This is a genomic window from Nocardioides marmoraquaticus, from assembly GCF_054777915.1.
This window is the reverse complement of sequence record NZ_BAAHAA010000018.1, coordinates 1-55,001: the sequence shown is the minus strand read 5'-3', so window position 1 is coordinate 55,001 and position 55,001 is coordinate 1. Positions and strand designations below refer to the sequence as shown.

59 protein-coding genes, 1 tRNA gene and 1 other RNA gene are annotated in these 55,001 nt (G+C 73.7%); 32 read left to right on the top strand and 29 right to left on the bottom strand.

Features of this window, described 5'->3' with window-relative positions; genetic code table 11:
• The first annotated feature begins 40 nt into the window (after positions 1–40).
• The 3 genes from ACYU8I_RS13745 to ACYU8I_RS13735 all read left to right on the top strand — a co-directional run bounded on the left by ACYU8I_RS13745 (position 41) and on the right by ACYU8I_RS13735 (position 3,743).
• Positions 41–2,134, top strand: a complete 2,094-nt coding sequence (locus tag ACYU8I_RS13745; RefSeq protein WP_460841765.1) for an ATP-binding protein — start codon at positions 41–43, stop codon at positions 2,132–2,134.
• A gap of 61 nt (positions 2,135–2,195) precedes the next feature.
• Positions 2,196–3,047, top strand: coding sequence for a PP2C family protein-serine/threonine phosphatase (locus ACYU8I_RS13740; RefSeq protein ID WP_460841763.1), 852 nt, complete (start codon positions 2,196–2,198; stop codon positions 3,045–3,047).
• A gap of 183 nt (positions 3,048–3,230) precedes the next feature.
• On the top strand, positions 3,231–3,743 hold the full coding sequence (locus ACYU8I_RS13735) for a DUF3145 domain-containing protein (protein ID WP_460841761.1): 513 nt from the start codon (positions 3,231–3,233) through the stop codon (positions 3,741–3,743).
• On the opposite strand, the gene ACYU8I_RS13730 is transcribed toward ACYU8I_RS13735, so the two are convergent.
• Positions 3,740–3,985 carry a phosphopantetheine-binding protein gene (locus ACYU8I_RS13730; protein WP_460841759.1) on the bottom strand — a complete coding sequence of 82 codons (246 nt, stop codon included), beginning with the start codon at positions 3,983–3,985 and terminating at the stop codon, positions 3,740–3,742. The genes ACYU8I_RS13735 and ACYU8I_RS13730 overlap by 4 nt on opposite strands.
• Positions 3,986–4,152: 167 nt before the next feature.
• On the opposite strand from ACYU8I_RS13730, the gene ACYU8I_RS13725 reads away from it, so the two are divergent.
• Positions 4,153–5,145: an alpha/beta fold hydrolase gene (locus ACYU8I_RS13725; protein WP_460841757.1), complete on the top strand. Its 993-nt coding sequence runs from the start codon at positions 4,153–4,155 to the stop codon at positions 5,143–5,145.
• A gap of 16 nt (positions 5,146–5,161) precedes the next feature.
• On the opposite strand, the gene aceE is transcribed toward ACYU8I_RS13725, so the two are convergent.
• Genes aceE through ACYU8I_RS13710 form a run of 3 tightly spaced genes read right to left on the bottom strand, consistent with a single transcriptional unit; the run spans position 5,162 to position 10,058 of the window.
• Positions 5,162–7,960, bottom strand: coding sequence for a pyruvate dehydrogenase (acetyl-transferring), homodimeric type (aceE, locus tag ACYU8I_RS13720; protein WP_460841755.1), 2,799 nt, complete (start codon positions 7,958–7,960; stop codon positions 5,162–5,164).
• A 36-nt stretch (positions 7,961–7,996) separates the two neighbouring features.
• On the bottom strand, positions 7,997–9,523 hold the full coding sequence (locus tag ACYU8I_RS13715; RefSeq protein WP_460841753.1) for a flotillin family protein: 1,527 nt from the start codon (positions 9,521–9,523) through the stop codon (positions 7,997–7,999).
• Positions 9,524–9,554: 31 nt separating this feature from the next.
• Entirely contained in the window at positions 9,555–10,058 is a 504-nt protein-coding gene (locus ACYU8I_RS13710) for an NfeD family protein (RefSeq protein WP_460841750.1), read from the bottom strand.
• Positions 10,059–10,245: 187 nt separating this feature from the next.
• On the opposite strand from ACYU8I_RS13710, the gene ACYU8I_RS13705 reads away from it, so the two are divergent.
• The 7 genes from ACYU8I_RS13705 (at position 10,246) to ACYU8I_RS13675 (ending at position 14,652) form a co-directional block, all read left to right on the top strand.
• Positions 10,246–10,662 (top strand): DUF3052 domain-containing protein, encoded by a 417-nt coding sequence (locus ACYU8I_RS13705; protein WP_460841749.1) that lies wholly within the window; start codon positions 10,246–10,248, stop codon positions 10,660–10,662.
• A 37-nt stretch (positions 10,663–10,699) separates the two neighbouring features.
• Positions 10,700–12,322, top strand: a complete 1,623-nt coding sequence (locus ACYU8I_RS13700) for an AMP-binding protein (protein ID WP_460841747.1) — start codon at positions 10,700–10,702, stop codon at positions 12,320–12,322.
• Positions 12,323–12,343: 21 nt separating this feature from the next.
• A complete protein-coding gene (locus tag ACYU8I_RS13695) occupies positions 12,344–12,808 on the top strand; it encodes a redoxin domain-containing protein (protein WP_460841745.1) in 465 nt (154 codons plus the stop codon).
• Positions 12,809–12,969: 161 nt separating this feature from the next.
• Positions 12,970–13,044 (top strand) — tRNA-Val (locus ACYU8I_RS13690).
• A gap of 36 nt (positions 13,045–13,080) precedes the next feature.
• Entirely contained in the window at positions 13,081–13,296 is a 216-nt protein-coding gene (locus tag ACYU8I_RS13685; RefSeq protein ID WP_460841743.1) for a hypothetical protein, read from the top strand.
• A 91-nt stretch (positions 13,297–13,387) separates the two neighbouring features.
• Entirely contained in the window at positions 13,388–13,798 is a 411-nt protein-coding gene (locus tag ACYU8I_RS13680; RefSeq protein WP_460841741.1) for a hypothetical protein, read from the top strand.
• 2 nt (positions 13,799–13,800) lie between these two features.
• Positions 13,801–14,652: a serine/threonine-protein kinase gene (locus ACYU8I_RS13675; protein WP_460841739.1), complete on the top strand. Its 852-nt coding sequence runs from the start codon at positions 13,801–13,803 to the stop codon at positions 14,650–14,652.
• Positions 14,653–14,847: 195 nt separating this feature from the next.
• On the opposite strand, the gene ACYU8I_RS13670 is transcribed toward ACYU8I_RS13675, so the two are convergent.
• The 3 genes from ACYU8I_RS13670 to ACYU8I_RS13660 are packed head-to-tail and all read right to left on the bottom strand — an operon-like array spanning position 14,848 to position 17,337.
• A complete protein-coding gene (locus tag ACYU8I_RS13670; protein ID WP_460841737.1) occupies positions 14,848–15,516 on the bottom strand; it encodes a response regulator transcription factor in 669 nt (222 codons plus the stop codon).
• Complete coding sequence (locus tag ACYU8I_RS13665; RefSeq protein ID WP_460841734.1) at positions 15,501–16,979, bottom strand: sensor histidine kinase; 1,479 nt, start codon at positions 16,977–16,979, stop codon at positions 15,501–15,503. The genes ACYU8I_RS13670 and ACYU8I_RS13665 overlap by 16 nt, the downstream gene beginning before the upstream one ends.
• Positions 16,969–17,337 carry a hypothetical protein gene (locus ACYU8I_RS13660; RefSeq protein ID WP_460841732.1) on the bottom strand — a complete coding sequence of 123 codons (369 nt, stop codon included), beginning with the start codon at positions 17,335–17,337 and terminating at the stop codon, positions 16,969–16,971. The genes ACYU8I_RS13665 and ACYU8I_RS13660 overlap by 11 nt, the downstream gene beginning before the upstream one ends.
• Before the next feature lie 120 nt (positions 17,338–17,457).
• Here ACYU8I_RS13660 and ACYU8I_RS13655 point away from each other — a divergent pair, with 120 nt between their 5' ends.
• Genes ACYU8I_RS13655 through ACYU8I_RS13635 form a run of 5 tightly spaced genes read left to right on the top strand, consistent with a single transcriptional unit; the run spans position 17,458 to position 22,009 of the window.
• Positions 17,458–18,987 carry an AMP-binding protein gene (locus ACYU8I_RS13655; RefSeq protein WP_460841730.1) on the top strand — a complete coding sequence of 510 codons (1,530 nt, stop codon included), beginning with the start codon at positions 17,458–17,460 and terminating at the stop codon, positions 18,985–18,987.
• A gap of 22 nt (positions 18,988–19,009) precedes the next feature.
• Positions 19,010–20,146 carry a Nif3-like dinuclear metal center hexameric protein gene (locus tag ACYU8I_RS13650; RefSeq protein WP_460841728.1) on the top strand — a complete coding sequence of 379 codons (1,137 nt, stop codon included), beginning with the start codon at positions 19,010–19,012 and terminating at the stop codon, positions 20,144–20,146.
• A gap of 29 nt (positions 20,147–20,175) precedes the next feature.
• Positions 20,176–20,919, top strand: a complete 744-nt coding sequence (locus ACYU8I_RS13645) for a zinc ribbon domain-containing protein (protein ID WP_460841727.1) — start codon at positions 20,176–20,178, stop codon at positions 20,917–20,919.
• Complete coding sequence (locus tag ACYU8I_RS13640) at positions 20,916–21,602, top strand: histidine phosphatase family protein (RefSeq protein WP_460841725.1); 687 nt, start codon at positions 20,916–20,918, stop codon at positions 21,600–21,602. Before ACYU8I_RS13645 ends, ACYU8I_RS13640 begins: the two co-directional genes overlap by 4 nt.
• The gene (locus tag ACYU8I_RS13635) at positions 21,599–22,009 is read left to right on the top strand and encodes a hypothetical protein (RefSeq protein ID WP_460841723.1); all 411 of its coding nucleotides are present in this window, start codon (positions 21,599–21,601) and stop codon (positions 22,007–22,009) included. The genes ACYU8I_RS13640 and ACYU8I_RS13635 overlap by 4 nt, the downstream gene beginning before the upstream one ends.
• Positions 22,010–22,035: 26 nt before the next feature.
• On the opposite strand, the gene yaaA is transcribed toward ACYU8I_RS13635, so the two are convergent.
• On the bottom strand, positions 22,036–22,812 hold the full coding sequence (yaaA, locus tag ACYU8I_RS13630) for a peroxide stress protein YaaA (protein ID WP_460841721.1): 777 nt from the start codon (positions 22,810–22,812) through the stop codon (positions 22,036–22,038).
• 39 nt (positions 22,813–22,851) lie between these two features.
• Between yaaA and rnpB the strand changes: the two genes are divergently transcribed.
• From rnpB to ACYU8I_RS13615, 3 genes are all read left to right on the top strand, one after another.
• Positions 22,852–23,249, top strand: an RNA gene (gene rnpB / locus ACYU8I_RS13625) — RNase P RNA component class A.
• 197 nt (positions 23,250–23,446) lie between these two features.
• Complete coding sequence (locus ACYU8I_RS13620) at positions 23,447–24,472, top strand: glycoside hydrolase family 16 protein (RefSeq protein WP_460841719.1); 1,026 nt, start codon at positions 23,447–23,449, stop codon at positions 24,470–24,472.
• 153 nt (positions 24,473–24,625) lie between these two features.
• Positions 24,626–25,240 (top strand): hypothetical protein, encoded by a 615-nt coding sequence (locus tag ACYU8I_RS13615; RefSeq protein WP_460841717.1) that lies wholly within the window; start codon positions 24,626–24,628, stop codon positions 25,238–25,240.
• Positions 25,241–25,299: 59 nt separating this feature from the next.
• Here ACYU8I_RS13615 and ACYU8I_RS13610 read toward each other — a convergent pair whose 3' ends face one another.
• The 7 genes from ACYU8I_RS13610 to map all read right to left on the bottom strand — a co-directional run bounded on the left by ACYU8I_RS13610 (position 25,300) and on the right by map (position 31,769).
• On the bottom strand, positions 25,300–25,869 hold the full coding sequence (locus ACYU8I_RS13610) for a TIGR03086 family metal-binding protein (RefSeq protein WP_460841715.1): 570 nt from the start codon (positions 25,867–25,869) through the stop codon (positions 25,300–25,302).
• 54 nt (positions 25,870–25,923) lie between these two features.
• Positions 25,924–26,055 (bottom strand): hypothetical protein, encoded by a 132-nt coding sequence (locus ACYU8I_RS13605; RefSeq protein ID WP_460841713.1) that lies wholly within the window; start codon positions 26,053–26,055, stop codon positions 25,924–25,926.
• A gap of 189 nt (positions 26,056–26,244) precedes the next feature.
• The gene (locus ACYU8I_RS13600; protein WP_460841711.1) at positions 26,245–27,483 is read right to left on the bottom strand and encodes an FAD-binding domain-containing protein; all 1,239 of its coding nucleotides are present in this window, start codon (positions 27,481–27,483) and stop codon (positions 26,245–26,247) included.
• Between the two features lie 27 nt (positions 27,484–27,510).
• Positions 27,511–28,356 carry a transglutaminase family protein gene (locus ACYU8I_RS13595; RefSeq protein WP_460841709.1) on the bottom strand — a complete coding sequence of 282 codons (846 nt, stop codon included), beginning with the start codon at positions 28,354–28,356 and terminating at the stop codon, positions 27,511–27,513.
• Between the two features lie 13 nt (positions 28,357–28,369).
• Positions 28,370–29,296, bottom strand: coding sequence for an alpha-E domain-containing protein (locus ACYU8I_RS13590; RefSeq protein WP_460841706.1), 927 nt, complete (start codon positions 29,294–29,296; stop codon positions 28,370–28,372).
• Positions 29,290–30,876, bottom strand: coding sequence for a circularly permuted type 2 ATP-grasp protein (locus ACYU8I_RS13585; RefSeq protein WP_460841704.1), 1,587 nt, complete (start codon positions 30,874–30,876; stop codon positions 29,290–29,292). Before ACYU8I_RS13585 ends, ACYU8I_RS13590 begins: the two co-directional genes overlap by 7 nt.
• Before the next feature lie 35 nt (positions 30,877–30,911).
• The gene (map, locus tag ACYU8I_RS13580) at positions 30,912–31,769 is read right to left on the bottom strand and encodes a type I methionyl aminopeptidase (protein ID WP_460841702.1); all 858 of its coding nucleotides are present in this window, start codon (positions 31,767–31,769) and stop codon (positions 30,912–30,914) included.
• Positions 31,770–31,792: 23 nt separating this feature from the next.
• Between map and ACYU8I_RS13575 the strand changes: the two genes are divergently transcribed.
• Entirely contained in the window at positions 31,793–31,978 is a 186-nt protein-coding gene (locus tag ACYU8I_RS13575; RefSeq protein ID WP_460841701.1) for a hypothetical protein, read from the top strand.
• Positions 31,979–31,997: 19 nt separating this feature from the next.
• Here ACYU8I_RS13575 and ACYU8I_RS13570 read toward each other — a convergent pair whose 3' ends face one another.
• Positions 31,998–33,098, bottom strand: coding sequence for a M15 family metallopeptidase (locus ACYU8I_RS13570; RefSeq protein WP_460841698.1), 1,101 nt, complete (start codon positions 33,096–33,098; stop codon positions 31,998–32,000).
• A gap of 87 nt (positions 33,099–33,185) precedes the next feature.
• Between ACYU8I_RS13570 and ACYU8I_RS13565 the strand changes: the two genes are divergently transcribed.
• A complete protein-coding gene (locus ACYU8I_RS13565) occupies positions 33,186–33,482 on the top strand; it encodes a hypothetical protein (RefSeq protein ID WP_460841696.1) in 297 nt (98 codons plus the stop codon).
• Here ACYU8I_RS13565 and ACYU8I_RS13560 read toward each other — a convergent pair.
• The 4 genes from ACYU8I_RS13560 to panB all read right to left on the bottom strand — a co-directional run bounded on the left by ACYU8I_RS13560 (position 33,479) and on the right by panB (position 38,712).
• On the bottom strand, positions 33,479–34,636 hold the full coding sequence (locus tag ACYU8I_RS13560) for a PQQ-dependent sugar dehydrogenase (protein ID WP_460841693.1): 1,158 nt from the start codon (positions 34,634–34,636) through the stop codon (positions 33,479–33,481). The genes ACYU8I_RS13565 and ACYU8I_RS13560 overlap by 4 nt on opposite strands.
• 53 nt (positions 34,637–34,689) lie before the next feature.
• Positions 34,690–35,994 (bottom strand): DUF1501 domain-containing protein, encoded by a 1,305-nt coding sequence (locus ACYU8I_RS13555; protein ID WP_460841821.1) that lies wholly within the window; start codon positions 35,992–35,994, stop codon positions 34,690–34,692.
• An 8-nt stretch (positions 35,995–36,002) separates the two neighbouring features.
• A complete protein-coding gene (locus ACYU8I_RS13550) occupies positions 36,003–37,724 on the bottom strand; it encodes a DUF1800 domain-containing protein (RefSeq protein ID WP_460841690.1) in 1,722 nt (573 codons plus the stop codon).
• Between the two features lie 121 nt (positions 37,725–37,845).
• Positions 37,846–38,712: a 3-methyl-2-oxobutanoate hydroxymethyltransferase gene (gene panB, locus ACYU8I_RS13545; RefSeq protein WP_460841688.1), complete on the bottom strand. Its 867-nt coding sequence runs from the start codon at positions 38,710–38,712 to the stop codon at positions 37,846–37,848.
• On the opposite strand from panB, the gene ACYU8I_RS13540 reads away from it, so the two are divergent.
• The 8 genes from ACYU8I_RS13540 to ACYU8I_RS13505 all read left to right on the top strand — a co-directional run bounded on the left by ACYU8I_RS13540 (position 38,711) and on the right by ACYU8I_RS13505 (position 48,304).
• The gene (locus tag ACYU8I_RS13540) at positions 38,711–40,828 is read left to right on the top strand and encodes an NAD(+) synthase (RefSeq protein WP_460841685.1); all 2,118 of its coding nucleotides are present in this window, start codon (positions 38,711–38,713) and stop codon (positions 40,826–40,828) included. The two genes, panB and ACYU8I_RS13540, sit on opposite strands and share 2 nt — an antisense overlap.
• The gene (locus tag ACYU8I_RS13535; RefSeq protein ID WP_460841682.1) at positions 40,825–41,547 is read left to right on the top strand and encodes a type 1 glutamine amidotransferase; all 723 of its coding nucleotides are present in this window, start codon (positions 40,825–40,827) and stop codon (positions 41,545–41,547) included. The genes ACYU8I_RS13540 and ACYU8I_RS13535 overlap by 4 nt, the downstream gene beginning before the upstream one ends.
• 10 nt (positions 41,548–41,557) lie before the next feature.
• Positions 41,558–42,895, top strand: a complete 1,338-nt coding sequence (locus ACYU8I_RS13530) for a glutamine synthetase family protein (RefSeq protein ID WP_460841680.1) — start codon at positions 41,558–41,560, stop codon at positions 42,893–42,895.
• A 142-nt stretch (positions 42,896–43,037) separates the two neighbouring features.
• Entirely contained in the window at positions 43,038–43,433 is a 396-nt protein-coding gene (locus ACYU8I_RS13525) for an STAS domain-containing protein (protein WP_460841678.1), read from the top strand.
• Positions 43,430–43,858 (top strand): hypothetical protein, encoded by a 429-nt coding sequence (locus ACYU8I_RS13520; protein WP_460841676.1) that lies wholly within the window; start codon positions 43,430–43,432, stop codon positions 43,856–43,858. The genes ACYU8I_RS13525 and ACYU8I_RS13520 overlap by 4 nt, the downstream gene beginning before the upstream one ends.
• A 63-nt stretch (positions 43,859–43,921) precedes the next feature.
• Positions 43,922–46,876 (top strand): bifunctional [glutamine synthetase] adenylyltransferase/[glutamine synthetase]-adenylyl-L-tyrosine phosphorylase, encoded by a 2,955-nt coding sequence (locus ACYU8I_RS13515; RefSeq protein WP_460841674.1) that lies wholly within the window; start codon positions 43,922–43,924, stop codon positions 46,874–46,876.
• 85 nt (positions 46,877–46,961) lie between these two features.
• Positions 46,962–47,588, top strand: a complete 627-nt coding sequence (locus tag ACYU8I_RS13510) for a SatD family protein (RefSeq protein WP_460841672.1) — start codon at positions 46,962–46,964, stop codon at positions 47,586–47,588.
• The gene (locus tag ACYU8I_RS13505) at positions 47,585–48,304 is read left to right on the top strand and encodes a hypothetical protein (protein ID WP_460841670.1); all 720 of its coding nucleotides are present in this window, start codon (positions 47,585–47,587) and stop codon (positions 48,302–48,304) included. The genes ACYU8I_RS13510 and ACYU8I_RS13505 overlap by 4 nt, the downstream gene beginning before the upstream one ends.
• Positions 48,305–48,602: 298 nt before the next feature.
• Here ACYU8I_RS13505 and ACYU8I_RS13500 read toward each other — a convergent pair whose 3' ends face one another.
• The 8 genes from ACYU8I_RS13500 to ACYU8I_RS13465 form a co-directional block, all read right to left on the bottom strand.
• Entirely contained in the window at positions 48,603–49,598 is a 996-nt protein-coding gene (locus ACYU8I_RS13500) for a hypothetical protein (RefSeq protein WP_460841667.1), read from the bottom strand.
• Between the two features lie 269 nt (positions 49,599–49,867).
• Positions 49,868–50,431: an Asp23/Gls24 family envelope stress response protein gene (locus tag ACYU8I_RS13495; RefSeq protein WP_460841665.1), complete on the bottom strand. Its 564-nt coding sequence runs from the start codon at positions 50,429–50,431 to the stop codon at positions 49,868–49,870.
• Entirely contained in the window at positions 50,428–51,024 is a 597-nt protein-coding gene (locus tag ACYU8I_RS13490) for a DUF6286 domain-containing protein (protein ID WP_460841663.1), read from the bottom strand. The genes ACYU8I_RS13495 and ACYU8I_RS13490 overlap by 4 nt, the downstream gene beginning before the upstream one ends.
• A gap of 14 nt (positions 51,025–51,038) precedes the next feature.
• Positions 51,039–51,446: an Asp23/Gls24 family envelope stress response protein gene (locus ACYU8I_RS13485; protein ID WP_460841660.1), complete on the bottom strand. Its 408-nt coding sequence runs from the start codon at positions 51,444–51,446 to the stop codon at positions 51,039–51,041.
• Complete coding sequence (locus ACYU8I_RS13480) at positions 51,433–51,612, bottom strand: DUF2273 domain-containing protein (RefSeq protein ID WP_460841658.1); 180 nt, start codon at positions 51,610–51,612, stop codon at positions 51,433–51,435. Before ACYU8I_RS13480 ends, ACYU8I_RS13485 begins: the two co-directional genes overlap by 14 nt.
• 43 nt (positions 51,613–51,655) lie before the next feature.
• A complete protein-coding gene (locus ACYU8I_RS13475) occupies positions 51,656–51,907 on the bottom strand; it encodes a hypothetical protein (RefSeq protein WP_460841656.1) in 252 nt (83 codons plus the stop codon).
• Positions 51,908–51,920: 13 nt separating this feature from the next.
• Positions 51,921–52,229, bottom strand: coding sequence for an Asp23/Gls24 family envelope stress response protein (locus tag ACYU8I_RS13470; protein WP_460841654.1), 309 nt, complete (start codon positions 52,227–52,229; stop codon positions 51,921–51,923).
• Positions 52,226–52,663: an Asp23/Gls24 family envelope stress response protein gene (locus ACYU8I_RS13465; protein ID WP_460841652.1), complete on the bottom strand. Its 438-nt coding sequence runs from the start codon at positions 52,661–52,663 to the stop codon at positions 52,226–52,228. The genes ACYU8I_RS13470 and ACYU8I_RS13465 overlap by 4 nt, the downstream gene beginning before the upstream one ends.
• Positions 52,664–52,870: 207 nt before the next feature.
• Between ACYU8I_RS13465 and ACYU8I_RS13460 the strand changes: the two genes are divergently transcribed.
• From ACYU8I_RS13460 to ACYU8I_RS13450, 3 genes are all read left to right on the top strand, one after another.
• Complete coding sequence (locus ACYU8I_RS13460; RefSeq protein WP_460841650.1) at positions 52,871–53,533, top strand: RNA polymerase sigma factor; 663 nt, start codon at positions 52,871–52,873, stop codon at positions 53,531–53,533.
• Positions 53,524–54,081: a hypothetical protein gene (locus ACYU8I_RS13455; RefSeq protein ID WP_460841648.1), complete on the top strand. Its 558-nt coding sequence runs from the start codon at positions 53,524–53,526 to the stop codon at positions 54,079–54,081. The genes ACYU8I_RS13460 and ACYU8I_RS13455 overlap by 10 nt, the downstream gene beginning before the upstream one ends.
• A gap of 271 nt (positions 54,082–54,352) precedes the next feature.
• Positions 54,353–54,847, top strand: coding sequence for an RNA polymerase sigma factor (locus ACYU8I_RS13450; RefSeq protein WP_460841646.1), 495 nt, complete (start codon positions 54,353–54,355; stop codon positions 54,845–54,847).
• On the opposite strand, the gene ACYU8I_RS13445 is transcribed toward ACYU8I_RS13450, so the two are convergent.
• On the bottom strand, positions 54,844–55,001 hold a 158-nt coding region (locus ACYU8I_RS13445), incomplete at its 5' end, for an integrase core domain-containing protein (RefSeq protein WP_460841819.1). The two genes, ACYU8I_RS13450 and ACYU8I_RS13445, sit on opposite strands and share 4 nt — an antisense overlap.

The window sequence follows — 55,001 nt, the reverse complement described above, 5'->3', positions numbered from 1 at the left end:
ACCGCTGTGCGTGTCGGGACGGACCCCTAGATTCCGGGGCGTGAACTCGCCGAGCCAGGGCGTCCGCGTGCTGTGGTGCCTCGTCGCAGCGACGTCCGCGTACGCCGCGCTCGGCGTCCTCGGCCGCCTGACGATGATGTCGGGGGAGCCCCTGGCGCTGGTCTGGCCGGCCGCCGGCGGCGCGGTGCTGCTGGTGGGGGTGCTCCCGCGGTCGTGGTGGCCGGCGGGGCTGGCCGCCCTGGCGGCCGCGACCTTCCTGGTCAACCTCGGCGCGGGGGCGGCACCGTCGTCCGCCGCCGCCTTCGTGGTGCCCAACGTCGTGCAGGGGCTGGTCGGTGCCGCCCTGCTGCACCGGGTGGTGCCGCACCTGGTGCTCGGCGGCGGCCGCGCCGCGCTGCAGACCCTCCGCGACTACGTCGCCCTCATCGCCGCCGCCGCCGTGTCGTCGGTCGCGGCCGTGTCGGTCGGCACGCTCGTCATGGTGCTGCTCGGCCAGATGGCCTGGTCGTCGGTGGGCAGCGTGAGCTGGGCAGGCCGCAACGCGGTGGGCGCGCTGGTGGTGCTGACGCTCGCGGCCCTGCTGCTGGGCCGGCCGGAGGAACGACCACCGGCGTCGAGGCTCTCGGGGGAGTCGACCTCCGGGCGCGGCGTCGAGCTGGCCGCGCTGGTCGTGACGACGACGGTGCTCTACCTGGTCGTCTTCACCGGGGTCGCCGGCGTGCCTCTGGCCTTCCCGCTGCTGGTGCCCACCGTGTGGGCCGGGCTCCGCTTCGGCCTCCGGATCGTCACCGTGCACAGCCTGGTGATCGCCGCCGCGGTGGTCGTGGCCACCCTGCAGCGGCAGGGCCCCTTCGCCGCAGTCGCCTCCGGCCACGAGAAGGCGCTGCTCGCCCAGTGCTTCATGGGCATGGTGCTCGTCGTCGGCATCCTGCTCGCGCTGGCGTCGGAGGAGCGGCGGCTGCTCGCCCGCACCCTGCGTCGGGCCCACGACGAGGCCAGCAACCAGGCGGCGCTGCTCTCGACCGTCATCGACTCCATGCGGGAGGGGATCACGCTCGTGGACGCCGAGGGTCGGGTCCTGCTGCAGAACCCCGCCGGCGACGACCTGCTGCGGCGACGGACCGACGACCGGCACCAGGTCGACGCGACCGTGGTCGACGTGTGCGACAGCACGGGCAGGCGGCTGCCGGTAGAGGAGTGGCCCTTCAGCCGGGCGCTGCGCGGCGAGGAGATCGTCGGCGCCGACCTGACGCTGAGCTTCGGGGAGCACCTCCCCGAGCGCGACCTCGCCGTCAGCGCCCGGCGGCTGCCCTTCCCGAGCCCCGACGGCCGCCCCCAGGCCGTCGTCATCTACCACGACGTCACGTCCGAGCGGGCGCAGCGCCAGGCGCTCGAGTCCTTCGCCCGCACCGTCGCCCACGACCTCAAGGGCCCGCTCGGCGTGGTCGAGGGGTGGGGCGAGCTCCTCGCCGGAGACGCGCGCCAGCGCTCGGTGCTGACCGCCGGCGACGTCGCGGGCCCGGCCGGCCGCATCCTCGACGCCACCGCGACCATGCGGCACCTCGTGAGCGACCTGCTCGAGCGCTCGCTCTCGCGCGACCAGCAGCCGCGGCTCGAGCCGCTCGACCTCGCCGGGCTCACCGACGAGGTCGCCCAGCAGCACCGCAGCACGACGGGCGCCCCACCGCGCATCACCGTCGGTCACGTGCCGCCGGTGCTCGGTGACCGGGCGATGCTGCGGCAGGTGCTGCACAACCTCCTCGGCAACGCGGTCAAGTACGTCGCCCCCGGCGAGGTCGCCGACATCGCCGTCACCGGCTCGACCCTCCCGACGTCGCGCGGGCCGGTGGTCGAGGTCGTCGTGGCAGACCGCGGCATCGGCATCCCCGAGGGCGAGCACGACCGGGTCTTCGACGTCTTCGGCCGGGCGCACGCCGGGGCGGCGTACGAGGGGCAGGGGATCGGGCTGTCGGTCTGCCGCACGGTCCTCCAGCGCCACGCGGGCACCATCGTGGCCCGACCGCGCGAGGACGGCCCGGGCACGGCCTTCGTGCTCACCCTGCCGGCCGTGCCGGCCGCCCAGGCCGGTCCCGGCGAGCAACGCCCACGGCGGGTTGTCGGGGGTCTGGCGTAGAACCTGGAGCGGAACGAACCGGCCCCACGGTTCGTTGTCCCAGCACCAGGAGGTGACCGTCGTGACCCACCACTCCGCCACCCATCACCCCTCCACTCACCGCCCCGCCACCCGCCCGACGAGCCTGATGCGCCTCGTCGGCGCTGCGGCCAGCCACGTGGGCCTGGTCCGCCACCACAACGAGGACTCCGGCTTCGCCGGCCCGGGGCTGCTGCTCGTCGCCGACGGCGTCGGGGGCCACGCCAGCGGCGAGGTGGCCTCGGTGATCGCTGCTCGGACGGTCTCGGCCGCGGCGCTCGCCCACCCCTACGCCGACCCCGTCGCCACCCTCGGCGACGCGCTCGCCGAGAGCCAGCGGCTGGTGTCGCTCGGCGCGCAGGCGCCCGGTCGCGAGGGCATGGCGACCACGGTGACGGCCGTGCTCGGCGACGGCGAGCGGTTCGCGCTCCTGCAGCTGGGCGACTCCCGGGCCTACGTGCTGCGTGACGGTGACCTGGTCCGGCTGGGGCGTGACCACACCGTGGTGCAGGACCTCGTGGAGTCCGGCTCGCTGGGCTCCGACGAGGCGCGCGCGCACCCCTGGCGCCACGTGGTGACCCGGGTGCTCGACGGCGACCCCGACGAGCGCGGCGACCTCCTCGTGCTCGACCTGCACCCCGGCGACCGCGTGCTGCTCTGCAGCGACGGGCTCAGCGACCTGGTGCCCGAGCCCGTCATCGAGGCCGTCGTGCGCGAGCGCGACGACGCCGCGGCCGTCGAGGCCCTGGTCGAGGCGGCGCTGGCGGCCGGCGGGCGCGACAACATCACCTGCGTGCTCGCCACCGTCGTCCCCGGACTGCCGCGCTCGTGGGCCGGGGAGCTGGTGGGTGCCGCCCGCGACCCGGGCGTGCTCGGCCTGGCGCAGCCGGCCTGAGCACCCGCCCAGGGTCTGGCCGGGCCGACACGACGGGCGGATTCTCCCGATCCGCTGGTCCGTCGCGGTCCTGTGGGTCACAATGGACCCACAACCACACATCTGCACCGCAGGTCACACGACGACCGTGCTCGCGAGTCCGCTGGGGAAGGCGTACCTCGCGCCGAGCACTAGGAGGTCATCGTGACTGCAGCGACCCGTACCCAGACGCGCGGCGTGCTCTTCGTGCACTCCGCGCCCTCCGCGCTGTGCCCGCACATCGAGTGGGCCACCGGCGGCGTCCTCGGCATCGCGCCGCAGGTGGAGTGGACGCCCCAGCCCGCCCAGGCCGGGAGCTACCGCACGGAGTACTCCTGGGTGGGCGACACCGGCACCGCCGCGGCGCTCGTCTCGGCCCTGCGCGGGTGGAACCACCTGCGCCTCGAGGTCACCGAGGACCCGACCGCCTCCACCGAGGGCGTGCGCTACGCCGTCACTCCCGACCTCGGGGTCTTCCACGCCGTCACCGGCGTTCACGGCGACATCATGATCCCCGAGGACCGGCTCAAGGCCGCCCTGGTCAAGGCGGCGCTCGGCGAGACGACGCTCGAGATCGAGGTCGGACGGCTCCTGGGCAAGCCCTGGGACGATGAGCTGGAGACGTTCCGGCACGCCGGGGAAGGCGTGTCGGTGCGCTGGCTCCACCAGGTGGTCTAGGACAGCGGCGGGTGGTGGTGCAGGTAGTCGACCAGGTCGCCCACGTGCACCAGCTGGGCGGCGGCCTCGTCGTCGACCACCACGCCGAGTCGCAGCCTGACGCCCTCCAGCACCTCCAGCATGGCCAGCGAGTCGACGCCGAGGTCGTCGACGAACGCATGGCCGGCAGCGACCTGGTCGGCGTCGAGCCCGGTGACCGCCTCGACGACCTGGGCCACGGCGCGCAGCAGGCGTTCGTCCACGCCGAGGACCGTAGCGTGGACAACACCCCCATCAAACCTGGGGATCCGGGTACGTGAGCCGCGTTTCACGCCGTACCGTCGACCCACCCCACCAGAGCCGCCGCGACGTGGTTGACTCAGCGCCCCGTCTCTCCGACACGCCAGCAGCAGCCGCCGAAGGAGCCCCGATGCCCGTGCCGCCGGACACCGCCCTGGAGCTCCAGCGCGTGACGATCCACGGCCACGACCGCGCCTTCGTCAAGGCCGGCTCCGGGCCGGTGCTGCTCCTGCTGCACGGTCTGGGCTGCGACCACACCACGTGGGCCCCGGTGATCGCCGACCTCGCCCGAGACTTCACGGTCGTGGCCCCCGACCTGCTGGGTCACGGCCGCAGCGCCAAGCCCCGGGCCGACTACTCCGTGGGCGGCTACGCCAACGGCATGCGCGACCTGCTCACCGTGCTCGGCATCGACAAGGTGACCGTCGTCGGCCACAGCCTCGGCGGCGGCGTGGCGATGCAGTTCGCCTACCAGTTTCCCGAGCGCACCGAGCGGATGATCCTCGTCGCTCCCGGCGGCATGGGCCCGGAGGTCACGCCGCTGATCCGCGCGGTCACGCTCCCCGGCTCCCACCAGGCGCTCGGCGTCGCGACGCTGCCCGGCGTGCGTCACGTCGGCAAGGCGTGGCTCAGGGCGCTGAGCCGCACCGGCCTGCAGGCCACCCGCGACCTCGACGAGGTCGCCGAGATCTACGAGTCCTTCAAGGACCCGCGCGCCCGGGCGGCGGTGCGCCACGTCGTGCGAGGAGCCATCGACCTCAAGGGCCAGATCATCACCATGGTCGACCGGGCCTACCTCACGCAGGCCATGCCGATGCTCGTCGTCTGGGGTCGCCACGACGCCGTGATCCCCTCGCGGCACGCCGAGCACGTCGCCCGGATCGCCCCCGGCGCGATCGTCGAGATGATCGAGGACAGCGGCCACTTCCCCCACAAGGACCATCCCGAGCGGTTCGGGCGCATCGTGCGCGAGTTCGTCGACGCGACCCGCCCGGCGTCGTACCACCGCGGCCGCTGGCGCACCCTGCTGCGCAACGGCCCGGCCGAGCCGCTCAACCGGGCCGAGGCCGGCGAGGCCCCGGTCGCCCCGGTGCCGGTGGCAGCGGGACGCCGGGGCGCCTAGCCCGAGCGGCGACGCCTCAGGCGTCCCCGCCCTCCTGGGCGACGTCGGCGACGGCCGTCGGGTCGTCGATGCGGTACTTCGCGAACGCCTCGGACGCGACCTCCGGCTTGACCTCGCCGCGCAGCGCGAGCGCGCGCAGCGTCTGCACCACGACGCTCTCGGCGTCGACCTGGAAGTAGCGGCGGGCCGCCGGCCGGGTGTCGGCGAAACCGAAGCCGTCGGTGCCGAGGGCGTGGTAGTCCTCCGGCACCCAGGGGGCGATCTGCAGCTGCACGGCGCGCTGGTAGTCGCTGACCGCGATCACCGGGCCCTGCGCGTCGGCGAGCGCCCGGGTGACGTACGGCGTGCGCGGCTCGGAGTCGGGGTGGTTCAGCGACCACTTCTCGCACTCCACGGCCTCGCGGGCCAGCTCGTTCCAGGAGGTCACCGACCACAGCTCAGCAGCCACGCCCCACTCCTCGGCCAGCAGCTGCTGGGCCTTCTGGATCCACGGGAAGCCGACGCCGGAAGCCAGCAGCTGCACGCGCGGGGCGTCACCGTTGCCGGGCACCTCAGGGGCGTCGGCGAACTTGTACATGCCCTGCAGCAGCTGCTGCACGTCGAGGCCCTCGGGCTCGGCCGGCTGCGACAGCGGCTCGTTGTAGACGGTCATGTAGAAGATGACGTCCTCGCCGTGCGGGTGCGCCTCGGTCGAGGTGTACATGCGCTGCAGACCGTTCTGCATGATGTGGCCGACCTCGTAGGCGTGCGCCGGGTCGTAGTGCACGACTGCCGGGTTGCTCGCGGCGAGCAGCGGGGAGTGGCCGTCGGCGTGCTGCAGGCCCTCGCCGGTCAGGGTGGTGCGGCCGGCGGTGGCGCCGATGAGGAAGCCCCGGGCCAGCTGGTCGGCCATCGCCCAGATCGAGTCGCCGGTGCGTTGGAAGCCGAACATCGAGTAGAAGATGTAGAACGGGATCATCACCTCGCCGTGGGTGGCGTACGACGACCCGGCCGCGGTCGCCGAGGCCATCGCGCCGGCCTCGGAGATGCCCTCGTGGAGCAGCTGGCCCTTCTCGCTCTCGCGCCACTTCAGCAGCAGCTTGCGGTCGACCGACTCGTAGCGCTGGCCCGCGGGGTTGTAGACCATGTTGGACGCGAACATCGAGTCCATGCCGAAGGTGCGGTACTCGTCGGGGGCGATCGGCACCAGGCGGGCGCCGATCTCCTTGTCCTTCATCCAGTCGCGCAGCAGGCGCACCACGGCCATGGTGGTCGCGACCTTCGCCTTGCCCGAGCCCTGCTTGAGCTCCTGGTAGGTCTCGTCGCCGGGCACCTTCAGCGGCTTGGCGCGCACCACGCGGCGCGGCAGCGAGCCGCCGAGGGCCTTGCGGCGCTCGAGCATGTACTCGACCTCGGGGGAGTCGGCGCCGGGGTGGAAGAACGGCGCAGAGCCGGTCGACTCGTAGGCCTCCGTGAGCTCCTTGTCGCTCATCGGCAGGTAGAGCCGGTCGCGGAACTTCTTGAGGTCGGGGAGCTTGAGCTTCTTCATCTGGTGGCTGGCGTTCTTGCCCTCCAGCCCCTCGATCGTCCACCCCTTGACGGTGTGGGCGAGGATGACGGTCGGCTGACCGGCGTGCTTGCTGGCGGCGTCGAAGGCGGCGTAGACCTTGCGGTAGTCGTGGCCGCCGCGCGGCAGCTTCTCGATCTGCTGGTCGGTCATGTGCTCGACCATCTTGCGCAGCCGGGCGTCCTGGCCGAAGAAGTTCTCGCGGACGTAGCCGCCGTCCTCGTTGGTGAACGTCTGGAAGGCGCCGTCGGGGGTGCTGTTCATGGCGTTGACGAGCACGCCGTCGACGTCGCGGGCGAGCAGGTCGTCCCACGCGCGGCCCCAGATGACCTTGATGACGTTCCAGCCGGCGCCGCGGAAGTAGGACTCCAGCTCCTGGATGATCTTGCCGTTGCCGGTGACGGGGCCGTCGAGCTGCTGGAGGTTGCAGTTGATGACCCAGGTGAGGTTGTCGAGCTCCTCGCGGGCGGCGACGCGCAGGGCGCCCAGCGACTCTGGCTCGGCCATCTCGCCGTCGCCGAGGAAGGCCCAGACGTGCTGCTGGGCGGTGTCCTTGATGCCGCGGTGCATCAGGTAGCGGTTAAACCGCGCCTGATAGATCGAGTTGATCGCCGTCAGGCCCATGGAGACCGTCGGGAACTCCCAGAAGTCCGGCATCAGGCGCGGGTGGGGGTACGACGGCAGCCCGTTGCCGGCGCCGTGCTGGACCTCCTGGCGGAAGCGGTGCAGCTGCTCCTCGGTGAGGCGACCCTCGAGGAAGGCGCGGGAGTAGACGCCGGGGGAGGCGTGGCCCTGGATGTAGACCTGGTCGCCGCCGCCCTCGGCGTCCTTGCCCTTGAAGAAGTGGTTGAAGCCGACCTCGTAGAGCGACGCGGACGACTGGTAGGTGGCGATGTGGCCGCCGACCTCGAGGCCCGGGCGGTTGGCGTCGGAGACGGTGACCGCGGCGTTCCAGCGGATGAACGCACGGATGCGGCGCTCCACCTCCTCGTCACCGGGGAACCACGGCTCGCGCTCGGTGGGGATGGTGTTGATGTAGTCGGTGCTGCGCAGCGCGGGGACGCCGACGTTGGTCTCGCGCGCCCGCTCCAGCAGCCGCAGCATGACGTAGCGGGCCCGGTCGCGGCCGCGCTCGTCGAGCATCGCGTCGAAGGACGCGATCCAGTCGCGCGTCTCGTCGGGGTCGATGTCGGGCAGCTGGGTGGGCAGGCCCTCGTGGATCACCGATGCCCGAGGGGTGGCCTGGGACTTCTTCTCAGCGTCGCTCACGAGCCCATCGTGCCACTGCCGCGGGCGACTGGAAATTTACTGGTCAGTACCTTGGATCGTTCCAACACCGCCCGCCCGGTCACCGGTCTTGTCGACCGCCGAGCGCACGCTGCGCTCGAGCAGCGCCTGCAGGTCGAGGCCGGTCGAGGTCTTGAGCATCGACAGGGTCTGCACCACGTTGTCGTTGACCTGCTTGGGCAGCGCTCCCGCGCCATCGGTCGACAGCACGGTGAGCTGGTCGATCGCCGCGATCGGGGCCGCGACCTCGCGCGCCACCTGCGGCAGCACCTCGATGAGCATCTGCAGCACCGCGGCGTCGTTGTAGTTGGCGAAGGCCTCGGCGCGCTTGTCCATCGCCTCGGCCTCGGCCTGGCCGACCGCGAGGGTGGCGGCGGCCTGCGCCTCGCCCTCCACCCGGGTCGCCTCGGCCTCCGCCGTACGCCGCGCCCGCTCGGCCGCACCACGCTTCTCGCCCTCGATGGCCTCGGCCTCGGCGAGCGCCGTACGACGTGACTTCTCGGCCTCGCCGGACAGCCGCTGCTCCTCGGCCTTGGCCTGGGCGGCGGCGATCGACGAGGCCTTGCGGGCGTCGGCGCCCGCGATCTCGGCGGTGCGCTTGGCCTCCGCGTCCTGCTCGACGCGGTAGCGCTCGGCGTCGGCGGGCTTGCGCACCTGGGTCTCGAGCTGCCGCTCGGTCAGCGCGGCCTGGCGCACGGCGACCTTCTCCTGCTCCAGCAGGATCGCCTGGTCGCGGTCGGCCTGCGCGAGCGGTCCGGCCGCCGCGGCCTGGGCCGACGCGGCGTCGGTCTCGGCCTTGATCTCGGCCTGGCGCAGCGCGAGCTGGCGCTGGGCGACCGCGATCTCCTCCTCGGCCTTGATGCGCGCCTGCTCCGCGGCCTGGCGGGCGTTGGCCTCGGCGATGGACGCGGCCTGCCCGATGCGGGCCGCCTCGGGGCGGCCGAGGTCGGCGAGGTAGCTGCCGTCGTCGGTGACGTCCTGGATCTGGAAGGTGTCGAGGATGAGTCCCTGGCCGGTCAGGGAGTTCTCGGACTCGTCGGCGACCCGCTGGGCGAAGGCGGCCCGGTCGCGGATGATCTGCTCGACCGTGAGGCCGCCGACGATCGAGCGCAGCGCACCGGCGAGCACCTCCTGGGTGAAGGGCTCGACGTCCTGCTGCTGCGAGAGGAAGCGCTGAGCGGCCAGACGGATCTGGTCGGCGTTGCCGCCCACCTTGACGATGGCGACGCCCTCGACGTTCAGCTTGATGCCCTGGCCCGAGACCGCCCCGCGGATCTGCACCGAGATGCGCCGGCTGGAGAGGTCCATCGTGGCGAGCTTCTGCACGAACGGGACGACGAAGGTGCCCCCGCCGAGGATGACCTTCTGGCCCGAGAGGTCGGTGGTGAGCGCGCCGGTCTCGGGGTTGAGCACGGCCTTGCCCTTGCGGCCCGTGACGATGAAGGCCTGGTTGGGGCCGGCCACCTTGTAGCGGCTGGTGACCAGGAGCACCAGCAGCACGAGCAGGACCAGCAGGCCGATCACGGGGATCAGGTAGTCGGGCATCGAGGACCTTCCAGGGTGTCGGGCGAGCGGGTCAGTCGAGCAGGGGGTGGACGGGGGCCACCGTCACGGCGGTGGGGGAGAGCACGGAGGTCACGTGGACCGCCGTGCCGGCGGACAACGCGACCTCCGCGCGGGCGTTGAGGCGCACGACGTGGCCGCCGACGAGCACACGGACGGTGCCGTAGCCGTCGGCCGGCACGGCGCTGACGACCTGTCCCTCGCGGCCGAGCACGTCGTCGGCCTCCGGTGTGCCGTCGCTGCCGCCGTCGCGGACCAGCCGGGTCAGCCACGCCGCGAACCAGCCGGCCAGCACGCCGGCACCGGCGCCGACCACGAGGCTGAGCCAGGTCGGGGCGCCCAGGGCGTCGACGGTCGCACCGCCGAAGCCGAGCGCGGCGACGAAGGCGCCGAGCACGGCGGTGGAGAACGCGTCACCGGTCAGGGCGTCGAGCGCGCCGTCGAGGACGTCGCCGAGCACCAGCGAGACCAGCAGGACGAGCAGGCCGACGACGCCGACCACGAGCAGTGCGGTCACTGCGGGCCCCCCTCCCGTCGGTGCTGGAGCCGGAGCCTAGCGCCTCCGACGTGCGGATTCGCCCGTTCGGGGGGCGTGGACAGGCTTGCGCGGGGCACCCAGGTCTAGTGGACTACGCACACCTGGCCGCCGGGCACCCACGTCACGGCGGCCGTCCACGTGGGGGATCGGCAGAGAGGCAGGCACGGTGAGCCCGAGCGCAGGGGGCGAGGTCTCGATCGGTTCGAGGCTGGGCTTCAAGGCCGGCATGGTGGTCCAGGAGCTGGGCTGGGACGAGGACGTCGACGACACCGTCCGGCAGGAGCTCGAGGACGCCGTAGACGGCGACCTCGTCGACGGTGAGCACGGCGACGTGGTCGACGCCGTCGTGCTGTGGTGGCGCGACGACGACGGCGACCTGGTCGACGCGCTCGTCGACGCCCTGACCGATCTCGTGGGCGGCGGCGTCATCTGGCTGCTGACCCCCAAGGTGGGTCGTCCGGGTGCGTGTGACCCCTCTGACATCGCCGAATCAGCCCCGATCGCGGGACTTTCCACCACGACCACCGTTGCCGTTGGTAAGGAATGGACGGGGACACGGCTCGTGGCCCCGAAGTCCCGCTAGCGGCGGGTCCCGCACACGACTGCAGGAGGGTGGCGCGTTGGTCTTCGAGCGTCTGGGCAAGGAGGCCGCGCGACACGGCCGCATGGTGAGCACGATGGCTCGCAGCGGGGTGATCCGGCCGTACGGCCCGCGCACGCTGGCCCGCCTCGGGCGCCGCCTGCAGCAGTGGGGCATCGGCTTCGCCGGTGGCATGGGAGCGCTCGCGGAGCGCAACCCCGACGGCACCGCCATCGTCGACGAGCTCGGGTCGCTGACCTGGCGCCAGGTCGACGAGCGGTCCACCCGGCTGGCCAACGGCCTGCGCGAGCTCGGGGTCGGCGAGGGCGACAGCGCCGCGGTGCTGATCCGCAACTCGCGCTACTTCGTCGACGTCTCGACGGCGCTGTCCAAGCTCGGCGCCGACATCCTCTACCTCAACACCGCCTTCTCGGCGACGCAGCTGGGCGAGGTGTGCGAGCGCGAGAAGCCCACCGCCATCGTCTACGACGAGGAGTTCTCCGAGCTCGTCGAGAAGTCCGGCGTCGACGTGGCGCGCGTGGTGGCCTGGCGCGAGGAGGGCAGCGAGGACGCGACGGCGTACGTCGAGGACCTCGTCAAGCGCGGCAGCCTGGCGCTGCCCACGCCGCCCGAGCACACCAGTCGGCCGGTCATCCTCACCTCCGGCACCACCGGCACCCCCAAGGGCGCGCCCCGCGACGAGGCCGGCATCGACGGTGCCGTGGCGCTGCTGTCGCGGATCCCGCTCACGACCGACGGCACCACGCTGATCGCCGCGCCGCTGTTCCACACCTGGGGCTGGGCCCACCTCAACCTCGCGATGCTGCTCGGCTCGACGCTGGTGCTGCGGCGCAAGTTCGACCCGGCCGACTTCCTGGCCCAGCTGCGCGAGCACCGCTGCGACGCAGCCATCGTCATCCCGGTGATGATGCAGCGGGTCATGAAGCTCGACGCCTCCGAGCGTGACGGTGACTGGTCGTTCCTCCGCGTGGTCGCCGCCTCCGGCTCGGCGCTGCCCGGCGACCTGGCCACCGACTGGATGGACGCCTTCGGCGACAACCTGTTCAACACCTACGGCTCGACCGAGGTCGCGTGGGCGACCATCGCGCAGCCGCAGGACATGCGCGACGCCCCCGGCACGGCCGGCAAGCCGCCCGCCAACACCGTCGTGAAGATCTACGACGAGGACGGTCAGCCCGTCGACACCGGCACCTCGGGGCGCATCTTCGTCGGCAACTCGATGCTGTTCGGCGGCTACACCGGCGACACCGAGGAGAAGAAGGACGTCATCGACGGCCTGATGTCGTCGGGCGACGTGGGTCGCTTCGACGACGAGGGACGGCTCTTCGTCGAGGGCCGCGACGACGAGATGATCGTCTCCGGCGGCGAGAACGTCTTCCCCAAGGAGGTCGAGGACTGCCTGTCGCGCCACGACAAGGTCGCCGACGCCGCGGCCATCGGCGTCGAGGACGACGACTACGGCATGCGGCTGCGCGCCTTCGTCGTCACCGACGGCGACGTCGACGAGGACACCCTGAAGGGCCACGTCAAGGACAACCTCGCCCGCTACAAGGTGCCGCGCGAGATCGTCTTCCTCGACGAGCTGCCCCGCAACTCCACCGGCAAGGTGCTCAAGAAGGACCTCAAGGAGCTCGAGGTCTGAGCCCGCTGGCACGATGACGCCATGAGCGCCCTGGCCGTCGGTGACGTCGCCCCCGACTTCACCCTGACCGACCAGCACGGGCAGTCGGTGACGCTCTCCGAGCACGCCGCCGGCCGGGCGACGCTCCTGATGTTCTTCCCGTTCGCCTTCAGCGGCATCTGCTCCGGCGAGCTCACCGGGCTGCGTGACCGGCTCGGCGAGTTCGAGACCGACCTCACCACCGTCGTCACGCTCAGCTGCGACCCGGTGTACGCCCTCCGGGCGCTCGCCGACCGTGACGGGCTGTTCTTCCCGATGCTGAGCGACTTCTGGCCCCACGGCGAGGTGACGGCGTCGTACGGCGTGCTCGACGAGCGCACGGGCGGCCCGACGCGGTCGTCGTTCGTGCTCGACGGCGGGCGGCAGGTGCGGTGGACCGTCACGAGCCCCTCCGGCATCGGTCGCGACCTCGCGGCGCACGCCACTGAACTGGCCGCACTGGTCTAGTTTTCGGTAGCGGTTTCAACTTTCCGCTTGGACGACGACCCCGCGTCGGGCAGTCTTGGACGTGCCGCGCCGCTGGTGACCCGAGACGCCAGCGGCGCGGTTCTTCGTTCCCCGGACCCCGGCCGTTAAGGTGTGCGCGGTCCGGGCCCGAGGCCCGTCCCGGGCGTATAGCTCAGCGGTAGAGCCCCTCGCTTACAACGAGGTGGTCGGGGGTTCGATCCCCTCTGCGCCCACCACCTGCTCCTGACCGCCCCTCGGGAGGCACCCCCGACGTGGCCGGCGCCCTGCTCGCGCTGCTGCTCCTGCGTCTCGTCGCGCTGAGCCCCCGGGCCACCGTCGTCGCCTCGCTGCGGCCCGACGCGGCGTACGCCGAGACGGGGACCAGCCGGGGCGCCACCGCGGCGCTGCTCATCATGGGCTGCGTGATCGGCGTGACCCTCCACGCCCTCGTCCTGCGACCGCGGCTGGTGCGCGCCGGACGACGGTGAGAGCCCTCTCATCGCGACCTCACGGACGTCTCACGGCTGCTCTCCACAGTGGTGCCACCGACACCGCACCGACCACCACAGGAGACACCCCATGAAGCTCATCCCCGCCACCTTCGCCGCCGTCGCCGGCGCCACCGCCATCGGCGTCCTCGGCATCCAGGTCGCCCAGGCCGACGCCACCGAGCTCGGCAAGCGCGACGAGGACGCCGTCGTGCTCGCGCTCGCCGACGACGTGGACGACGACGACACCCGCGACCGCGACGACACGCCTGACAACACCCGCGACAACACCCGCGACCGTGACGTCACCCGCGACCGTGACGTCACCCGCGACCGCGACGTCACCCGCGACAACACGCGTGGCGACGTGACGCGTGACCGCGACGTCACCAACGACGTCACCCGCGACCGCGACGTCACCCGCGACAACACGCGTGGCGACGTGACGCGTGACCGCGACGTCACCCGCGGCGACGTCACCAACGACGAGACCCGCGACTGACCGTGAGCCGACACTCCAGCTGGGAGCTCGCCGAGGGCGCGTCGATCACCGAGGACCTCTCGGTGGTCGACCGCCTCGGCGGCGGCTCCACCTGCGAGGCCTACCTCGCCTTCGACGAGCTGACCTACGGCCCCGTCGTGGTCAAGCTGCTGCGGCCGGACCGGGTCGTCGACGGCCTGTCCGCGCTCGGGGCCGAGGTCGAGGCGCTGCGCACGGTCAACCACCCGGTCGTCGTGCGTCACCTACGCCACGACCTCGACGGTCCCCGGCCCCACGTGGTCATGGAGGCCGTCGACGGCCCCCGCCTGTCCACCCTCGTACGACGCTTCGGCCCGCTGCCGCCGGAGCAGTACCTCCCGCTCGGCATCGAGCTCGCCTCGGCCGCGCAGTACCTGCGCCGTACCGGCTGGGTGCACCTCGACCTCAAGCCCAGCAACGTCGTCATGGCGGCGCCCGCCCGCGTCATCGACCTCTCCGCGGCCCGCACCGTCGCCGACGCGGCGGCGCTGACCCACCCGGTCGGCACCGACGCCTGGATGGCGCCGGAGCAGTGCGCGCCGGGGCACGGCGGCGTACCGGGGCCGGCGAGCGACGTCTTCGGCGTCGCCGCGACCCTGCACCACGCGATCTCGGGGGAGCACCCCTTCGCCGACGACGGCGGCGACTGGCCGCAGCTGCGCCACGACCCGCGGGCCCTCCCGGCCGGGGTCCCGCGTCCGGTGGTCGACGTCGTCCGTGCCGGGCTGTCCGCCGACCCCGCTGACCGCCCCACCCCCGTCGAGCTCGCCGAGTCCCTCGAGCCCGTGTACGCCGCCCTGCCGAAGGGCCGCCTCGCCGGCCTCCGCACCCGCTGACCGCCCGCCCGCCAGCGCGCCCGCCAGCCCGCCCGTCAGCCCGCCCGTCAGCCCGCCCGTCAGCACGCCCGTCAGCCCGCCCGGTCCGATCGTCACTGACCCCGGAAGTCTGTCGCTGAGCCACGAAGGCTTCCGTGGCTCAGCGACGAAGTCACTGGTCAACCAGTGACTCTGCCACCGGGGAGGACCAGCCGATCAGCCGTCGAAGCGGTAGCCCATGCCGCGCACGGTCGTGATCGCGGTCGAGCCGAACTTCTTGCGGAGGTAGCCGACGTAGACGTCCACAACGTTGGAGCCGGGGTCGAAGTCGTAGCCCCACACGAAGGAGAGCAGCTGCTCGCGCGAGAGGACCTGCCCGGGGTTGAGCAGGAAGATCTCGGCCATCCGGAACTCCCGTGCCGAGAGGTCGACGACCTTGCCGCCGACCGTGGCCTGACGGGTGCGCAGGTCGAGGCTGACCGCGCCGGCGGACACGACGTCCTCGCGGCCGCCGGGCTGCTCGTTGGCCTGCCGCAGGCGCAGCCGGACGCGCGCCTGCAGCTCGGCGAAGCGGAACGGCTTGGGCATGTAGTCGTCGGCGCCGCCCTCGAGCGCGGTCACCGTGTCGGTGACGCTGTCGCGTGCGGTCAGCACGATGACGGGCAGGGTCGAGCCCTGCGCGCGCATCTGCCGCAGCACCTCGAAGCCGTCCATGCCGGGCAGGCCGATGTCGAGCACGACGAGGTCGAAGTCACCGGTCAGCGCGTAGTCGAGCCCGGTGGGGCCGTCGGCGGCCACCGTGGTGGCGAAGCCGTCGGCGGCGAGCCCCTTCGCGACGAAGGAGGAGATGCGCTGCTCGTCCTCGACGATCAGGACGCGTGCCATGGAGTGCCTTCCTGCTGGGGTGGGGTGACGGGCTGGAGCGGGAGCCGGAGGGCGAAGCGGGCGCCACCGCCGGGGCCGTCGTCGACGCGGGCCTCGCCGCCGTGGGCCTCGGCGATGGCGCGGACGATCGACAACCCGAGGCCGAAGCCCTCGTCGCCGTCGAGGACCTCGGCGCGGCCGAAGCGCTCGAAGATGCGCTCGCGCGCCTCGGGGGCCACGCCGTGGCCGGTGTCGGTGACGCTGAGCACGACGTCCCGACCGTCGACGTGGGCGGCCAGCGTGACCCGGTCGCCGCCCGTCGTGTGCTTGACGGCGTTGTCGCACAGCTGGAGCAGCGCCTGGGTGACGCGCTGCTCGTCGAGCTCGGCCGACACCTCCTCCGGGGGGAGGTCGCCCAGGGTCCACGTGCGGTCGATGGCGAGGGCTGAGGCCTTGCGGTGCACCAGCTCGACCAGGCCCGCGACGCTGGTGGGGCCCGGACGCACGAAGTCGGGCCGGTCGCTCTTGGCGAGCAGGATGAGCTCGTCGACCAGGCGCGACATCCGCTCGATCTCGTCGAGCAGCAGCGCCCGGGTCTCGTCGACGTCGGCCGGGTCGCCGGGGTCGAGCACCTCGAGGTGGCCCTGGAGCACCGTCAGCGGCGTCCGCAGCTCGTGGCCGGCGTCGTCGAGGAACTGCCGCTGCGCGCCGAAGCCCTGCTGCACCCGGTCGAGCATGGCGTTGTAGGTGCGGGTGAGCTGCCCGATGTCGTCGCTCGAGGCGACCTCGAGGCGGCGCGAGAGGTCGGTGGCGCTGATCTCCTCGGCGTTCTCCCGCAGCGCCCGCAGCGGGCGCAGCAGCCGGCCCGCCTGCAGCCACGCGGCGCCGGCGACGAGGACGAGCAGCACGGCCGCCACGACGGCGTACGTCTGGATCGTGCGGCGCAGCTCGGCGCTCTGGGAGTCGAGGTAGTTCACGACGACCAGGGCGTCGGGCCCGCCGTCGGCACCGGTGCCGACGGGCTGCACCGTCATCAGGTAGCGGCCGATGCCCGGCACGTCACGGGTCGTCGACCCGCCGTCGGGCAGCAGGCTGGCGACGGCCCCCCGGAAGCCGGGGTCGTCGCGGGTCGTCTCGGAGACGAGCGGGTGCGCGCTCGCCTGCTGCGAGGCTCCGTTCCACCACCCGACGAAGAGCTCGTCGTCGTCGGGCACGTTGCGCACCAGGAACGCCTCGAGCAGCGCCTGCGACGTGCGCAGCCGCTGGTCCTGGCCGAGCTTGGCGAGCTCGGCGAGCTCCTGGTCGACGTTGGCGTACGTCGCGTCGCGCTGCCGCTCCGCCTCGAGCACGTAGACGAGCACGCCGCTGGTCGCGAGCGCGACGGCGACGAGCACGGCCACCGACACCGCGATCCGGGTGCGGACCGAGACGCCGGCCAACCGGTCGCGCCAGCCGCGGTGGCCCGGCGGGGCCTCAGTCGTCATCGTCCCCGTCGTCGTCCCCGTCGTCGTCATCATCGTCGTCCGGCCCGTCGTCGTCCGGCCCGTCGTCGTCGCCGTCGAGCTGCTGGGGACGCGGCGTCACGACCTCGACGCCGCCACGGTCGTCGCGACGGTCGTCGGCGCGCTCGCGGGGCGGACGGGACGGACCAGCGGACGGAGCGCCGGACGAACGGCGCGACGGGCTCGTCGAGGGCGACGGGTCGCTGGCGACCTCGTCGACGACGATCTCGCGGGTGGGCGGCGGGTCGTCGTACGACGTGGCGCTGCCGACCGCGTAGGCCCCCGCGGTGAGGGCGACCAGGGCGAGGACGCCCACGAGGACCTGGGCAGGGCGGGTCATGCCGAACATCGTCCGGCTCCCTCGTGGATGCTCGATGAGACGGGCATGAGAGTCCTCTCATCGTCGTGGGTGGCTCCCACTAGGGTGGCAGCACCACCGACGTGAAGGGAGTCACACCCGATGCTCGTGCCGTTCTCCGCCGCCGACTTCCTGCAGCGCGCGCTCGCCGTCTACGCCGATCGCACCGGCGTCGTCGACGAGCCGCAGCAGCCGGCCGCCAGCCTGGGCGAGCTGACCTACGGCCGCATGGGCGAGCTGGCCGCGGCGCAGGCGGCTCGCCTCGACCGGCTCGGCATCGGGGTGGGGGAGCGGGTCGCCTACGTCTCTCACAACAGCGCCCGGCTGCTCACGGCGTTCTTCGGCGTCACCGGCTGGGGCCGGGTGCTGGTGCCGATCAACTTCCGGCTCTCCGTCGACGAGGTGCGCTACATCGTCGAGCACTCCGGCGCCCGGGTGCTCTACGTCGACCCCGAGCTCGACGAGGCGCTGGCCGACGTGGAGTGCGAGCACCGCTTCGTCATCGGCGACGACGACCAGATGTACGCCGAGGGGGTCGACCCCGAGCCGTGGGAGCACGACGAGAACGCCACGGCGACGATCAACTACACCTCCGGCACGACCGCGCGGCCCAAGGGCGTGCAGATCACCCACCGCAACATCTGGACCAACGCCGTGACCTTCGGGCTGCACGCCGGCGCCACCGACCGCGACGTCTACCTCCACACGCTGCCGATGTTCCACGCCAACGGCTGGGGCTGGCCGTTCGTCGCGACCGGCCTCGGCATGAAGCACGTGGTGCTGCGCAAGGTCGACGGCGCCGAGATCCTGCGTCGGGTCGAGGAGCACGGCGTCACCGTCATGTGCGCCGCGCCGGCCGTCGTGGCGTCGGTGCTCGAGGCCGCCGAGACCTGGGAGGGCGAGGTGCCCGGCCGCGACCGGGTGCGCATCATCGTCGCCGGTGCACCGCCGCCGACGCGCACGGTGGCGCGGGTCGAGGCCGAGCTGGGGTGGGAGTTCATCCAGATCTACGGCCTGACCGAGACCTCACCGCTGCTGACGGTCAACCGCACCCGGTCCGAGTGGGACGACCTCGATCCCGAGGACCGCGCCGCCAACCTCGTCCGTGCAGGCCAGCCCGCCCTGGGGGTGACGCTGCGTGTCTCCGAGGGCGGCGAGGTGCTCGCGCGTTCCAACGTCGTGCTCGAGGGCTACTGGGAGCAGCCCGAGGCGACCGAGGCGGCCCTGGGCGACGGGTGGTTCCACACCGGTGACGGCGGCGTGATCGGCGACGACGGCTACCTCACGATCTCGGACCGCAAGAAGGACGTCATCATCACCGGCGGCGAGAACGTCTCCTCGATCGAGGTCGAGGACGCCATCTTCTCCCACCCCGACGTCGCCGAGGTCGCCGTGATCGGCGTGCCCGACGACAAGTGGGGCGAGACCATCAAGGCGCTGGTCGTGCTCAACGAGGGCTCCGAGCTGTCCGAGCAGGAGCTCGTCGACTACGTGAAGTCCAAGGTCGCGCGCTACAAGGCGCCGTCGTCGGTGGAGTTCCGCGACGTCCTGGCCCGCACCGCCACCGGCAAGCTGCAGAAGTTCAAGCTGCGGGCGCCCTACTGGGAGGGTCGCGAGCGCCAGGTCAACTGAGCTGCCCCGCTAGCCTCGCCGCATGGCGACGCTGGGAGACATCACCGGGCTGCTCGAGCAGTGGTACCCGCCCCACACGGCCGACTCCTGGGACGCCGTCGGCCTGGTGCTGGGCGACCCCGCCGACGAGGTACGCCGCGTGCTGCTCGCCGTCGACCCCGTCGCCGCGGTGGTCGACGAGGCGGTGCTCACCGACGCCGACCTGCTCGTGACGCACCACCCGCTCTTCCTCCAGGGCGTCCACGGCGTCGCCGCGACCACGCCCAAGGGCCGGGTCGCCCACCGGCTGCTCGGCAACGGCTGCGGCCTCTACACCGCGCACACCAACGCCGACTCCCCGGTCGGCGGCGTCTCGGAGTCGATGGCGCTGGCGCTCGGCCTGGTCGGCGTGCTGCCGCTCGACCCCGACCCCCGGCCGGCGCTCGACGTGCTCGTCGTCCTCGTGCCGCGCGCCGACGCCCCGGCGCTGCGCGAGGCGCTGGCCGCCGCGGGAGCAGGACGCCTCGGTGACTACGAGGCGGCCAGCTTCTCCGCCCCCGGCGAGGGTCGCTTCCGTCCGCTCGACGGGGCGAGCCCGACGGTGGGGGAGGTCGGCCGGTCCGAGGTGGTCGAGGAGGAGCGGGTCGAGGTGGTGCTCCCGCGCGGGTCGCGCGAGCGGGTCGTCGCGGCGGCGCTCGCCGCCCACCCCTACGAGGAGCCGGCATACCACGTGCTCGAGGCGGCCGCGCTCGGCGACCCGGGCCGGGGGTCGGGGCGGATCGGGCGGCTGCGCGAGCCCACCGACCTGCGCACCTTCGCCGACACCGTCGCGGCCGTCGTGGGGCCCACCGCCCGGGGGCTGCTCGTCGCGGGCGACCCCGACCAGGAGGTGGCGACGGTGGCGCTGTGCGGCGGTGCGGGCGACTTCCTGCTCGACCGCGCGCGGCAGGTCGGCGCCGACGTCTACGTCACCTCCGACCTGCGGCACCACCCGGCGTCCGAGCTGCGGGAGCACGTCGCGGCCGGCGCCGGCGCGCCCGCGCTGGTCGACGTGCCGCACTGGGCCGCGGAGAGCACGTGGCTGCCGGTGCTCCGGGAGCGGCTGGTGGGCGCGCTGGGCGATACGGTGGAGGTCCTCGTCAGCGAGGTCTGCACCGACCCGTGGACCTTCCGCGTCTGACCTGCCCACCTCAGGAGGACCCACCACCCGTGCAGGCCGATCCCGCCACCCAGCTCCGACTCCTCGACCTGCAGGAGCTCGACTCCCGTGCCGACGCCCTGCGCACCCGGCTCGGCTCGCTGCCCGAGGCGGTGAAGCTCGCCGACGTCGACCAGCGACGCGGGCAGCTCGACGGCACCGTGCGCGACCTGCGGGTCGTGGTCAGCGACACCACCGCTGAGCAGGAGCGGGCCGACGCCGACGTCGAGCAGGTCAAGACGCGCCGCACGCGCAACCAGCAGCTCCTCGACGGCGGCTCGGTGGGCGACCCCAAGGCGCTCGACCGGCTGGTGGGCGAGCAGCAGTCGCTGCAGCGGCGCATCAGCGAGCTCGAGGACGTCGAGCTCGAGGTGATGGAGCGGCTCGAGTCGGCCCAGACCGACCTGAGCGCCCGTGAGGCCGACCTGGCCGAGCTCGACGGCCACCGGTCCCAGCTCCAGGCCGAGCTCGACGAGAAGCAGGAGGGCCTGCGGGCCGAGCTCGCGGAGGTCGAGGCGCAGCGCTCGCCGGTCGCCGCCGACCTCCCGGACGACCTCGTCACGCTCTACGAGCGGCTGCGGGCGCAGAAGGGCGGCGTCGGCGCCGCGGCGCTGCGACGTCGCGAGTGCGGGGGCTGCCGGCTCACCCTCAACCCCGCGGACCTCGCCACCATCGCCGCCGCCCCCGAGGACCGCGTGGTGCGGTGCGAGGAGTGCAGCCGGATCCTGGTGCGCACCCCGGAGTCCGGCCTGTGACGACCAGCCGGGGCTGGGGCGGCCCGGCCTCGTCGACCACGCTCGTGCTCGTGCGACACGGGGTCACCGACCACACGGTGGCCAAGCGCTTCTCGGGCGGCCTCGCGAGCAGCAACCCGCCGCTCAACGAGACCGGTCGCGAGCAGGCCGCGGCCACCGGTGCGTGGCTCGCCCCGCTCGCCGACTCCTTCGACGTCGTCGTCACCTCGCCCGTGCGCCGCACCCGCGAGACCGCCGCTGTCCTCGTCGAGCAGCTCGGGTCGGCCACCGCCCACGAGCCGGTCGTCGAGGACGCCTTCGCTGAGATGGAGTTCGGGTCCTGGGACGGCCTGACCTACGCCGAGGTGCACGAGCAGCACCCCGACGACCTCGCGGCCTGGCTGGGCGACGCCGACTCCGCGCCCCACGGCGGCGAGTCGCTCGCCGGCGTACGCACCCGGGTCCTGGAGGGGCGCGACCGGCTGCTCGCCGAGCACGCCGGTCGCACCGTGGTCGTCGTCTCCCACGTGACCCCGATCAAGGTGCTCGTCGCCGACGCGGTCGGCGCCTCGCTCGACGCGGCGTACCGGATGGAGCTGGCGCCCGCGTCGGTGACCGTGCTGACCTACTTCGCCGACGACGACGGCGCCGTCCACCCGCAGCTGCGGTTGTTCAACGGCCGCCCGACGGGAGTCGGCCTGTGAGCACGCGGCCGGTCTCGCCGCTGGTGGAGTCGGGGCTGGCCGAGCTCGCCGCGGGCGCGCTGTCGGGCTGGGTCTACACGCTCGTGACGCAGCAGCCCGACCTCGCGCGACGCCTCGGCATCGTCGACGGCTCACGGATCCGGCAGTGGCACCTCGACCTCGCCATGCTCGGCACGGCGAGCGTCGCCGCCGGGCTGGCGGTGCCCGACGCCCCGGCCTCGGCCCAGCGGGCGCTGCAGGTGGGGGCGTGGACCAACGCGATGGCGTTCCTGCCGATGGCCTTCGACCGCGACATGGCACAGCGCCCGACCTTCAAGGCCGCGGCGGCAGCGTCGTTCGTCGCCACCACCTGGGGCTTCTGCGGCCTCGCCCTCCACGCCCGCCGCACCCGCCGTACGTCTCGCTGACCTCGCTGCCCGACCGGGACCGGCGCTCAGACCTCGGTGACCACCACGTCGAGGCGGGTGCCGGTCTTCTCCGGCTCGGTCTCGACGTGCCAGCCCAGGTCGGTCAGCAGCGTCGCGAGGGCCGTCGGGGTGCGGGGCGACTCGCCGCGCTCGAGCAGGGCGCGCACGAGCCGCCCCTTGGTCGCCTTGTTGAAGTGGCTGACCACGCTTCGTCGGCCGTCGCGCTCCTGCAGCACCCGCACCGTCGCCACGCGGCGGGCGAGGTCAGCGCCGGGCCGCCAGAAGGCGGCGTACGTCGACGAGCGCAGGTCGACGACCAGCCCGCCGCCCGCGGCCTCCTGCGCGACCGGGCCGAGCGCACGACGCCAGTGGGCCGCGACGCCGCCGAGGTCGGGCAGCGTGGTGTCGCCCGAGAGGCGGTACGACGGCACCCGGTCGCCGGGACGCAGCAGCCCGAAGACCGAGCTGGTGACCGCGAGCCAGCGGGTGGCGCGGCGGCGGGCGGCCGCGTCGAGGGTCGCGAGGTCGAGGTGGTCGTAGAGCACGCCCGTGTAGAGCGCGTCCGCGCGCACGGTGGGGGCCTCCCACAGCGCGCCGTTGCGACGTACGTCGTCGGTCTGGGTGGGGCCGAGCCCGAGCACGTGGCTCGCCGAGTCGGCGTCGTCGCGGCACAGCGCGACCAGCGCGTCGACGACCTCGGCGCGGGCCTGCGTGAGGTCGGGGAAGGACAGCGAGGTGAGGTCGAGGGGCTTGCCGCGACGCGGGACGGACTTGCCCTCGGAGGGCGGCAGCAGCACCAGCACGCGGCACAGCGTAGGAGGGCCTATCCTGCTCGGAGCGGACGGGCTGGCCGGGCGACCGCGTCACGCACCACGGAGCGATCCGGGGTGGGTGTCGAGGAAGGTCCGGGCTCCACAGGACAGGGTGGTGGGCAACGCCCACCCGGGGTGACCCGCGGGATCAGTGCCACAGAGAACAGACCGCCAGGCTCCGCACGTCGGGGTCCTGGCAAGGGTGAAACGGTGGTGCAAGAGACCACCAGCGCGACGGGCGACCGTCGCGGCTAGGCAAACCCCACCCGGAGCAAGACCAGACAGCCAGCGCTCGAGGGTGGTCCGCCCGAGCTGGCGGGTAGGTCGCTGGAGGGTGTCGGCAACGGCACCCCGAGATGGATGGTCGCCGCCCGCGGTGCCGTGAGGCCCGCGGCGTACAGAACCCGGCCTACAGGCCAGCCCGTCCGCACCACACCCCTGACCTGCGGCGCCGAGGGGCGCCGTCGCACGACCCGCCTGCACCCTCGAGCGCGGCGGATTGTCGCCACAGCCCTGGGGGCACGGCCGTCCCCGGGTTAGGTTGCGTGCGCCGGCACCGGCCGGCGCACGATCTCGGGAGGCAGTCATGGGGAGCACACGCGCGAAGGCACGAGGGCTGGGAGTCGTGGGGGCCGTTGCCCTCGGCTCGCTCGCGGTGGTGGTGCCGGGCCCGGTGGCGGCCGAGGAGGCCGCGGTCACGATGAAGGGCGAGACCATCCGTGTCGAGCCCGGCGTCTCCGCGACGAAGAACGTCGTCCAGAACGACGTCGTGCCCGGCACCCCCAAGCGGCTCTCCGTGGTGTCCAAGCCCGCGGGGACGATCGCGACGACCGACGGGTGGAAGCTGTCGGTGGAGGTGCCGAGCACGGGCACCTACACCTTCACCTATCGGGTGACGACACCGACGAGGTCGGGCCAGGCCAAGCTCACGGTGATCTCGACGGAGCCCGACTTCACGCTGAAGAAGCAAGACGACTTCACTGGCCCGGGCCTCGACAAGACCCAGTGGGAGCCGTTCACGACCACGTGCGGGTGCTCGGCGGACACCCAGTGGGACCCCAGCCAGGTCGAGGTCTTCGGAGGCACGCTCAAGCTCCACAACCGCTTCGTCAACGGCAGGTGGCTCTCGGGGGGAGTGGGCGGCTGGAAGGACGCCTTCAAGAACCGGTACGGCAAGTACGAGGCGCGCATCCGGTACGAGAAGGGCTTCGGTCACTGGGCTGCGGCCTTGACCTGGCCCGACGGCAAGTCCGGCGGGAAGTGGCCCGTCGACGGAGAGCTCGACTTCTACGAGATCTTCGGGGAGTCGCCATGGGACCAGCGCGGTCAGATGCGCCAGACGCTGCACTACGGAGAGCAGGTCGGCGGGTCGCACCCACAGATATCGGCTCCAGTACAGAAGGCGAACTTCGCCGCGTGGCAGGTGGCGGGAGTCGAGTGGACGCCGACCTCGGTCACGTTCACGCTGAACGGCCGGACGACCCACACCATCACCTCGCCCGGCGAAGCCATCCCCGGCAAGGTGATGTGGATGGGCTTCCAGAACGTCATCAAGCGGATCGACGGCAAGCTGCCGACACCGAGCGCCGACCGCGACCCGGTGACGTTCGAGGTGGACTGGGCTCGCATCTACACCTGGAACGGGTCCTGAGGGTCGAGGCCCACGTCGTGCCGGAGCGCCACGGGCACGCTTCTGCTGTGTCAAGAGGGCCCAGAGTGGTTACTTCCTCAAGTACAAGGCTTACACCGTAAGCCTGACGTCCGTGCCCTTCGCGGACGGCTTCCCCGACCGAGGAGGACCACCATGACCAGCACCGACCCCCGGGCGACCGGGACCGGCGAGCCCGTCGCCGATCGCAAGACCACCGTCGCACGCGAGAAGGAGGCGTACGGCGGCATCAAGATCGGCTCCGCCTTCTTCGGGTGGCTGACCGCCACCGGCATGGGCGTCATCCTGACCGCGCTCATCGCCGCCGCCGGCGCCGGCGTGGGCCTCGTCTCGAGCGCCTCCGAGGTGGCCGACGCCGCCAGCAACCAGGGCATCTCCGCCGAGCAGATCGGCTGGGCCGGGGTCGTCCTCGTGCTCGTCGTCATCTTCGTCAGCTACTACAGCGGCGGCTACGTCGCCGGCCGCATGGCGCGCTTCAACGGCGCCCGCCAGGGCATCGCGGTCTTCGCCTGGTCGATCGTGGCCGCGATCGTCGTCGCGATCCTCGGGGCGATCGGCGGCGCCCAGTTCGACGTGCTCGACCAGCTCAACAGCTTCCCGCGGATCCCGGGCAGCCTCCCCGACCTGAGCCTCGCAGCCGTCGTCGCCCTCGTGGGAGTCGTGGTCGTGAGCCTCGTCGGCGCCATGCTCGGCGGCCTCGCCGGCATGCGCTTCCACCGGGCCGTCGACAAGGCCGGCCTCGGCCGCTGATCCACGCGCACGACCGCGACGGGCGCGGAGCCACCAGGCTCCCCGCCCGTCGTCGCGTCTCAGGGGCGCGGGTCGCGGCCGGCGAGGCCCAGCACGCGCTCGAAGCGCGACGCGTCGTCGGGCACCGGGACCACCGGGCCGAACAGCCCGCCGCGGTCCGAGCCGTCCGGCACCTGCTCCGACGGGCTGACGATGGGCAGTACGGCGTCGCACTCCGCGTCGGTCGGGTCGTACGCCGCCCCGGTCGCGGCCGCGAGGTCCCAGCCGTGCAGCAGCACCTCGTCGAGGGCGACCAGCCCGCACACCTCGCCGGGGAGGTCGATGCCTCCCGCGCGGGTCATGCCCTCCCAGGCGGCCGGGTCGTCCCAGGCGTCGGCGAGCTCGGTCAGCCGCGTGCGCACGAGGTCGCGCCAGCCGTCCGGAAGGGGACCGTCGAGCGGGGCGGGTGGCTGGTCCGTGCTCGCGCCGAGGGACTTCGACGCCGCGTCACGGAAGGCCTCGCTGAGCCCGAGCAGGTGCAGCAGCACCTGCCGCACGCTGCCCGCGACGGTGGGTCGGTCGAGGTCGTCGTCGGCGAGTCCGGCGACGATCGCGGCGGTGCGGTCGCTGGTGGGGTGCAGGTCGATCATGGGGGAGGGACCCGCGCCCGACCGCCGACTCATCGGTGGGCGGTCGTCACGCGGTCACGACGCAGGCGGCACCGGGTCGGCGCCGGGCACCGGGTCGGGGACCTCGTCGGGCGGGGGCGCGGGCTGCTGCTCGTCGGGGTCGATGCCGGGGTCGAGCGGGTCGGGCACGGTCGGCGCGGTCGTCATGGGCGACCCGTACCCCGCTCCTCGGTCCCGCGTCGCCGAGACCCGGCACGCAGCCACTCGGCGCCGCAGTGACCTGGACGCAGGCCGGAGCGCGAACCGGGCAGCCGGGGTGCCCCGTCTGGTCCGGGACGCAGCGGACACGTCGGCGGCGACCGGTCTGCCTCAGGGGACGCCACCACGCGCGACCGCTCAGCGCGGGTTGCCGACCGCCTTGCGCCAGGCCGAGAACGATCGCAGCGGCGCCTCGCGCGGGCGCACCAGCCACGGCCAGGGGTGCAGCTCGGTGACGTCGAGCCGCGCCGAGCGGTCGGCGAAGCCGGGGACCGGCGCCCAGGTGGCGGCCAGGGTGCGCCCGGCCAGCTCGTCGGTGACCCGGCCGCGGCGCACCTCCAGCGGCCGGGTGGTGGCCAGCTCGCCGAGGGTCTCGGCGAGGAACACCAGCCGCTTGCCGGAGAGCCGCAGCCGGGCGAGGAGCGGCTCGTCGAAGCAGAAGACGGCGACGCGGTCGGGGTCGGCCGCGAGCGCGGGGTCGTCCACGCCCAGCGACTCGGCGGTCAGCCACACGGCCTCGGCGTCGACCAACGGTGAGGCGTCGGGGCCGGCGGGCGTCGGCCCGCGGCCGAGGTCGGGCGCGCCGTCGACAGGGCCGCCGGGCGTGCTGTCGGGCCAGTCCTGCACCGGGCAGTCGTCGCGGAGCGCGCAGCCGCGGCACAGCTGCGGCGAGCGCTTCTCGACCTGCCAGCGGCTGAAGCCGTAGGGCTTGGACCTGCCGGTGCCGACCGTCCACTGCCAGCCCAGCCGGTTGGCGGCGCGCGAGCCGTCGAGCAGGTGGGTGAAGAAGGCGTCCTCGCCCTCGCGCCAGTCGGCCCCGGCCCGCACCGCCCACTGCGAGGCCGCCCACATGCGGGTCTGGTTGACCAGCCAGCCGTCGTCCTCGAGCCCGCCGACGACGAGGTCCATGCAGGCCATCTCGCGCGGCCAGGGCTCTCGCGACCACCCCGCGACCGGGACGGGCTGCTCGCGGCGCAGCGGCTGCCCCGTCGCGCGGCCAGCGCGGGCGTAGACGTGACGGGAGTACTCCTGCCACATCAGCTCCTCGCGGTAGCGGAAGCGATCGCGTCCCGGTGCCCCCGACACCGCGTCCCAGACCGTGCGTAGCGGCAGCAGCCCGTGGCGCACGTACGGCGACACCCGCGTCGCACCGCGGCGCGACTCCGGCAGCACGGTGCTGCGCGAGCGGGCGTAGCCGGCCACGTCGAGGCCGGCCAGGGCGACGTCGGCCGCCGTCTGACCACCCCGGACGGCTCCCGGCCGCACGCCGTCCGCGCCCTCGAGCGTCAGGTCGCCCAGGTGCTCGGCCACCCAGGCGGCGACGTCGTCGGGGGTCGCGCCGTCGGTCGGCGACGGGGGAGCGGGCAGCTGCGGCATGACCCTGGGTGCCCGCTGGGGCGGGTCCTAGGCCAGCCGGGTGACCTGCACGTCGACGAACATCCGGGACGTGCCGGAGCCGGAGAAGATGCCCGAGAGCGGCTTGACGTCGTTGTAGTCGCGACCGGTGGCGGTCACGACGTGCCGGTCGCCGGGCTCGGTGGCGTTGGTGGGGTCGTAGCCCCGCCAGCCGTCGTCCCACCACTCGACCCAGGCGTGCGACTCGCCGCGTGCAGGCTCGCCGACCTCGGGCTCGAGGCGCGGGTGGAGGTAGCCGGAGACGTAGCGGGCCGGGATGCCGACGCTGCGCAGGGCGCCGATGGAGATGTGGGCCATGTCCTGGCACACGCCGGTACGCCGCTCCCACGAGTGCGCCGCGGCGGCGTCGACCGTCGTCGAGCCGGAGACGTACTTGACCTCGTCGTACACGACGGCGCAGACCCGGGCCGCGGCCTCGCCGGGTGTGGCGCTCGCAGCCGCGATCTCGCGCGCCCGGGCCGCGAGGTCGGGCGCGGGGGCCACGCGCTGGGGCAGCACGAGGTACTCGACGTGGCGGTCGGCCTCCTCGGGCGCGCGCAGCTGCTCCCACGACAGCGACGGCTCGCCGGCGGGCACCCGGTCGGTGTGCACCGTGGCGGTGCCGACCACGGTCAGCGCGTGGTGGGGGTCGAGCACCTCGAAGGCGGTGACCTGCGCACCCCAGTAGTCGCGGTAGGTGTAGGTCCACGGGGTGGGGGAGACCTCGACCCGGCTGTGCACGACGATCTGCCCCGGCGAGGTCTGCGGGGTCAGCCGCGCCTCGTTGAAGGACGAGTTGGCCTTGCCGTCGTACTCGAAGCCGGTCGTGTGGACGATCCGCAGCTGCATGCTCATGGGGACTCCCGGGTCACGCCCGCACGCCGTGCCACTCGGTGGCCTCGGCGCCGGCGAAGTAGCGGCGGGTGATGGCGTCGGTCGCGAGGGCGCAGGTGCGCTGCAGGCGCTCCATCTCGGCGGGCAGCTCGGCGACGACGTCGGACAGCGAGCGGTACTCGAGCTCGGCGCGGGTGCGACCGAGCAGGCGCTGCGCCTCGTTCTGCACGCCGGCGCGGGTGCCGCCGGACTCCACGCTCTCGAGGCAGCGCTCGGCCTGGGTCAGGCCGAAGACCACCGAGCGGGGAAAGAGGCGGTCGAGCAGCAGGAACTCCGCCGCGCCCCGCTCGGTCTCGAGCCCGCGGTAGGTGCGCAGGAAGGCCTCGTAGGCGCCGCACGCCCGCAGCGAGGTGCCCCACGCGGAGTCGGACCCCAGCGCTGCCGTCGCCACCAGCCGCGAGGTCATGTCGGCCCGCTCGATGGAGCGGCCGAGCACCAGGAACTGGTAGCCCTCGTCGCGGGTCATCGTGGCCTCGGCGATGCCGTTGACCTGCGCCGCACGGTCGCGCACCCACCGGAACGCCACCGGCGGGCGCATCGAGCGGAAGTGGCCCGACGGGATCGCGCGCCACGTGGTGTTCATCGCCTCCCACATCGAGGTCGACAACGTCTCGCGGGCCCGGCGTGCGCTCTCGCGGGCGGCGGCGAGGGTGGCCGCGATCGAGGTGGGGGAGCCGACGTCGTAGGCGAGCACCCGCAGCATCTCCGCAGTCGTCACCGGCGTGCCGGGGTCGGCCTCGACGCCCATGATCGACAGCAGGCTGCGGCAGGTGCTCTCCTCGTCGACACCGGGGTCCTCGAGGATCAGCTGGGTCTGCACGTCGAGGATCCGGGCGGTGTCCTCGGCCCGCTCGACGTAGCGGCCGATCCAGAACAACGACTCCGCGATGCGGCTCAGCACGAGGTGCCTCCCTGCTGCTGCTGCTGTTGCTGCTGTTGCTGCTGGTCCTGGGCCGAGGAGAACGTGTCGAGGGCGGGGCCGGCGTCCTGGCTGGTCGTCGGCACCGCGGCAGGGGCGACCTCGACCCGGGGCACCGCCCGGGCGGCGCCGCCGGCGAGCACCCAGGTGTCCTTGGAGCCACCGCCGCGCGAGGAGTTGACGATGAGCTCGCCCTCGCCGAGCGCGACGCGCGTCAACCCGCCGGGCAGGACCCACACCCGGTTGCCGTCGTTGACGGCGAAGGGGCGCAGGTCGACGTGGCGCGGCCGCATGACGCCGTCGACGTACGTCGGCACCGTCGAGAGCTGGACGACGGGCTGGGCGATCCACGCCCGGGGGTCGGCGAGCACCTTGACCCGCAGGTCGTCGAGCTCGTCGCGGCTGGCCTGCGGCCCGATGACGATGCCCTTGCCGCCCGAGCCGTCGACCGGCTTGAGCACGAGCTCGTCGAGGCGGTCCATGACCTCCTCGCGGTGGTCGGCGTCGCCGAGCCGCCAGGTGTCGACGTTGCGCAGCACCGGCTCCTCGCCGAGGTAGTAGCGCACGAGGTCGGGCAGGTAGGTGTAGATCAGCTTGTCGTCGGCGACGCCGTTGCCGATGGCGTTGGCGATGGTGACGTTGCCGGAGCGGGCGGCGTTGATGAGGCCCGAGCAGCCCAGCAGCGAGGAGCTGCGGAAGTGGACCGGGTCGAGGAACTCGTCGTCGACGCGGCGGTAGATGACGTGCACCGGCTCGAGGCCCTGGGTGGTGCGCATCATGACGCGCCCGCGCCGACACTCGAGGTCACGGCCCTCGACGAGCTCGACGCCCATGGTGCGGGCGAGCAGCGCGTGCTCGAAGTAGGCGCCGTTGAAGACGCCGGGCGTCAGCACCACCACGGTCGGGTCGGTGACACCGGCGGGCGCGGCGGCGCGGAGCGCGGTCAGCAGCTTCTGGGGGTAGCCGGCGACGGGCCGGATGCGGTGCTCGCCGAAGACCTCCGGCAGCGCCGCGGCGATCGCGCGACGGTTGGTCATCACGTAGGAGACGCCGGAGGGCACCCGGACGTTGTCCTCCAGGACGCGGAACTCGCCGTCGTCGTCGCGAATCAGGTCGATGCCGCTGACGTGCACCCGCACGCCGTTGGGCGGCTCGATGCCCGCGGCAGCCCGGTGGAAGTGCGAGGAGCTGGTGATGACGCCGCGGGGCACCACGCCGTCCTCGAGCACCTGGCCCTCGTCGTAGACGTCGGCGAGGAACCGCTCGAGCGTCTGCACCCGCTGCTGCACGCCCGCCTCGACGCGCGACCAGGCGTCCATCTCGATGACACGCGGCAGCACGTCGAGCGGGAAGGCCCGTTCCTCGCCGCCGATGTCGAAGGTCACGCCCTGGTCGAGGTAGCTCGACTGCAACGCCTCGACGCGACCCTGCAGCTCGGAGCGCCCCATGGACTGCAGGGAGGGGTGCACCCGGGTGTAGGGCGTGCGCAGGGCCTCGCCGTCGTACATCTCGTCGAAGGCCGCACCCGTGTGGGCCCCGTAGTCCTCGAAGATGCCCGTCACGGTCGTGACCCTAGCGACTCCCCGTCACGCCAGGGTCACGCCAGGGTGAGGACGTCGGCTCCGTCACCGGTGACCAGCAGCGTGTGCTCGAACTGGGCCGACGGGCGGCGGTCGCGCGTCACCACGGTCCAGCCGTCGTCCCACATGTCCCACTCGGGCGTGCCGAGGTTGAGCATCGGCTCGATCGTGAACGTCATGCCGGGCAGCAGCTCGAGGTCGGCCTCGGGGTCGTCGTGGTGGGGCACGACGAGCCCACTGTGGAACGACGTGCCGATGCCGTGCCCGGTGAACTCGCGGACGACGCCGTAGCCGAAGCGGCGGGCGTAGGACTCGATCACGCGACCGACGACGTTGAGACGTCGGCCGGGCCTGACGGCGTCGATCGCGCGGCGCAGGGCCTCCTCGGTGCGCTCGACGAGCAGCCGCACCTCCTCGTCGACCCCGGGGGTCAGGAACGTGGCGTTGGTGTCGCCGTGCACGCCGTCGAGGAAGGCGGTCACGTCGATGTTGACGATGTCGCCGTCCTGCACCACCGAGCTGTCGGGGATGCCGTGGCACACGACCTCGTTGACGCTCGCGCACAACGACTTCGGGAAGCCGCGGTAGCCGAGGGTGGAGGGGTAGGCGCCGTGGTCGCAGAGGAACTCGTGGCCGAGGCGGTCGAGCTCGTCGGTGGTGACGCCGGGTCGCACGTGCGTGCCGACGAGGTCGCGCGCCTGGGCGGCCAGCCGGCCCGCGGCCCGCATCCGCTCGATCGTGCCGGCGTCCTTGACCTCGGGGCCGTCGTACGGCGCGGGCGCCGGGCGGTCGACGTACTCGGGCCGCAGAACGTGCGCAGGCACGGGACGTCGCGGCGAGACGCGGCCGGGGGTCACGAGGGCTGTCGGAGGCACCGCGCGAGTGTAGTTTCGGCGCCATGAGCGACTTCTGGTACTGCCTGAAGCACCACCGCGTCGAGCCGCGCCAGGGTTGCCGCAACTCGGACCGGCTCGGTCCCTACGACACCGAGGCCGAGGCCTCGCGCGCGCTCGACAAGGTCGAGGAGCGCAACGAGGAGTGGGACAACGACCCCGCGTGGAACGACGAGGCCCAGGAGGACTGACGCAGGGGAGCGAGGCCGCTCAGCCCACGAACGACCCCTGCAGCCGGGGCGCCCGGCGGCCGTCCCAGTGCTGGCTGTCGCCGGTGCCGTAGGTCCAGCGGAACCCGTGGTCGCGCCAGATCTTGACGACCGGGTGCTGCAGCGAGCGCCACGCCACCCGGGGGTGCGAGCGGTCGACCCAGTAGGTGTTCGGCACCCAGCCGGTGCGCGAGCGGTAGGGGTTCTCCCACGGGTTCATGTCGATGGCGCGGCCGGACGCGTGCGGCGAGCGCACCCCGGGCCGGTTGACCACGTCGCGGCAGTTGAAGGCCGAGGTGTTGTCGGCGCGCATCGACTTGTAGTCGTCGGCACCCCGGAGCCGCTTGCTCCAGCCGAACCGGTCGACGCGGTAGACGCTGCGCAGCGGCAAGTCCGCGCGGTACATGTCGCCCAGCGCCGCGGCGGCGCGGTGGACGACCGCCGAGCTCATCACCAGCTCGCCGCGGCGACGGTAGCCGTCGAAGGCCCAATAGTTGAAGCGGAGCAGCCGCAGGCCGCTGCGGCCCACCGGGCAGCCCTGGTGCCAGCTGCGACCGACCATGGAGCGCCACGTGCTGGTGGGCACCGTGGTGACCACGGCGTTGACGCCCGCGCCTGACGCCCGCGCCTGGGCCGCGAGCCGCGTGGGCCGCGGGCCGTCGAGCCTGACCGGTGTGCCGGGAGGCACGTTGTCGATCGCCGCCGTGCCCGAGGTCGCCGCCCGCCAGGCCACGCCCGCGGAGGAGCCGGCCGCGCCGCGGACGCGCCACACCGAGTCGGTGCGCGGCGCGACCTCGAGCCGGGCCGTGCCGTCGTCACCGCTCGTGCGCCGTCCGGCGGCCTTCCACGTCGTGCCGGACTTCTGCTCGAAGACCAGCGAGCCGCCGACCACGGGCGCGCCGTCGGCGGTGCGCCAGGTGGCGGCGAGCGTCGCGGACTTCTCGTCGACCACCTTCGCGGGCGCGGTGAGGCGCAGGGTGGTGGCGACGGGCCCCGGGGCGGGGTCCGGCTCGTCGGCCCCGGCCGGTGCGGCGAGGGGCCCCACGATCAGGGCGAGCAGCAGCGACGCGAGGGCGGGGCGGCGTACGACGGGGTGGTGCATGAGGGCTCCCGAGTGACGGACGTGACGGATGGGACGTCGGCGCGCCTCAGCCTAGGTCCAAGCGGGCCGCTCCGTAGGGTGTTCGCCGTGCCCGACCAGCCACCCGGCCCGCGCCCCGGCCCGCCCGGCCCGCCGCCGCCGGTGCCCCGCGCCGGGTTCGTCGGCATGGGGGCGCTGGCGTGCCTGCTGTTCTGCTACCTCGCGGCGGCGCCCTACCTGCCCTGGTGGCTGACGGTGGGGTCCGTCGCGCTGTGGCTGGTGCTCTTCGGGCTCGCGACGAGGTGGTTCGTGCCGCGCCCGCGCCGGGTGCCGTGGCTCGCGGTGGGTGGCTTCGTGACGTGGTTCGCCGCCGTCGCGGTCGTGGCCCGCCTGACCGCCACCTAGCCGGGGGTGACGCGCAGGACCCGGTCCTGACCGCCGCCGTTGGCGGTGGTGACCAGCAGGTCGCCGCCGCCGGGCAGCTGCACGACCGAGCGCAGCCGGCCGAAGCGCCGCAGCTCGTCGGGCACGGTGGTGGCCCGCAGCCGGTCGCTGCCGTCGAAGCGCAGGAACAGCATCCGCTGGCCCTTGAGCGCGGCGACCGCGAGCGTGCCGGTGAGGTCGCCCCACCGGCTGCCGGTCACGAAGGCGGCGCCGGAGGTGGCGATCGTGGTCGACCCCGAGCGCCACTTGGCGGCGCGCTGGGTGCCGGGGAGCCCGCCGTCGGTCATGGGCCGCGACTCGTTGTAGCCGGGGACGGGGTTCCAGCCGTAGTCGCCGCCGGCGGCGAGGCGGTTGACCTCGTCGTCTCGCGAGCTGCCGTGCTCCACCGACCACAGCTCGGAGCCGCGCACGGCGAGGCCCTGCACGTTGCGGTGGCCGTAGGTCAGGACCTTGCGGCGGTCGAGGCTCGCGTTCTTGGGCCAGGGGTTGCCCGGCGCCGGCGCCCCGGTCATGCGGTCGACCCGCAGCACCTTGCCGCCGAGCGAGCGCAGGTTGCGCGGGTTGGTGCCGACGGCGGCGTCACCGGTGCCGATCAGCAGGCGGTTGGTCGGCGTCATCAGCAGCCGGCAGCCGCCGTGGCGACCCGAGGTGGCGGGCAGCCCCTTCACGACGACGGCCGACTGGGTCGCGCTGGTGGCGTCGTCGGAGAGCCGCCAGGCCACGACGCGGACGTCGTGACCGCCGCGCACCGCGCTGTTGAACCCGCCCTGGCAGGTGTAGAAGCGGCGGTTGCTGGCGAACGCCGGGTCGACCACGAGGCCCATCAGGCCCGTCTCGCCGGAGACCCAGACGCTGCTCGAGGGGTACGACACCGGCCGCGCCACGCCGTCGACGACGCGCAGCAGCCGCCGACTGTCGCGCTCGGTGACGAGCAGCGACCCGTCCGGCAGCGGGGCGACGTCCCACGGCTGGGACAGGCCCCCGACCACCGTGCTGACCCGCAGGGCCGGCACTGCCGACACCGACGGCGACGCCGAGGGGAGGAAGGTGGCGGTGAGGACGGCGGAGAGCGTGGCGGCCCCGAGGGCGGCCACCCGGGAGCGGGCGCGGCGCATGGATGAAAGGTACGTTTCGGAACGCACCCGCGCCAGGGGCCTGGACTCCCCGCTCAGGCCATGAAGCCGAGCCGGCTGAGGTCGTTGAACCCCGGGAACATCGTCGGCAGCGAGCGGTGGGCGAAGCGCCGCTCGACGATCTCCCACAGCACCGAGCGGTAGTCCGTGGTGACCTTGAGGTCGCCGTCGACCTGCTCGGACTCGGCCAGGCCCGGCCAGCGGCCGTAGTACTTGCCGCCCTTCACGCCGCCGCCCATCACCAGCATCATGTTGGCCCAGCCGTGGTCGAACCCGGCGTTGCCGTTCTCGCGCACGCGGCGGCCGAACTCGCTGATCGTGACCACCGTGACGCGGGAGCGCAGCGGACCGAGGTCGGCGAAGAACGCCGCCAGCGAGCGGGCGAGGCCGGAGAGGCTCGTCTGCATGCTGCCCCAGTCGGCCGTGCCGTAGTTGTTGTGGTAGTCCCACGAGCCGGCGTCGATCGCGATCACGTCGGTGCCGAGGTCGGCGCGGACCAGCCCCGCGGCGCTCTTGAGCGGCTCGGCGAAGGGGCGGTCGTACCACTCGTTCGGGTACGCCGCCGCACTCGTCGCGCCCGAGATCTTGCCGTTGGTGCTGCGGGAGATCCCGACGGCCTCGCGTGCCGCCCGGGCCAACGGACCCTGCGCCCCGGTCCAGCTGGTCGCGAGGCTGTCGTAGCGGCCGGTGACGTAGCCGTCGTCGAGGCCCGCGACCTTGAGCCCGTCGAGGCTGCTGGCGGTCAGCACGGGGGCGTCGCCGGTCAGGGCCGTCGTCGGGAACGGCTGGCCCAGGCCCACGGCGTCCATCACCCCGCCGTTGGCGGAGACCGCGCCCGAGGTGTTGGCCGTGCCGATCATGCGGTTGATCCACCCGGTGCGCAGCTGCGACCCGGGGGCGGCGTCCTCGACCTCCTCGATGGCGGCGAAGTGGGAGCGGTTGGGGGCGGGCAGGCCGACGGCCTGGATCGCGGCGAGCTCGCCCGAGTCCCAGAGCGGCGCCAGCGGTGCCAGCTTCGGGTGCAGCCCGAACATCGCGTCGGGACGCACCAGGGCGGAGGTGGCGAGCTTGGTCGTCGGGCGCAGGGTGCGCATCTGGTCGGCGGCGCCGGCGCCGTGGGGCACCACGACGCCGAGCCCGTCGATGCCGCCGCGCAGCGACAGCACGACCAGGACGTTGCCGCCGCGCACGCCGGCGTGGCTGGCCTGGAGCACCGACTCGCCGAACACCTGGGTGGCGGCGAGCCCGGCGCCGAGGCCGAGGGCGCCCTTGAGCATGGTGCGGCGCGACGCGGCCGCGGCCTCGAAGCCGGCGCAGCAGTCGGGGGTGGTGGTGGTCATCACGGGCCTCACGTGAGCATGTGGTCGGGGGAGTCGAGCAGGGTGGCGACGATGCGGACGCCGAGCCAGCCGCGGACCGGTGAGTCGGCCCGCAGGGGCTTGGAGGGGTCGAACCAGGTGGCGCCGGCCACGGCCTGGCGCGCCGCCCGCAGCAGCCGGGCGTCGGCCGGGGTGCCGAGCAGGCGCCGGCAGACGAGGTCGACGTACGCGTCGAAGCTCTGCCCGGAGCCGTTGACCCAGTACGACGCCGGCTTGTAGGCGGCACCCTTGGGCCACCACCCACCGGCGTGGGCCCAGTGCATGCCGTAGGAGCCGAACATCCGCGACGGGGTGGACCAGGCACCGTTGCGCACCGGCGGGCCGTCGGGCCGCGGCCAGCTGAACGCCGCCAGGCTCTGGTGGGTCCAGTTCGCGTGCCGGGCGTAGGTGTCGTCGCCGTCGCCGTTGGTGTGCGCCTTGTCCGCCTCGACCTCGAGCACCCGGGCGGTGGCCACGAGGTCCTGGATCGGGGTGCGCACCTTCAGTCCCCGCGACGCGAGGAACTCCGGGTGGGCGGCCAGGGTGGTCAGGACCGCGGCGATGGACGTGTCGTTGCTGAGGTAGCTCTGGGCCAGGTCGGCGACGAGGGCGTCGCTGGGGTCGTCGGAGACGAACCACAGCGCCAGCTTGAGGGCGAGGGTGCGAGCGGTCGCGGGGTGGTGGGCGAGGTGGCGCAGGTAGTCGACGGTGACCTGGCGCCCGTCCTCGGAGGCGTTCGCGGAGGAGAAGCCCAGCACGCTGACCGCGCCGGTGGTGTGCTTGCGCGGGTCGTAGACGGGGGAGAAGTCACCGGTCGAGGTCGAGAAGTTCACGCTCCAGCCGGAGAGGATCTTCGCCGAGTCCTTGACCTCGCCCTCGGTGTAGCCGGCGGCACGGCCCACGCTGTGCAGCTCGAGCAGCTCACGGCCCTGGTTCTCGTTCGGGTTGCCGCGCACGGAGCGGTAGTTGTCGAGGTAGAAGAGCATCGACGGGTGCAGCGAGCACTCGCGCAGCAGGTCCTCGAACCGGCCGAGGGCGTGCTCGCGGATGGTCCGGTCGTAGTCGACGCGCCAGATCCACGCGCGGTCGTGCGTCACGGGGACGTGCAGGTTGGTCGACCAGAAGTCGGTCATCGTCTCGTGGACGGTGCGCTCGGAGTAGATCCGGCGCAGGATCGACCAGTTGCCGAGCTCGTGGCCGTAGACCCAGCCGCCCTTGACGCCGTCCGACTGCTTCTTCCACCGCACGGCGGGGGAGTCGCCGAGCAGGGAGGCGAACCACCCGTCGACCGTCGCGACCTTGGGGTTCTCGTCGAAGCGCGCCGGGGTCAGCTGGGCCTGCAGCCACGCCTGGGGCGAGGCGAAGCGGCGTAGCTGCTGCAGCGAGCGCTGCGAGAAGCCCGTGCCGAAGCGGTTGAGGTAGAGGCGCTCGGTGTCGGTGGGCGTCGCCGTGGCGGTGAGCACGGGCGTGGGGAGCACGGAGACGCGCTGGCCCTCCGCGACCACCGGCGGCTGCGACGGCTTCGGAGCCGTGGTGACGGGCGCGGTCGGGGTGGGGGTCGGCGTGGGTGTCGGGGTTGGGGTCGGCTTCGGGGCGGGCTTCGGGGTGGGCTTCGGGGTCGTGGCGACCGGCCGCGTGGGACGCCGCTTGCGCGGCCGACGCTTCTTGGGGCGACGTCGGCGTGCGGTGGGCGACAGGGCTGACAGAGCCATCGGGCCATCTCGATCCGTGCGGGGTGCGGAGGGGACGGCTCCGATTCTGGGTCAGAATCCGGACCGAGGTAGCAAAACGACTAAAACGGACAGAAGTGACGGCGGGAGCCGCCGGACATCCTCAGAAGCTGCGGTCGGCGTCGGGGAACGATCCGTCGCGGACCTCGGCCGCGTAGGCGCGGGCGGCCTCGGAGAGCACGCCGCGGAGGTCGGCGTACTGCTTGACGAAGCGGGGCATGCGGCCCGAGCGGAGCCCGAAGGCGTCCTGCCAGACGAGCACCTGGCCGTCGCACCCGGCGCCGGCCCCGATGCCGATGGTGGGGATGGCGAGCTCGGCGGTCACCTGGGCGGCGACGTCGGCGGGCACCATCTCCATCACCACGGCGAAGGCGCCCGCGGCCTCGACCGCCCGCGCGTCGGCGAGCACCCGCTCGGCGGCCTCACCGCGGCCCTGGACGCGGTAGCCGCCGAGGGTGTGCTCGCTCTGCGGGGTGAAGCCGACGTGGCCCATCACGGGCACGCCGCCGCGGGTCAGCAGCTCGACCTGCGGAGCCATCTCGACCCCGCCCTCGAGCTTGACCGCGTGCGCGCCGCCCTCCTTCATGAAGCGCACGGCCGTGTCGTAGGCCTGCTCCGGCGAGCGCTGGTAGGAGCCGAAGGGCAGGTCGCCCACGACCAGGGCGCGACGTGTCGACCGCGCCACCGCGGCGGTGAGGGGCAGCAGCTCGTCGACGGTGACGGGCAGCGAGGTCGCGTGCCCGTAGACGTTGTTGGAGGCGCTGTCGCCGACCAGCAGCACCTCGATGCCGGCCTCGTCGAAGACCTCGGCGGTGTACATGTCGTAGGAGGTGAGCATCGCGAACCGCTCGCCGCGCTGCTTCAGCTCGCGCAGGTGGTGGGTGCGGACGCGCCTGGCTGGTGCCGTCGGGGCCGCCGGTGCTGCTGGTGACCCCGACCCGCTGCCGTACGGCGCGCTCTCCTCGCTCATGCGGGCCACGCTAGCCGGGTGGACGGGCTGCCACACTGGCCCCGTGGACTTCCGATCCGCCTACGCCCACGGCTTCGCCCGGGTCGCCGCCTGCACGGTGCCGGTCGAGGTGGCCGACCCCGCGGCCAACGTCGCCACCGTCCTCGAGCAGGCTCGCGCCTGCCACGACGAGGCCGTCGCGGTCGCGGTGTTCCCCGAGCTGTGCCTGTCGGGCTACGCCGTCGACGACCTGTTCCTGCAGGACGCGCTGCTCGACGACGTCCACGCGGCCCTCGACGTGCTCGTGGAGGCGAGCCGCGAGCTGCGTCCGCTCCTGGTCGTCGGTGCGCCGCTGGCGCGGGGCCACCGGCTCTACAACTGCGCCGTCGTGGTGCACCGGGGCGAGGTGCTCGCCGTGGCGCCGAAGACCCACCTGCCCAACTACCGCGAGTTCTACGAGAAGCGGCACTTCGCGGCCGGGCACCCCGACGACGGCGAGCCGGTCCGGGTGGGCTCGCACCTCGCGCCGTTCGGCAACGACCTGCTGGTCGAGGTCGAGGACGTGCCCGGGTTGGTGCTGCACGCCGAGGTCTGCGAGGACCTCTGGGTGCCGGTGCCGCCGAGCGCCCGGGCCGCGCTCGCCGGGGCGACGCTGCTCGTCAACCTCTCGGGCTCGCCCATCACGGTGGCCCGGGCCGAGGACCGGCGGCTCCTGGTGCGCTCGGCGAGCTCGCGCTGCCTGGCCGCCTACGCCTACGCCGCGGCCGGCGAGGGCGAGTCGACGACCGACCTGTCGTGGGACGGCCAGACGATGGTGCACGAGCTCGGCGACCTGCTGGGCGAGGGCGAGCGCTTCCCCTCCGGCCCGCGGCGCACGGTGGTCGACGTCGACCTCGACCGGATCCGCCAGGAGCGGCTGCGCACCGGCGCCTTCGACGACAACGCGCTCCTCGAGGGGCCGGCGGCGGTGACCCGGGTGCGGGTGCGGCTCGAGCCGCCGGCGGGCGACCACGGCCTGCGTCGCAAGGTCGACCGCTACCCGTTCGTGCCCGACGACCCCGCCCGGCTCGCGCAGGACTGCTACGAGGCCTACAGCATCCAGGTGGCGGGCCTCGAGCAGCGCCTGCGCGCGATGGGGCGCGACGGCCGGCCGCAGCCGAAGGTCGTCATCGGCGTCTCGGGAGGCTTGGACTCCACCCACGCGCTCATCGTCGCGGCCCGCGCCATGGACCGGCTCGACCGCCCGCGCTCCGACGTGCTGGCCTTCACGCTCCCGGGCTTCGCCACCGGCGAGACCACCAAGGGGTACGCCGCGGGGCTCAGCCGGGCGCTCGGCGTCACCTTCGAGGAGATCGACATCCGTCCCGCGGCCCGGCAGCTGCTGGCCGACCTCGGGCACGCGGCGTCCGAGGGGACCAGCGACGACGCGGAGGCCTACGACGTCACCTACGAGAACGTCCAGGCGGGCCTGCGCACCGACTACCTCTTCCGGCTCGCCAACCAGCGCGGCGGCATCGTGCTCGGCACCGGCGACCTGTCCGAGCTCGCGCTCGGCTGGTGCACCTACGGCGTCGGCGACCAGATGTCGCACTACAACGTCAACGCCGGCGTGCCCAAGACCCTGGTGCAGCACCTGATCCGCTGGGTCGTCTCGAGCGAGCTGCTCGGCCCCCGTGACGGCGAGGTCGGCCGGCTGCTGACCGAGATCGTGGGGCAGGAGATCACCCCCGAGCTGGTGCCGACCCTCGAGGGACAGGCGCCGCAGAGCACCGAGGCGAGCGTCGGCCCCTATGCGCTGCAGGACTTCACGCTCTGGCACGTGCTGCGCCACGGCGCCCGGCCGTCCAAGGTCGCCTTCCTCGCCCACCACGCGTGGTCCGACGCGACCCGCGGCGAGTGGCCGGCCGGCCTGCCCGAGGAGCTGCGCCGCTCCTACGACCTCGCCGAGATCACGCGCTGGATCGAGGTCTTCTGCCGCCGGTTCTTCGCCAGCCAGTTCAAGCGCTCGGCGCTGCCCAACGGGCCCAAGGTGAGCCCCGGCGGCACGATGTCGCCCCGCGGCGACTGGCGGATGCCCAGCGACGCCTCCCCGGCCGCCTGGCTGCGCGACCTGCGCGGGGTGCCCGACCAGTGGTGAGGGTGCTCGTCGTCGAGCACGAGGCCGGGGCGCCCGCTGCGCTGCTGGGCCGCTGGCTGGAGGAGGCCGGGGCCGAGCTCGACGTACGCCGCCCCTACCGCGGCGACGCGCTGCCGGCCGACCTCGCCGACCACGACGCGCTGGTCGTCCTCGGCGGGTCGATGGGCGCCCACGACGACGCCGAGCACGCCTGGCTCGAGCCCACCAAGGAGCTGGTGCGTCGGGCCGCCGCCGAGCGGGTGACGGCCCTCGGCGTCTGCCTCGGCCACCAGCTCGCGGCCGCCGCGCTCGGCGGCCGGGCGCAGAAGAACCCGCAGGGCCAGCAGCTCGGGCTGCTGCCCGTGGGCTGGACCTGGGCGGTGCACGACGACCCGTTGTTCGCCGCCGCCCCGGGCGCGGCCGCCCGCGGGCTGCACTGGAACGACGACGTCGTGGTGGAGCAGCCGGCCGGCACCGTCGTGCTCGCGCTGGCGCCGGGCGGCGAGCTCCAGGCGGCGCGCTACGCCCCGACCGTCTGGGGCGTGCAGCTGCACCCGGAGGTCGACGAGGCGGTCGTGCGCGGCTGGCACGAGGAGGACCCCGACCGGCACGCCGAGGGCGTGGTCGAACCCGTGCTCCGAGAGCTCGCCACGGCTCGCGACGAGCTCGACCGCGCCTGGCGCCCGCTGGCCGACCAGCTCGTCGCCCTCGCGCGAGGGCTGACCACGCCGACGCTCTAGGCTCCTGCTCATGGGCAAGCAGGAAGACTTCGTGCTCCGGGCGCTCGAGGAGCGCGACGTCCGCTTCGTCCGGCTGTGGTTCACCGACGTGCTCGGCTACCTCAAGTCGGTCTCCGTCGCCCCGGCCGAGCTCGAGGGCGCCTTCAGCGAGGGCATCGGCTTCGACGGCTCCGCGATCCAGGGCTTCGCCCGGGTGACCGAGGCCGACATGCTGGCCCACCCCGACCCCAGCACCTTCCAGCTGCTGCCGTGGCGCGGCGAGACCGCCGCGGTGGCGCGGATGTTCTGCGACATCGGCATGCCCGACGGGTCCCCGTCGTACGCCGACCCCCGCCACGTGCTCAAGCGCAGCCTGCAGCGCGCCGCCGAGATGGGCTTCACCTTCTACACCCACCCCGAGATCGAGTTCTACCTCTTCCAGGGCCGCCCGGGCGCGGGCGAGGAGCCGGTGCCGGTCGACCGCAGCGGGTTCTTCGACCACACGGCGCAGTCGCGCGGGGCCGACTTCCGGCGCGAGGCGATCACGATGCTCGAGTCGATGGGCATCTCGGTGGAGTTCAGCCACCACGAGGGCGGCCCGGGCCAGCAGGAGATCGACCTGCGCTACGCCGACGCCCTGTCGACGGCCGACAACATCATGACCTTCCGCACCGTGGTGCGGGAGGTGGCGCTGAGCCAGGGCATCTGGGCCAGCTTCATGCCCAAGCCCTTCACCACCCACCCCGGCTCGGGCATGCACACCCACCTGTCGCTCTTCGAGGGCGACACCAACGCCTTCTTCGAGGGCGGCGCCGAGTACCAGCTGTCCAAGACCGCCCGGCACTTCATCGCCGGGCTGCTGCGTCACGCCGCCGAGATCACCGTGCTGACCAACCAGTGGGTCAACTCCTACAAGCGGCTGCTCGGCGGCGGCGAGGCGCCGTCGTACGTCTGCTGGGGCCACAACAACCGCTCCGCCATGGTGCGGGTGCCGATGTACAAGCCCGGCAAGGCCCAGTCGACCCGGATCGAGCTGCGCACCATCGACGCGGCCTGCAACCCCTACCTCGCCTACGCCGTCATCCTCGCCGCGGGCCTCAAGGGCCTCGAGGAGGAGTACGAGCTGCCCCGGGAGGCCGAGGACGACGTGTGGTCGCTCAACGAGCGCGAGCGCAAGGCCCTCGGGCTGGAGCAGCTGCCCAAGAACCTCAGCGACGCGATCCGCGTCGCCGAGGACTCCGAGCTGCTGGCCGAGACGCTCGGCGAGCACGTCTACGAGTTCTTCCTCAAGAACAAGCGGGCGGAGTGGGAGGAGTACCGCGGCCAGGTCAGCGCCTACGAGCGCGACCGGATGCTGCCCGTCATCTGATCGGCGGTTCCGGCTGCGCGCGGGCGCCGCACGCGGCAGCATGGGGCGCCACGAGACCGCACCTGTCCGGGGTGGACGTCCGGGGCACAGCTGAGTACCCGTACCGATGCCGGGTGGGGTCCGACGGCGGGAGGCTGGTCCCATGACGCGACGCGACACCCGGCGTGCCCGCCCCGAGACGGCACCGAGCAGCCTCGCCCTGCCCGAGGACGCCGAGGTCGACCTGCGGCTGGCCGGCGAGGCCGTCACCGTGACGGTGCGCGGCGAGGTCGACCTGCACGCCTCGCCCCAGCTGCGCGCCCGGCTCGCCGCGGCCGTCGAGGAGGAGGTCGACCTCGTGCTGGTGCACCTCGACGGCGTCACGCTCATCGACTCCACCGGCCTCGGCGTCATCGTCGGCGCCTGGAAGGCGCAGCGCGCCGCCGGCCGTGAGCTCGAGATCGTCTGCAGCCGCCCCGAGCCGCTGAAGATGCTCCGCCTGACCGGGCTCGACCGCGTCGTCACCGTGCACCCCGGCCTGCCCGAGTCCTCGGCGTGAGGGTGCCGGCCGGGCTGGCCCGCCTCGTCGGCGGACCCGACGACCTGGTCCGGCCGCTGCGGCTGCTGCTCGCGATCGCGGTGCTGCTGTCGTTGCCGACGGTCGTCTTCGCCGTGGTGACGGTCGTCAGCGACCTGCGCGAGCGCACCGAGGAGATGGACGGCCTCGGGCTGGTCGTCGGCGTCGTGCTGCTGCTCTGGGTCGGCGTCGTGGTGCTGCTCTGCGGACTCGCCCTGCGGCTGCGCCGGCGGCGTACGGCGAGCGGCGTGCTGGGCGTGCTCGGCGGGCTCGGCACGCTGTGGGTCAGCACGGCGACGACCGTCTGGACGCCGCTGCCGGCGCCGGTGGGTGTGCCGCTGGGCTGGGCGTGCGTGCTGCTCGGCCTGGCCGCGGTGGCGCTGGCGGTGGTCGCGGCCCGACGGTGAGCCGGGTGGCCCGGTCCGGCCTCCCGGGGCCGGCGCCGGCCCCACCTCGGTAGGTTGACGCGCATGGCGGACCAGCCCCTCGGCAGCCTGGCGCGGCTGGGCTTCCTCGACCCCGACCGGGCCCGGGCGAGCCTCCAGCGGCTGGGGGAGGCGGGGGCGACGCTCGCGCCGCTCCTGGGGCGCAGCGCCGATCCGGACCAGGCCCTCGACGGCCTGCTCGACCTGGCCGACGCCGCCGACGACCGCGACTCGCTGCTGGTCGAGGTGGCCGACGACGAGGGCACCTCGATGCGGCTGCTGAGCGTGCTGGGCGGCAGCCGGGCCCTGGCCGAGCACCTGCGCCGCCACCCCGACCACTGGCGCGAGCTGTGCGACCCGACCCTCGGCTCCACCCGGCCGGCGCGCTCGGCGATGTGCGACGCGCTGCTCGGCGCCGTCGAGGGCGCCGCGTCGTACGCCGACGCCGCCGACGCGCTGCGCGTGGAGTACCGCCGACAGCTGCTGCGGCTGGCCGCGCGCGACCTCGCCCACGGCGTCGGCGTCGACGACGTGGCCGCCGAGCTGTCCGACCTCGCCGCCGGCACGCTCGAGGCCGCGCTGGTCGTGGCCCGGGCCCAGCACCCGGAGGCGGCCGAGCGCTGCCGGCTCGCCGTCGTGGCGCTCGGCAAGTGCGGCGGCCACGAGCTCAACTACGTCTCCGACGTCGACGTCGTCTTCGTGGCCGAGCCCACCGAGGGCGTCGAGGAGCACGTCGCGCTGAAGGCAGCGACCACGCTCGCGTCGACGCTGATGCAGGTCTGCGGCGACCACACCCGCGAGGGCACCATCTGGCCGGTCGACGCCAACCTGCGGCCCGAGGGCCGCAACGGTCCGCTGGTGCGCACGCTGGCCAGCCACCGCGGCTACTACGAGCGGTGGGCCAAGACCTGGGAGTTCCAGGCGCTGCTCAAGGCCCGGCCCGCCGCCGGCGACGCCGCGCTCGGAGCGGCGTACCTCGAGACCACGCAGCCGATGGTCTGGTCGGCGGTCGAGCGCCAGGGGTTCGTCGAGGAGGTCCAGGCGATGCGCCGCCGCGTGGTGGCCCACATCCCCGCGGCGGAGTCGGAGCGGCAGCTCAAGCTCGGCCCCGGTGGCCTGCGCGACGTCGAGTTCGCCGTGCAGCTGCTGCAGCTGGTGCACGGCCGCACCGACGAGGAGATCAGGCCGCCCACGACGCTGAGTGCCCTCGCGCGGCTGACCGAGCGGGGCTACGTCGGTCGCGACGACGGTCGCTCGCTGCACGACGCCTACGTGTTCCTGCGCACCATGGAGCACCGGCTGCAGCTGCACCAGCTGCGCCGCACCCACGTCGTCCCGGCCGACGAGGACGAGCGGCGGCGGCTCGGACGCTCGCTCGGCTTCACCCGCGACCCGGTGCGCGAGCTCGACGAGCAGTGGCACTTCCACCAGCGGGAGGTGCGGCGCCTGCACGAGAAGCTCTTCTACCGTCCGCTCCTCGGGGCCGTCGCCCGCATCAGCGGCGAGGAGGCCCGGCTCTCGACGCAGTCGGCCCGCCAGCGGCTCGCCGCGCTCGGCTACCTCGACCCGCCGGCGGCGCTGCGGCACCTCGAGGCGCTCACCTCCGGCGTACGGCGCAGCGCGGCGATCCAGCGCACGCTGCTGCCGGCGATGCTCGGGTGGTTCGCCGACGCACCCGACCCCGACGCGGGGCTGTTCGGCTTCCGCGGCCTCTCGGAGGCCCTCGGCACCACGCCGTGGTACCTCCGGCTCCTCCGCGACGAGGGTGAGGTGGCACAGCGGATGGCGCAGGTGCTCGCGACCAGCCGCTACGCCACCGACCTGCTGCGGCGCGAGCCCCAGGGGGTGGCACTGCTCGCCGAGGACCAGCTCCGCCCGCTCGACGCCGAGGCGCTCACGACCGAGATGCAGGCGGCGGCCCGGCGTCGCGACGACCTCGCCGACGCCGTCACCGCGGTGCGCGCGGTGCGCCGGCGCGAGCTGCTCCGCATCTCGCTGACCGACCTGTGCGTGCCCTTCGACGTCGAGCAGGTGGGCTACGCGCTCAGTGACGTCGCGACCGCCGCGCTCGACACCACCCTCGCCCGGGTGGTGCGCGGGGTGCAGGAGTCGCGCGGGCTCGACGCACCGCCGACGCGGCTCGCGATCGTCGCGATGGGGCGCTACGGCGGGCACGAGATGGGCTACGGCAGCGACGCCGACGTCATCTTCGTGCACGACCCGGTGGCGGGTGCCGACCCGGGTGAGGCGGCCGCCTTCGCCAAGGCCGTGGTCTCCGACCTCCGGGGGCTGCTCGGCGCGCCGGGCAAGGACCCCGCGCTCGAGGTCGACGCAGACCTGCGTCCCGAGGGTCGGCAGGGGCCGATCGTGCGCACCCTGGAGGCGTACGCCGCCTACTACGCGAAGTGGTCGGCCGTCTGGGAGGCCCAGGCCCTGCTGCGCGCCGCCCCCCTGGTCGGCGACCCCGGCCTGCTCGCCCGGTTCCGCGAGCTGATCGACCCGCTGCGCTTCCCGGCCGACGGCCTGGACGAGCGCGGCATCGTCGAGATCCGTCGGATCAAGGCGCGGGTCGACGCCGAGCGCCTGCCGCGGGGAGCCGACCCCGCCACCCACTTCAAGCTCGGTCGCGGCGGCCTGGCCGACGTCGAGTGGACGGTGCAGCTGCTGCAGATGCGTCACGCGGGCCGGGTGCCGGCGCTGCGGACCACCAAGACCCTGGAGGCACTGCAGGCGGCGGTCGAGCACGACCTGCTCGACGGCGACGACGCGGCCGGGCTGGCACGGGCGTGGCGCTTCGCCAGCCACGCCCGCAACGCGACGGTGCAGGTGCGGGGCAAGGCCTCCGACCAGCTGCCGCGCGACGCCCGGGAGCGGGCGGCGGTCGCCGCCGTGCTGCAGTACCCGCCGGACGCGACGGAGACCATGGTCAACGACTACCTCCGCACCGCGCGGCACGCCCGCACGATCGTGGACCGGGTGTTCTGGGACGACCCGAGATGAGGTGCGGGCTTCACGTGACGGCAGATGAAGGTATGATCTTCATGTGACGTCGATGAAGCCTTTGTCTTCATCAGGCCCGCGGGCGGTGGTGCTCGCAGACCTGGTGGCGTCGCGGCGCGCCGCAGACCGGCCGTCGGTGCACCGACGGGTCACCCAGGTCCTCGAGCTGGCCAATGCCCACCTCGCACCGCTGACGCCGCTGCGGATCACCGTCGGTGACGAGTACCAGGGAGCGTTCGCGACCGTCGGCGAGGCGTTGCGAGCGGTGACCTGGCTCCGTCTCGAGCTGGCCGTCGGGGAGCCCGGGATCGACGTCCGCCACGGGGTCGCTTGGGGCACCGCCGAGCCGCTGCAGAGCGACCCGCCCGTCGAGGACGGACCCGCGTGGTGGGCGGCGCGCGACGCCGTCGAGCAGGTCGAGTCCGAGTCCCGGCGGCCCGGCCACGGCACCCGGCGCACGGCGTACCGGCGCGTCGACGACGACGGGCCCGACCCCGCGCTCGTCGAGGCGCTGCTGCTTTGTCAGGACCACGTGCTGGGATCGCTGTCGTCGCGGTCGCTCCGACTGCTGCGCGGCCTGCTCGCAGGCCGCTCGCAGGCCGAGCTGGCCGAGACCGAGGGCGTCTCGGCGTCCGCGGTCTCGCAGCGGGTGCGTCGCGACGGGCTGACCTCGATGGTCGAGGTCGACGCCGCGCTGGGGAGGGTGCGATGAGCTGGCTCGGACTGCTGCTGGTCGGCGTGGGCCTGGCCGACCTGGCCCGGTCGGTGCGGCCGGGCCTGCGCCTGGCCGACCCGGGGGCCGCGGCACTGGTGGTGCTGCTCGGGGTCGCCGCGGGGGCGAGCACGCCCCGCGACGCGGTCGGGCTGGCGGTCGTGGCGGCGCTGGTCGTGGCCTGGGGCGTCAGCCTGCGCACCCGCTCCGCGCGCACCTCCCTGGCGGTGCTCGTCAGCGGTCTGGTGACGACCGTGGCGCTGGCCCCGGTCGCGGCCCCCGTCGACGGCCCGCTCGCCCGGTGGCTCGACGCGCAGCCGTGGTCGGCGCTCGACGGGCTCGAGCCCGAGCGCGCGCTCCTCCTCCTCGGCGTGCTCACCGCCCAGCTCTCCACCGGCAACCAGGTCGTGCGGCTCGTGCTGGTCGCCACCGGCACCACGCCCCCCGTCGTGCCGAGCGGCCAGCAGGACCCGACCGCGACCCTCAAGGGCGGTCGGCTGCTGGGGCCGATGGAGCGACTCGTGATCGTCGGCCTCGGTCTCGCGGGCGAGCTCACGGCCGCGAGCATCGTCATCGCCGCCAAGGGTCTGCTGCGCTGGCCCGAGCTGAGCTCGAGCACCGGCCAGCACGCCATCCACCGGTTGACCGAGTACTTCCTCGTCGGCAGCTTCGTCAGCTGGTCGTGGGCGCTCGCCGGGCTCGCTCTCGGTTCCTGAGTCTGGCCTCGTCGCCTGCGCGCGGCCCGGGGTGGGTCTTTCCGCGCGGAAAGCGCCTCCGGGGCCGGTTTCCGCGAGATCGGTACTGCTGGGCGGCACGTTGACGACTCGATCTCGCGGAACCGCTGACCGGGCGGCTGAACGAGCTGTCGGCCGGCCTTTCCGCACGGAAAGCACAACCGGAGGGGCTGGCGGCGGGGTGGGTCTTTCCGCGCGGAAAGACCCACGTGGTCGCGGCGGGGAGGCCGGGACGCCGACCGACGAGCGGGTCCCGTCGGCCCGACGCGGGGCCGAACGGTCAGAAGATCGGCCGCGAGGACAGGTGGCGCGGCACGGCGTACCAGCGGCGGTCGACCGCGGAGGCGGACGACGCCCGGCCGAGCGCGAACCTCACCCTGTCGCGGACCAACCTCGCTCGGGGGACCTCGGTCCCCATCACGATGCAGACCTCGAGGCCGAGGCTCTCGAGGACCTGCGCCCGTCGGACGTCCGCAGCGGTGCTGGCCACCTCGCCGTGCTGGGCCCCGTTGACCTCGATCACCAGGCCCGCCGCCTCGTCCAGCAGGTCGACCATGGCCACGAGCCGTCCCTCGACGTCGTAGACATCTGGGTTGACCAGGAGCTCGCTCCCCGTCGGGTCGAGCACGAGCCTGAGCTCGGTCTCCGGGGGCGAGAGGGAGTAGGGGGAGGACAGCGCGATCGCACGCATGACCCTGGCGCAGTCCTGCGGCTGCTCGAGCGCGTACGCCGCCAGCTCGTCGAGGCGGCAGACTCCGGCGACGACCATCATGTCGATCGCCACGACGGCGTCGGTGACGGACCTCGCGGTCCGGGCGGCGTCGTACGCCGCTCGGACGCCCGTGACCGTGGGGATCCCATGACGCTCCTGGCGGTCGCGCGGGAGGAGCACGTGGTTGAGCACCTCGACGTCCGGACTCGCCGGAAGACTGCGGTGCGGTCCGATCGCGAGCTGCACGGGGAGGCGGGCCGTCGTACGACGATCGTGTCCGTCGAGGTACCTGGCCCCGAGCAACCGGCCGGCCGACCACCCGGTGACCGCGCCGGCCCGTGGCAGGCGCACGGACTTCTCGAGGATGCGCTGCTCCGGCAGGTCGCGAGGTGCGCTGCTCGGGACGTACCAACCGTGGTCCGTCGAGGACCACTGGGACCCGCGAGCCTGGCCCTTGGTCGGTCCGGTGACGCCCTCGGGATCGAGGCGCACCGGTCGCACCAGGCCGACCGGCGGCCGGGCGACCGGGCTGGCATGACGGCGAGGAGCGGCGAGGGATGGCACGCCGGAGATCCTGCGCCGATCACGGAACCGCCGCTCCCGTCATCCACAGGGTGCCCGGTGCCGGGGCACCAGGCGGGCTTGGGGGAGTGTTTCCGCGAGATAGGGCCCACGACGGGGCCCGATCACGTACCTCTCTCGCGGAAACCGGGGGCAGAAGTTCTTTCCGCGCGGAAAGAACCATTCGGGAGCACCTTTCCGCGCGGAAAGCGCCCCCGGGCGCACGGACTGCCGGCCACGCCGAGGGCGTGACCGGCGGTCCGGGGAGTGGCTCAGCGGGCGAGGGCGCTGGTGACGCCCGCGACCTTGAGCTCGACGCTGCAGCGCAGCTCGGGGCGCTCGAGGACCCCGGCCAGCTCGGTGGCGACGCGGTCCGCCTGCTCGGCGAGCAGGGCGAGGTCGGCGTCGCGGTCGATGGTGGCGCTGATCCGCACCACGAGCTGACCGCGGTCGCGCACCACCCGACCGCGCGCGGAGCGCACGCCGAGGGTGTCGGCGTACGCCGCTGCGGCGGCCGCGGCCACGCGGGAGGTGTCGACCTGCAGCCGACCCTGACGCCCCGAGCCGCGGAGGTGCAGGCTCGGCACGGTGGTGCGGCGCACGTGGGCCGTGAGCCAGCGCAGGCCGAGCAGGGCGAGCACCAGGCCCGTCGCGGCTGCGGCGGCGGGGAACCACGCGGCGTCGGTGACGTCGGTGACGGGCCCGGTGCTCAGGGTCCTGGGCAGGCCGCTCGTGCCGGTCCACCACCAGATGGCGGCGGCACCGCCGGCGAGCAGGGCCAGCGAGAGCAGCAGGGTGGCCAGGCGGTCGACCGCGAGGACGGTGCGGGTGATCACGAGGTGGCCTCCTTGACCTTGATCTTCGGCTTCGGTGCCGTCTCCAGCGCGTGGAGCGTCGGTGCGAGCTGCTTGCGGAGCTCGCGGCTGACGCTGGAGCGTCGCTCGTCGCTCACGACCGTCGCGGCCGTGACCTTGAGGGTGCGGCCGCTGCTGCGGACCTCGACGTCGGTGACGCCGTCGACGGCCTCGAGGGAGCCGCGCACGAGCTTGGACAGGTCCTGGGTGCGCAGCCGCACGCCCGTGGTGGCCTTGAGCTCGACGGCCTTGCGGGGTCGCCGACGGAACGCGACCGGGAGCAGCAGCAGCCCGACGGCGACGGCGACGATGCCGCCGACGAGCACCCAGGGGGAGTCGGAGGCGACGCCGTCGACGGAGGTGACGACCGTGTCGAGCCACGGGTCCTGCGCGAGGACGCCGGTGCGGGCCAGCAGGTCCTGCACGCCGACGACGCCGAGCGCCACCAGCGCGAGCGCCAGCAGCTGGGCGACCAGGGGCGATGCGCCGACCCCGACGGGCGGCTTGGCGGCGGCCACGGCGGCCTCGTCGCGGCCGGACGACGCCTGGGTGGAGGTGGTGGTGTTCCCACTCATGGTCTGCTCCTCTCCTACTGCACGCGCGGGCTGAGGTCCCGCTGGGTGACGATCTCGGCGACGACCACGTCGACCGCGGTGACGTCGACACCGGCCAGCTCGGCGACCCGCGAGCCGACGTGGTCGCGCACGCGCGCGGCGACGCCGGCGAGCGACTCGGGCCACGGGGCAGCGACCTGCACCTCGATGCGGGAGGTCTGGCCGGCCACGACGGCCGAGGCGCGGGGCAGGCGGCCGCGGACCAGCCCGGTCAGGCCGCCGCGGTCGCGGGCGCGGGCCCGGGTGCTGCCGTCGGCCTCGCGGGCCGCGGCGACGGCCAGCCACTCGACCACACGGGGCGTGATCGTGGTGCGGCCGGGGCCGCCCTGCTCGGCCGGGTCGGGCCGGGCGGAGCGGTCGGCGCTCGGGTCAGCCGCGGTCACGACGACCCACCAGCGAGCCGAGGTCGACCTCGCCGTCGACGTGCCCGCCGACGAGGTAGCCGACGCCGCCGAGCACGACGGCGACGAGGAAGCCGGTGAAGCCGCCGGCCGCGGCGGCGATCGCGAGGAGGAGTCCGGCGATCAGGCCGATGGTGGAGGTGGTCATGGGTGCTCCTGGGTGGTGGTGTGTGGTGCTGGGGTGACGGTGGTCAGATCTCGATCCGGTGCCGCGCGCGCCGACGGGAGAGCCGGCGCCGCAGGCGTCGGGCCCGTGCCGCGAGCCGGCCCCGCGGCGTCGGTACGACGTGGGGGCCCCGCGGCGTGGGCGCCAGGGCCGTCCGGCCGAACCGCCGGTCGACCTCGGCCAGCGCCGCCTGCAGGGCTGCCGCGTCACCACCACGGTCGGGATGGTGACGCAGCGCCGCTGCACGGCGGGCCGAGCGCCACGGGTCGTGGCTCACCGGCTCCGGGTCCTCACGGGCCCGCTGGGGCGGTGACGTCCTCGACGACGACCTCGACGGGCTCGGGTGCCACGGCGGCGACGCGCCGACGGACCTCGTCGGCCACCTGGCGGAGGTCGGCGCCGAAGGCCACCGCGAGGTGCACCGTGGTGCCCTCGTCGCGGACCGTGACGCCGGCGACCTGGCGTCCGGGGAGGTAGGTCGCGACCTCGCCGAAGGAGCCGCCGTGCAGGCCCGTGACGCCGTCGACCGACAGCGCCGCCTGGGCGGCGAGGTCGGCCGGCTCGCGCCCGGCGTCGTGAGGCTCGGCGGGGCTGGTCACTGGACCCGCGGCTCGCTGACGACGTCCGTGTCGTCGGTCAAGTCCTCGAGGTGGATGTCCTGGATCTCGACGTTCACCTCGGTGACCTCGAGACCGGTCATGCGCTCCAGGCTCGCGATGACGTTGCGGCGGATGCCCGAGGCCAGGTCGGACAGCGAGACGCCGTACTCGGCCACGAGCTGGATGTCGATCGCGGCCTGGCGCTCGCCGACCTCGACCGACACGCCCTGCGAGTGGTTGGTGCTGGAGCCGGGGATGCGCTCGCGGATGGCGCCGACGGCGCGCGCGGCGCCACCGCCGAGGGCGTGGACACCGGTGACCTCGCGCGCGGCGATGCCCGCGATCTTCGACACGACGGTGTCGGCGATCGTGGTGCGGCCGTCGGAGGTGACCAGCTCGTTGGTGGTGGTCGTCTCCGCGCTGTTCTCGGTCATGGGTGAGGTCCTTTCGGTCGGGGGTGCGTCCTGTTCGTGCACGAGTTGGACGCAACCGATCGCCGATCCGTCACGCGAGGTGTCGTGACTCACAGGAGCTCCTCAGCCACCGGCGCCGAGAGCGGACGCCTCGGTGGGGGTACCTGACGGGCGACGACGTCGTCGAGAACGCGGAGGTGCGTCGTGGCCGATCGAGCGGCCGAACCGGTGGTCCCCCCGGAGCTGCCACCCCAGGTGCCGGTCGGCGACCCGCACGACCGTGCCGGGGCCGTCGACCTCCCACCGTTGCCGGAGGACCCGGCCGCCCTCCAGTTCGCCTCCGACAACGTGCTGGCCCGCAAGGCCGGGCTCGGCGACCGGGAGGCGTTCGAGCTGCTCTTCCGCCGCCACGTCGAGGCGACCCACCGGTTCGCGCTGCGCATGCTGGACTCCGACCGGGCGCTCGCCGACGAGGCGGTGCAGGAGGCCTGGGTCAAGGCGTGGCGCCGGCTGCCGAGCTTCGAGGGCCGCTCGGCCTTCACGACCTGGATGTTCAGCATCACCTCGCGCCAGGCCCTCGACCTGCGCCGAAAGCGTCGGCCCGTCGCGGTCGACGACCAGATCCTCGAGCCGCTGGTGCACAGCCGCGGGCCGGTGCGCTCCGACGGCGACCCCCACCAGGCCGCCGTGGCCGGGCAGCTGTGGGAGACCCTGCTCGTCGCCCTCTCCGAGCTGCCCTGGCGGCAGCGCGCGGCCTGGTTGCTGCGCGAGCTGGAGGGTATGTCCTACGGCGAGATCGCCGACGTCCTCGACACCACCGACACCGTGGTGCGCGGCCAGCTCCACCGGGCCCGGCGGACCCTCGCGACCAGGATGGAGCAGTGGCGATGACGCAGCCCGAGCCCGGGCCCGACGGCCTGCCCGACCTCGGCGAGGTCCCCGCCGACATGCCGGAGCGGGGCGCCCTCGACCTCGCTGCGGCGACCTCCCAGCTGCGGGACCGGCCCACCGACCTGCCCGTCGAGGTGGCCAGCCGGGTGCTGCTGCGGGCACTGGCGACGCCACGTCCGGCACAGCTCGTCCGCGGTCTCGGCGACCACGCCTTCCTCCGGGTCTCCACGGTGGTGCTGACCGACCTGGTGCGGCGACGGCTCGACACCGGCCTCGCCGACGGGGCCGTGCGTCGCATCCGGTGCTTCACCACGCGCGACGAGCGGCTGGAGGCGATCGCCGTCGACCTCGTCGCCCGCTACGGCACCGACCTGCGCCAGCTGTCGAGCACGACGCACGACCTCGTCGGTGACGTGCTGCGCGACGCCTTCGGGGACGAGGCGGTCGACGGGTCGGCGGACGGGTCCGGTGGCACGCGCACCCACGTGCACGTCTCCGACGTGACCCGGGGCGACCCGCGGCTCGTGGACGGACGCGACGAGGCCTGACGGCGGCTCGACAGGATCGAACGGCGATGGTCGCGGGGTCTTGCGGCTCGGGCCTGGCGGCCCTCGCACCTCGACCAGCCCAGGGTGGGCGACGACCCCGCAACCTCGCACCTCGACCAGCCCGGGGTGGGCGAGGTGTCCGAGCCCTGGGCGAGGACCTCGAGACCCGGTGGGTCGACCGCGGCGGCCCTCGCAGCGTGCGAGGACCGCCGGCGACCCTCGGACGTGGTGTGTTTACGCTGTACACGCACCGAGGTCGAGGAGGGTCGCCATGTTGTCATCCGGGTCGGGCGCCGAGGTCCTCGCGACCCGGGCGGCGCGGGGCGACCGGGAGGCCTTCCGCGCGCTCGTCGCCCGGCTCGGAGACGAGACCTGGCGGCTGGCGCTGCACGCCCTCGGTGGTCGGAGCGCGCTCGCCGGTGACGCCCTGGAGCACGCCTGGAGCACCGCGTGGCGCGACCTGCCGCGACGGGGCGAGCGCGACGTGAGGCTGTGGCTGCTCGGCGTGGTGGCGCGCGCGTGCGAGCACGTCGGCGGCGAATCGACGACGGCCGTGCCTGCGGCGTCGGACGGGCTGCCGCCCTGGCAGGCGTTGACGATCTCGCTGCAGGCCCTGCCGTGGGCCCAGCGCACCGCCTGGCTGCTGCGGCGGATGCACGGGCTCAGCGCCCGCGAGGTGGGGGTCGTCCTCGACGTGCCCGAGCTCGTCGCCCACCAGCTCGTCGAGCAGGCGCACGCGGCCCTGTCGGTCGGCAGCGTCCGCTAGCTGTAGTTCCTCGTGACGTTGTGAACGCGGTCGGCTGGGGCGAGGCCTCCGATGCCGGTGTGGGGTCGGTGGTGATTGTAGAAGTGGACCCAGTCGGCGTAGGTCGCTGATCGGGCCTGGTCGGACAGGTAGATCTGGGCGTAGGCCCACTCGC

Excerpts from the sequence above, each read along its gene's own strand:
- ACYU8I_RS13725 (WP_460841757.1), top strand. The coding sequence starts at position 4,153 with ATGCCCGTGCCGCCGGACACCGCCCTGGAGCTCCAGCGCGTGACGATC.
- ACYU8I_RS13715 (WP_460841753.1), bottom strand. The coding sequence starts at position 9,523 with ATGCCCGACTACCTGATCCCCGTGATCGGCCTGCTGGTCCTGCTCGTG.
- ACYU8I_RS13695 (WP_460841745.1), top strand. The coding sequence starts at position 12,344 with ATGAGCGCCCTGGCCGTCGGTGACGTCGCCCCCGACTTCACCCTGACC.
- ACYU8I_RS13680 (WP_460841741.1), top strand. The coding sequence starts at position 13,388 with ATGAAGCTCATCCCCGCCACCTTCGCCGCCGTCGCCGGCGCCACCGCC.
- ACYU8I_RS13670 (WP_460841737.1), bottom strand. The coding sequence starts at position 15,516 with ATGGCACGCGTCCTGATCGTCGAGGACGAGCAGCGCATCTCCTCCTTC.
- ACYU8I_RS13665 (WP_460841734.1), bottom strand. The coding sequence starts at position 16,979 with ATGACGACTGAGGCCCCGCCGGGCCACCGCGGCTGGCGCGACCGGTTG.
- ACYU8I_RS13660 (WP_460841732.1), bottom strand. The coding sequence starts at position 17,337 with ATGACCCGCCCTGCCCAGGTCCTCGTGGGCGTCCTCGCCCTGGTCGCC.
- ACYU8I_RS13655 (WP_460841730.1), top strand. The coding sequence starts at position 17,458 with ATGCTCGTGCCGTTCTCCGCCGCCGACTTCCTGCAGCGCGCGCTCGCC.
- ACYU8I_RS13650 (WP_460841728.1), top strand. The coding sequence starts at position 19,010 with ATGGCGACGCTGGGAGACATCACCGGGCTGCTCGAGCAGTGGTACCCG.
- ACYU8I_RS13615 (WP_460841717.1), top strand. The coding sequence starts at position 24,626 with ATGACCAGCACCGACCCCCGGGCGACCGGGACCGGCGAGCCCGTCGCC.
- ACYU8I_RS13610 (WP_460841715.1), bottom strand. The coding sequence starts at position 25,869 with ATGATCGACCTGCACCCCACCAGCGACCGCACCGCCGCGATCGTCGCC.
- ACYU8I_RS13605 (WP_460841713.1), bottom strand. The coding sequence starts at position 26,055 with ATGACGACCGCGCCGACCGTGCCCGACCCGCTCGACCCCGGCATCGAC.
- ACYU8I_RS13600 (WP_460841711.1), bottom strand. The coding sequence starts at position 27,483 with ATGCCGCAGCTGCCCGCTCCCCCGTCGCCGACCGACGGCGCGACCCCC.
- ACYU8I_RS13595 (WP_460841709.1), bottom strand. The coding sequence starts at position 28,356 with ATGAGCATGCAGCTGCGGATCGTCCACACGACCGGCTTCGAGTACGAC.
- ACYU8I_RS13575 (WP_460841701.1), top strand. The coding sequence starts at position 31,793 with ATGAGCGACTTCTGGTACTGCCTGAAGCACCACCGCGTCGAGCCGCGC.
- ACYU8I_RS13570 (WP_460841698.1), bottom strand. The coding sequence starts at position 33,098 with ATGCACCACCCCGTCGTACGCCGCCCCGCCCTCGCGTCGCTGCTGCTC.
- ACYU8I_RS13560 (WP_460841693.1), bottom strand. The coding sequence starts at position 34,636 with ATGCGCCGCGCCCGCTCCCGGGTGGCCGCCCTCGGGGCCGCCACGCTC.
- ACYU8I_RS13555 (WP_460841821.1), bottom strand. The coding sequence starts at position 35,994 with ATGACCACCACCACCCCCGACTGCTGCGCCGGCTTCGAGGCCGCGGCC.
- ACYU8I_RS13550 (WP_460841690.1), bottom strand. The coding sequence starts at position 37,724 with ATGGCTCTGTCAGCCCTGTCGCCCACCGCACGCCGACGTCGCCCCAAG.
- ACYU8I_RS13540 (WP_460841685.1), top strand. The coding sequence starts at position 38,711 with ATGCGGGCCACGCTAGCCGGGTGGACGGGCTGCCACACTGGCCCCGTG.
- panB (WP_460841688.1), bottom strand. The coding sequence starts at position 38,712 with ATGAGCGAGGAGAGCGCGCCGTACGGCAGCGGGTCGGGGTCACCAGCA.
- ACYU8I_RS13530 (WP_460841680.1), top strand. The coding sequence starts at position 41,558 with ATGGGCAAGCAGGAAGACTTCGTGCTCCGGGCGCTCGAGGAGCGCGAC.
- ACYU8I_RS13525 (WP_460841678.1), top strand. The coding sequence starts at position 43,038 with ATGACGCGACGCGACACCCGGCGTGCCCGCCCCGAGACGGCACCGAGC.
- ACYU8I_RS13515 (WP_460841674.1), top strand. The coding sequence starts at position 43,922 with ATGGCGGACCAGCCCCTCGGCAGCCTGGCGCGGCTGGGCTTCCTCGAC.
- ACYU8I_RS13505 (WP_460841670.1), top strand. The coding sequence starts at position 47,585 with ATGAGCTGGCTCGGACTGCTGCTGGTCGGCGTGGGCCTGGCCGACCTG.
- ACYU8I_RS13490 (WP_460841663.1), bottom strand. The coding sequence starts at position 51,024 with ATGAGTGGGAACACCACCACCTCCACCCAGGCGTCGTCCGGCCGCGAC.
- ACYU8I_RS13480 (WP_460841658.1), bottom strand. The coding sequence starts at position 51,612 with ATGACCACCTCCACCATCGGCCTGATCGCCGGACTCCTCCTCGCGATC.
- ACYU8I_RS13465 (WP_460841652.1), bottom strand. The coding sequence starts at position 52,663 with ATGACCGAGAACAGCGCGGAGACGACCACCACCAACGAGCTGGTCACC.
- ACYU8I_RS13450 (WP_460841646.1), top strand. The coding sequence starts at position 54,353 with ATGTTGTCATCCGGGTCGGGCGCCGAGGTCCTCGCGACCCGGGCGGCG.